Origin of the sequence: Plantibacter sp. Mn2098, from assembly GCF_049319745.1 — a bacterium.
In the GTDB taxonomy this organism is placed as follows: domain Bacteria; phylum Actinomycetota; class Actinomycetes; order Actinomycetales; family Microbacteriaceae; genus Plantibacter.
Map to the genome: position 1 here is coordinate 230,687 of NZ_JBMOUH010000007.1, position 57,671 is coordinate 288,357.

Genomic DNA, 57,671 nt, shown 5'->3' on the forward strand with positions numbered 1-57,671 from the left:
CGCGGTCGTGCTGCGCTCGTCGAGGAATGCGCGGTCGCACAGGATGCCGTCGACGACGCCGAAGTCGCTCGGGCCGGGGACGTCCAGGCCGAAGCCGATCGCGCGTGCGCCCTCGACGACCTCCGCCTCCTGCACCATCAGTTCGGTGGCGCGGTCGGCCCGGTTGTAGACGCAGGCGACGCGGGTGTTCTCGTAGACGACGGACTTCGCGTCACGATAGGCGTCGGCCGAACCGTGCCAGTCGAGGTGGTCGTCCGCGATGTTGAGGCACACGCTGGAGAGCGGAGAGACGGGGCTGCCCGTGCCATCCGTGCCGCGAGTGCCGTGCTTTCCCAGGTAGTGCAACTGGTAGCTGGAGAGTTCGACCACGAAGAAGTCGAAACCCTGCGGGTCGCGGACCGCATCGAGGACGGGGACGCCGATGTTCCCACAGGGCGCTGCGGTGAAGCCCGCCTGGACGAGCATCGACGCGGTGAGCTGCACCGTTGTGGTCTTGCCGTTGGTGCCGGTGACGCAGATCCACTCCGCTGGGGTGCCGACCTTGTCCCTGACCCGCCATGCCAGTTCGATGTCGCCCCAGACGGCGACGCCGTTCTCGGCTGCCCACAGCAGGATCGGGTGGTCCGGGTGGAACCCCGGCGACACGACGATGAGCTCCGGTGCGAAGTCCACGAGCGCATCCGGAACGGCAGAGAGGTCCTGCTGCACCAGACGCGCGCCGATGACGGTCACGAGGTCTGCGCGCTGATCAGCGGCCTCCCCGGCGAGCACGAGGACGTCGCTGCCGAGTTCCGTGAGCGTGTCGGCGACGGAGAAACCGGTCACGCCGAGCCCGAGGACTACGACCTTGAGTCCGGTCCAGTCCGCGTGCCAGCTGGTGAGGGTGTCGAGGCGGTTCTGCACGGCGTCAGCTCCTGAATCCATGGCGTCTGCATCCACCATCTACTGGCTCAACCACTCGAGGTAGAACGTTCCGACACCGGCCGCGACGAGGAGCCCGCCGATGATCCAGAACCGGACGACGACCGTCACCTCCGCCCACCCCTTCAACTCGAAGTGATGGTGGATGGGACTCATGAGGAAGATGCGTCTGCCCCTGGTGATCTTGAAGAACGCCCGCTGCACGATGACCGAGCCGGCTTCGATCGCGAAGAGGCCGCCGACGAGGACGAGGAGGAGTTCGGTGCGGCTGAGGATCGCGAGGGCTGCGATGGCGCCGCCGAGGGCGAGCGAACCGCTGTCCCCCATGAAGATCTGGGCCGGTGAGGTGTTCCACCACAGGAACCCGATGAGCGCGCCGACGATGGCAGTCGCGACGATCGCGAGATCGAGCGGGTCTCGAACGTCGTAACACTTGTAGGCGACGTCGGAGTGGAGGGTCGAGCTGAAGCACGACTGGTTCGACTGCCAGAACCCGATGATGATGTACGAGCCGATCGCGAGGATCGACGCGCCGGTCGCGAGCCCGTCGAGGCCGTCGGTGACGTTCACACCGTTGGACGCGGCCGTGACGATGACGGACGTCCAGAGGATGTAGAGCAGGATGCCCACCGCGGGGATGCCGATGGCCATGAAGTTGATCGGCAGGTCGCGCAGGAACGAGATGTTCGTCGTCGCCGGCGTGAACCCGGCCGTGTTCGGGAAGTTGATCGCGAGCACGGCGAAGATCGTCGCGACGATGAGCTGTCCGGAGACCTTCGCCCAACCGCCGAGGCCGAGGCTCTGCTGCTTGCGCGTCTTCAGGAAGTCGTCGATGAACCCGACGACGCCGAGGCCGACCATCATGAACAGCACGAGCAGCGCAGACACGGTGATGTGCTCACCGTTCACCCACATGCTCACGAAGAAGCCGACGAGGGTGCCGACGATGATGATGATGCCGCCCATCGTGGCGGTTCCGCGCTTCGTGTGGTGGCTCTGCGGGCCGTCGTCGCGGATGAACTGACCCCAGGCCAGCTTCCGGAAGAGCTTGATGAAGAGGGGGGTGAGGAATAGTGAGAAGGCGAGCGAGATCGCTCCGGCCATCAACAGTGCTCTCATGAGAACAGGTCTCCCAATCGATCTCCCAGGAACCGCAGGCCCGCCGAGTTGGACGACTTCACAAGCACGGTGTCGCCGGGGGCGATCTCCGCGTTCAGGTAGTCGTAGGCCTCATCGGCCGTTGCGAAGTATACGGACTCACCATCCCACGAGCCTTCGTTGATCGCCGTGATGTGCATCCGCCTGGCTTCCGGCCCGACCACAACGAGTCGGCCGATGCCGAGGCGGACGACCTGCAGACCGATGCGGTCGTGCTCCTCGCCTGCCCAGTCGCCGAGTTCGCTCATGGCGCCGAGGACGGCGATCGTGCGCCCAGCCGATGAAGCGGCCGAGATCTGCGCGAGGGTGCGGATGGCCGCCGACATGGAGTCTGGGCTCGCGTTGTAGGCGTCGTTGATGACGGTCACGCCGTCACGTCCGCCGAGGAGTTCCATCCGCCACCGCTCTGCGCGGGTCACGGTCTCCAGCGAGCGTACGATGGCGTCGAGCGGGACGCCGAGCGTGTGCGCGGCCGCAACAGCTGCGAGGGCGTTCATGACGTGGTGCTCGCCGAGGACGTTGAACCGCACGGGCGACTGCTCGCCGGTGGGGAGGTGTACCGTGAACGAGGTTCCGCGTGCATCCGCCGCGATGTCCGTGGCGCGGACCGCTGCGCGGTCGTCGAGTCCGAACCACAGCACCCTGGCCTTGGTCGCCTGAGCCATGCCGGCGACGCGGGCGTCGTCGATGTTCAGGATCGCGACGTCGTCGGCGTCGAGGTCGGAGACCATCTCGGTCTTGGCCGTGACGGTCGCCTCGATGCCGCCGAACTCGCCCGCGTGGGCCAGCCCGACCTTGAGGACGATCCCGATGTCCGGCTTCGCCATGCGGATGAGCCGTGCGATCTCGCCGATGCCGCTCGCACCCATCTCTGCGACGAGGAACTCGGTGCGCTCGGTGAGGCGCAGCATCGTGATGGGGGCGCCGACCTCGTTGTTGAACGAGGCTTTCGGGCTGACCGTCTCGCCGACCTGCTCGAGCACGGTGGCCAGCAGGTTCTTGGTGGTGGTCTTGCCGTTGGAGCCGGTGATTCCGACGATCTTCAGACGGCCGAGCGCACGGACGCGTGAGACGACCTCGGTCGCGAGGGCGCCGAGCGCGACGACGGAGTCCGGCACGATGATCTGGGACACGTCGAGCGGGAGTTCACGCTCGACGACGAGGAGGGCGGCGCCGTTGGCGAGGGCCGCATCGGCGAAGAGGTGGCCGTCGGTCTCCTCCCCCGGCTTCGCGATGAAGATCCCGCCGGGTTCGATGAGCCGGGAATCGGTGTCGACGAGACCGTCGACGACCGTTTGCGGATCCGCGCCGGCTCCGAGGCGCAAGCGCCCGTCGACCGCCGTCGCGATCTCCTCAAGGGTCAATCCGATCATCTACAGCCACCCGGCCTCTCGTAGCGCCTGTTTGGAATCTTCTCGTGCCGAGTACGGCAGCTTCACGCCGGCCACCTCGTGGTAGTCCTCGTGCCCAGGCCCCGCGTACAGGATGACGTCTCCGTCGCCCGCGAGGGCGAGGGCTGCTCTGAACGCCTCCCGGGGATCGGCGACCTCATGCACCTCTCGCCCGGGGACGGCTTCCCGCGCTGCGTCGATGAGCACCTTGCGGATGGACGCCGGGTCCTCGCTCCGCGGGTGGAAGTCGGTCACGACCACGATGTCCGAGCCGCGGGCTGCGATGGCCCCCATGTCGACTCGTTTGGTGGTGTCGCGGTCGCCGTCGGCGCCGAACAGCATGATGATCTTGCCGTCGGTCACCGTGCGGATGGCCTCGAGCGTGTTGAGGAACGCGTCCGGACTGTGGCCGTAGTCGATGTAGACGACGGGACCGCGATCGCCGCTGATGCGCTCGGCACGGCCGGGGATGTAGGCGTCGATCCCGCCGTCGCGCTCGAGCACCTGGGCGATCATGTCGAACTCGATGCCCGACTCGACGAGCATCACGATCGCGAGCGCCGCGTTCGCCGCCATGAACCAGCCGAGGAGCGGGACGCTCGTGACGAGCACTCGATCCTCAGGTCCTTCGAGGCGGAACGTCGTCGAGGTGCTGGACTCCGCGAGCATCGTGACGCGCCAGTCCGCCTCGACGCCGTCGACGGTGGTGAGCGTCGCGAGCGGGATGCGGCTCTCCTGGGTGAGGCGCCTGCCCCACTCGGAATCGACCGTCACGACGCCGCGGCGGGCGCGCTCCGGTTCGAACAGCGCGCGCTTGGCGGCGAAGTACTCGTCGAAGTCCGCGTAGTCGTCGAGGTGGTCGTGGCTGAGGTTCGTGAAGCCGACGACGTCGAAGACGATGCCGTCGACGCGGTGGCGGGTGAGCGCCTGCGCAGAGACCTCGATGGCGACGGCCCTGACCTCGGACTCGCGCATCCTCGCGAGCAGCGCGTGGAGTTCACTCGCCTCCGGCGTGGTCAACGAACTCGTGACGGCGATGTCGCCGATGCGACGCTCCGCCGTCGAGCTCAGACCGGAGACGATGCCGAGCTGGCCGAGGATCCCGTTGAGGAGGTAGACGGCGCTCGTCTTGCCGTTCGTGCCCGTGACGCCGAAGAGCGTCGGCGGCTCCTCTGCGGTGCGGTAGATCCACGCGGCGACGTGTCCGAGCACGGCGCGCGGCTCGGCGACGACGAGGATCGGCAGGCCGCTCGCCTCGGCGAGTTCTCGGCCGGCCTCGTTCGTGAGGACGGCGACCGCGCCGCGCTCACGGGCCTGCGCCGTGTAGCTGGCGCCGTGGGCCCTGACACCGGGCATGCCGATGTAGAGGTCCCCCGGTTCGACGGAGGACGAGCTGAGGCTCACGCCGCTCACTTCGACGCCGTCGACCTGGCCGACGACCTCGAAGTCGAAATCACTCACGAGCTGCGAGAGCGCTCGATACTGCGGGTGTTCCGGCCGAAGGCTGATCGGGCCCTGACTAGTCAACTGAGCCCATCCTTCGTTTCATGGTCTTGATTAATAACCCGTCGGAATGTCGGGTGACGGTGTGGTTGATGGCTGCACTCCCCTGGTTTTCAGCACCTGGGTCATCACGTCGCGGAACAACGGTGCTGCAGCAGCAGATGAATTCATCTTAACCGGGTCGGCCAGGTTCACCGAAACGACGTACTGCGGAGCGTCCGCCGGAGCGAAGCCGGCGATCGAGACGAGGTAGCTCTTGCTGTACCCGCCGCTGCCGTCCGGCTGCTGCGCGGTACCGGTCTTCATGGCGACGCGGTAGCCGGGGATGTCGACGAGATTCGCGACCCAGCTGTTCTTGTCGACGACCTCGAGCATCTCGGCCGTGGTCTTCGCCGCCTGCTCGGAGAACACGCGTGTGCCCTGCGGCTCCGGCGTCTTGGTGAAGGTGCCATCGGAGTTCTTGCAGCCCTCGATCAACTGCACCGGCATCCGGACGCCACCGTTGGCGACCGTCTGGTACAGGCTCGCACCCTGGATGGCCGTGGTCGAGAATCCCTGACCGAACATCGTCGTGTAGTGGGTCTGGTTGTCCCAGTCCTGGTAGTCGTTCATGATGCCGCCGGACTCTCCGGGGAAGCCGACCTCGGTCTTTTTGGTCTGACCGTCCTTCACGAAGTAGTCGAAGCGCGTCTGGGGGCTCATGAGCTCACCGAACTGCGACATGCCCGTGTTGGACGAGTCGACCAGCACACCGGTGAGCGTCAACCGGAGGTCGCCGTGCACGTCGCTGTCGTTGATGTCGGCGCCGTTGGCCGGCTTCAACCGGTACGGTGCGACGATCTTGTCCGTCGGCGTCGCGAGCCCCTGATCGAGCAGGGCAGCCGCGGTGATGGTCTTGTACGTCGAACCCGGCTCGAACGGCGCCTGGAAGGCGCGGGATCCACGATCCGCAGCATCACTCGCACTGACGTTCCCCGGGTCGACCGTCGGATAGTCAGCGACGGCGAGCAGTTTGCCGGTCTTGACCTCCTGCACGGTCACAACGCCCCAGCTGGCGCCGACCGCCTGCGCCTGCGCGGCGAGGGCTTGTTCCGTGAACCACTGGAGGTCGGCGTCGATCGTGAGCACAACCGTTCCGCCGTCCTTCGCCGGTTTTGTGACGACGGTCGTTCCAGGCAGTGCGACGGCCCCGCCGTCGCCGCTGCGCTCGTACATCGTCGAGCCGTTCTCGCCCGCGAGGCAGGTGTTCTCCTTGAGCTCGACGCCGGCCTGGGCCTCGCCCTCCTCACCGACGAATCCGACGAGGTTGCCGGCGACGGCGCCGTTGGGGTACACCCGGCCCGGGTTCGGCGCGAAGTACACCCACGGGATGTCGAGGGCGTCCAAGGCCTTGAGCTGTTCCGAGTTCACCGACTTGACGATGAGCGCGTAGTTGGAGTCCTTGTTGGCGGCGAGGGCGTCCGTGACCTTGGCCTGGACCTCCGGTGCCGGCTGACCGATGATGGAGGCGATCTCCGCGAGTCCTTCGTCACGGGTGAAGGTCTTGTCCTTGCCGTCGACGGTGCGCTCGAACGAGCCGGCGTCCTTCGGGGAGACGGAGACGTCGTAGCGCATCACGGCCGTTGCGAGCACTTTGCCGTTGGCGTCGACGATGCTGCCGCGGGTCCCGTAGATGGGTCTCGTGTCCTCCGTCTTCGTGAGCGACTCCGCGGTCAGAGCGCTCGCCCGCAGGACCTGGATGTCCACGAGCCGCCAGACGAACAACGTCATCACGAGGGAGACCGAGAGGATGGCGAAGGCGAGTCGACGCCTGGTGGTTTTGGAGTGGCTCACCACGGTTCGATCTCCTCCGGTTCCGTCGGCTGCTGACTCATCGCGTAGTCGGCGACGGGAGTCCATCCTCCAACGCTACGGGCGCGTGTCCGGCATCGGCCGGCGGCACGCTGGCGTGTGCAGGATCCGTGGCCGGCTCTCCTGGCTTGGCGGCGACGAGCGGCAGATTGGCCGTCTGCGAGTTGGCGACGAGCAACGCTCCGGCGATGCTGTTCGACGAGGCCTCAGCCGGAGTCGGCACCCCGAGGACGGCGCCGTCGGAGAGGCGGAGGTAGGTGGGCACCGTTGTGCCGACCATGCCGAACGCCTGCGCGTTCGCCGCGAGGTACTGCGGCGACGAGAGCTTGTTCAGGTCTTCGGTGAGCGTCGACGTGGTGCGGCCGAGATCCTTCTGCTGATCCTGGAGTTGCGAGATCTCGTATGCGCCCTGGCTCAGCGAGACGCTCACGAGCAGCTGCGCGCTCACGATGCCGGCGATCGCGAGAACCACAACGACCGCGTACAACGGACGGGGACGGCTTCTGGCGCGGACACCGGCCGCGACCGCCCGCAGGTCGGCGAGCCGGCGCGGCTGCGCATCTTCGGAGAGATCGAAGTCGATGACTGCCGTTGCGTTGCTCATGCTGGCCTCCTGAGACGCTCGACCGCACGCAGGCGTACGGGCTTCGATCGTGGGTTCTCTTCGATCTCTTCCGGCATCGCGAGTTCCGCGCCGCGGACGAGGAGCTTCAGTTCCGGGCTGTGCTCCGGGAGTTCGACCGGCAGGCCGGCCGGTGCGGTCGATGCCGAGCGCGTCTGGAACTCGCGCTTGACGATCCGGTCCTCGAGGGACTGGTAGGCGAGGACGACGACGCGTCCGCCGACGGCGAGCAGGTCGATCGCGCGTGGGATGGCCCGTTCGAGGACGGCGAGTTCGGCGTTCACCTCGATGCGGAGCGCCTGGAACACGCGCTTCGCGGGGTGGCCGGTGCGGCGGGCCGCTGCCGGCGTCGCCTTGTCGATGAGCTCGACGAGTTGCGCAGAGGTGGTGAGCGGTGTGGTCTTCCGCTCGTCGACGATGCGCCTCGCGTAGCGCTGGGCGAGCTTCTCCTCGCCGTACTCCCAGAAGATGCGGCGCAGCTGCACCTCGCTGTAGGTCGCGAGGATGACTTCTGCGGTCAGTTCGCTCGTGCCGTCCATCCGCATGTCGAGCGGGGCGTCCTGCGAGTACGAGAATCCACGCTCCGCGCGGTCGAGCTGCATCGAGGAGACGCCGAGGTCGAACAGGACCCCGTCCACCTCCTCGTATCCGAGGCCCTCGACGGCTTCGTCGATGTCGTCGTAGACCGCGTGCACGAGTTCGACGCGGTCGCCGAACCGCTGCAAGCGCTCCTCGGCGATGGCGAGGGCTTCGAGGTCGCGGTCGAGGCCGATGAGCGTGAGCCCGGGGAAGCGCTCGAGGAACGCCTCCGCGTGGCCGGCCATACCGAGCGTCGTGTCGACGAGGACGGCCCCGTCTCGGCCGATGGCCGGGCCGAGCAGCTCGATGCAGCGTTCGAGCATCACTGGTGTGTGGATCTTGTCGATTCCCATATGCATTCCGGACGGCTCCTGGCTCCTGATCCCCATCCGTTCCGACCTGGCACCGGGGAAGTGTGTCAGGGCGAGGGACGGCTGGGCGTCAGAGGCCAGGCGCTAGAAGAGTCCGGGGATCACCTCCTCGGCAGTTTCGGAGAAGATGCTCTCCTGTTCGGTGAGGTAGGTCTCCCAGGCCTCGGAGTCCCAGATCTCCGCCCGGCTGCCTGCACCGATGACCGTGAGGTCTCGGCCGAGGCCTGCGTACTGGCGGAGGTTCGCGGGAATGGTCACTCGGTGTTGCTTGTCGGGCGTCTCGGCACTCGCTCCGGAGAGGAACACGCGCAGGTAGTCGCGAGCTTGTTTGCTCGTGACCGGCGCCTGACGGATCTTCTCGTGGAGCGATTCGAACTCGCGGGCGCTGAACACGTAGATGCAGTGCTCTTGGCCACGGGTCATCACGACTCCGCCCTCGAGTTCCTCACGGAACTTGGCGGGCAGGATGATGCGGCCTTTTTCATCGAGTTTTGGGGCGTGGCTACCGAGGAACATCGCCCCATCCCCCAATCGTTCTGGCCAACATCTTGGTTGACCTCCACTTTACTCCACTTTCCACCACTTAACCAGCAATTTTCTCTGTTTTCTCACATCTTGCTCGTTCAGAACGCCGAGAAATCAAGCTTTTCATCGGTGGAGGAAAGTGGAGGATTTTTGCCCACACTGGAAGATTTTTGGGCAAAAGGGAGCGCCCGCTCTGCGCTGCATCACAGCAGCCGCCGATCGGGCGCACGGGGACAGCGCCGCGCGAGCGCACCATCCCCCACGAATCGCGCACAAAAAAACGGGGCCGATCCGAAGATCGGCCCCGTTCAGGACCTCAACTCACCGCGATGACACGCGGTGGTGGTGAGAAGTGGAGGAAAGTGGCGGTCAGTCCTGACCGTCACCGGACTGACGCTTGTCCCAGCGGTCGTTCAGTCGGTCCATCAGACGCGACTGCTTGGCGGAGGCGCCGGCGGTGGCCGAGTGCGGCTTTGGCGCTTCGAGCGGTGCACGCGTCGGCTTGGTTGCCACGAGCACACCGGTGAGCATCACGGCGAAGCCGATGACACCGACGACTGGCTGCTGGATGACGACCCCGAGAACGAGACCGATGGCTCCGACCACAGCGATGAGGGAACCGAGTGCGATCCCGCGGTAGCTCGGCTTGCCTTTGCCGGAGCTGACCTTGGAGACGAATTCGGCATCACTGCGGTAGAGGTGGCGTTCCATCTCATCGAGGAGCCGTTGCTCCTGCTCTGAAAGTGGCATCTGATTCCCCTCAAGGTCACGCGACGCGACGTAGTCGATCAAGTCTAGTCATCAATCCATGACTAGGCTAGGTGCGTGATCGAAAGTACTGAACTCGCCACCATGGTAGGCCGCGGGCTCACCGACTTTCTCTCTTCGCGCGCTTCTATTGTCGCGCAGATCGGACCTGAGCTCTCCCCATTCCTCGACTTCTCTCGGAACTTTCTCAGTGGCGGTAAGCGCTTCAGAGCCCAGTTCTGCTTCCGTGGGTGGCAAGCGGTCTCAACAGGGCGCCACGCGAGTGGCACCTCGGGCATCGACACGGTCATCGCGGCCTGCGGTGCGCTCGAACTCTTCCACGCAGCCGCTCTCGTCCACGACGACATCATCGACAATTCGGACACGCGGCGCGGCGCGGACAGCACCCACGTCTCGTTCGCGCGGATGCACCGCGAACGGGGATGGCTCGGCGACCCGAACACCTTCGGGACCGCCTCGGCGACACTCCTCGGCGACATGCTCCTCGGCTGGAGCGACGAGATGCTCGACGACGGCCTCGACCTCCTGAAGGATCGTCTGGCCGCCAGGGCCGCCCGACGGGAATTCAACCGGATGCGCACCGAAGTGACCGCCGGCCAGTACCTCGACATCCTCGAAGAACGAGCCTGGCGCGACGCGACGGAGAGCGAGCAACGTCACCGCGCGGAGCGGGTGCTCATCTACAAGTCGGCGAAGTACAGCATCGAGTCGCCGCTCGCGCTCGGCGCCCTGCTCGGCGGCGCCTCAGAGCAGCAGCTCGAATCGCTCCGTTCGTACGGGCTGCCGCTCGGCATCGCGTTCCAGCTCCGCGACGACCTGCTCGGCGTCTACGGCGACCCCGCCGTCACGGGCAAACCGAGCGGTGACGACCTCAGAGAGGGCAAGCGCACGATCCTCATCGCCCTCACCAGGGAGGCGCTCCAGCCGGGGGCGAGGAACATCCTGGACGAACTCCTCGGCGACCCGGACCTCGACGACGACCAGATCGGCCTCCTGCAGGCGACCATCCGCGACAGCGGCGCGGTCGACAAGGTCGAGAAGCTCATCCAGGACCACGTCGCGAAGTCGCTCACGGCGCTCGGGGAAGCTCCCATCAACGACGACGCTCGCGCACACCTGCGCGGCCTGGCGGTCGCGGTCGCACGACGAAACACCTGATCCGGCAGGTGTCGGACCAGGTGTCCGTCGACGATGACGGTGCTCGCAGCGTTCAGCCGCAGCAACGGAAGGATCAGGCGAGCGCCTGGGCGACCCTGCGGACCTCGGAGCGACGTCCCTGACGCAGCGCCTCGATGGGCGCGATGCCGATGCTCTCCTCTGGCTCGAGCAGCCACTGCATGGTCTCCTCGTCGGAGAATCCGGCATCGCCGAGCACCATGATCGTGCCGCGCAGGTTGTGCACCGGCTCGCCGTCGAGGATGAAGGAGGACGGCACCTTGAGGACGCCGTCGATGCGGATGGCCAGGAGGTAGTGCTCTTCGAGGAGGCGACGGACCCGGCTGACCTCGAGACCGAGTTCGGTCGTCAGATCGGGAACGGTCAACCACACGGGTTCGGAATTCTGCTCAGTCACCCTACGAGTGTGCCACGTCGTCCACCTGGACGTGATCCATCCATCCCGTTCACGTAACGATCTCGTCCTGGTCACGTGTGCACGGGGTGTTGTCAGGGCAGCACGGCCTGCGTTCCATACACTCGAAAGGTGAGCAGCAACCAGCAGACCGATCCGATGATCGGACGCCTCCTCGACGGGCGGTACCAGGTGCGCTCACGCATCGCCCGTGGTGGCATGGCCACCGTGTACCTGGCGCACGATCTCCGCCTCGAACGCCGTGTCGCCATCAAGGTCATGCACAGCCACCTGTCCGACGACAACACGTTCAAGGACCGCTTCATCCAGGAAGCCAGGTCTGCCGCGCGACTCGCCAACCCGCACGTCGTGAGCGTCTTCGACCAGGGCCAGGACCTCGACATGGCCTACCTCGTGATGGAGCACCTTCCCGGCATCACGCTGCGCGAACTCATCCGGGACAACGGCAAGCTCACCCCTCGCCAGGCGGCCGACATCCTCGACGCCGTCCTGTCCGGCCTCGCGGCCGCACACCGCGCCGGCATCGTCCACCGGGACGTCAAACCGGAGAACGTGCTCCTGGCAGACGACGGCCGCATCAAGATCGGCGACTTCGGCCTCGCACGCGCGGCCAGCGCCAACACCGCGACCGGCCAGGCCCTGCTCGGCACGATCGCGTACCTCTCCCCCGAACTCGTCACGCGCGGCCAGGCGGACACCCGCAGCGACATCTATGCGCTCGGCATCATGATGTACGAGATGCTGACCGGCGAACAGCCGTACAAGGGCGAACAGCCCATGCAGATCGCCTACCAGCACGCGAACGAATCCGTCCCGGCGCCGAGCGCCAAGAATCCGGCCGTCCCGAAGGAACTCGACGAGCTCGTGTTCTGGGCGACCGAACGCGATCCTGACGACCGCCCGGCCAATGCGGGGGTGATGCTCGAACGCCTGCGCTCGATCGAGTCCACGCTCGGATTCACCTCCGTCGCCACTGGCGCACAGCCCACGATCGTGATGCCGTCCTCCTATGCGGAAGACCTCGGCGACGACGTCACCCAGGTGATCGGTCGGCAGACCAAGCCGCAGCGCCAAGCGGAGGCGGCGGTGACCGGCGACGGGCCGACGCTGCTCGCCACGAAGGCGAAGCGCCGCCACAAGCGCGGCATCATCCTCTTCATCGCGATCGTGATGCTCGCCGCCCTCGCCGGCGGAACGGGTTGGTACTTCGGCTCCGGGCCGGGTTCCAAGGTCGGCGTCCCAACGCTCACCGGCAAGAGCGTCGAGGTCGCGAGCGCAGAGCTCGTGAAGCTCGGCTTCGTCGTGGCGCAGGGCACGACCTACAGCCTCACGGTCCCGGCCGGCAGCGTCGCGGGGACCGATCCGGGCGCCCGCGTGCTCGCGGACAAGGGCGCGACGATCACCTTGCTCGTCTCGCAGGGACCGCAGCCGGTCACCATCCCCAAGCTCGCCGGTCTCAGCCAGGCCGAGGCGCAGAAGACGCTCGAGGACCAGGGGCTGAAGGTCGGCGCCGTCACCGAACAGTTCGACGCGGATGTCGCCAAGGGCGACGTCGTCTCAGCCCACGACACCAACGCCGACACCGACGTGTCCGGCGGAGGCGGTTCGTTCCAGGGATCGACGATCGACCTGCTCGTATCCTCCGGCGCCGTCCCCACGTTGCACGGCCTGACGACCGATCAGGCGTCCACTGCGCTGCAGGCGGTCGGTCTCAAGCTCGGAACGACGACAGAGGCGTTCAGCGACGACGTGACGGCCGGTCAGATCATCGACTACGACCTCAAGCATGACGCCGCGGGCAACACGGTGGCGTTCGTGCCTGGCGACAGCATCAACGTCAACGTCTCGAAGGGTCCTGACCTCGTCGATCTTCCCGACGTCACGGGCAAGAACGTCGCGACGGCGAAGAAGCAGCTGGAGGACGCCGGTTTCGCGGTGACCGTGAAGTCGATCCTGCCGGAGTCCGGGTGGTCGCTCGCATCGATCGTCGTCGCGAAGATGGATCCCTCGGCCGGCAAGGTCAAGCGCGGTTCGTCCGTCACCATCACGGCCAACTTCTAGGCCGTCAGGTCTCTGAACGCTCGGCCCGGTCCCTGAGCCTGTCGAAGGGTCCACTGAGGGCACTTCGACAAGCTCAGTGACCGGCGGTTGTGGGCACTTCGACAAGCTCAGTCACCGGCTCGACAAGCTCAGTGACCGGCTGTGACCGGCGGTCGAGCACCGTGCAACAGAAACGGGCCCGGGGACCGAAGTCCCCGAGCCCGTCGTCCAGTTCTGCGGACTACTTCGCGGCTGCGAGCTCCTCCGCCACGAGGAAGGCGAGCTCGAGCGACTGCATGTGGTTCAGTCGCGGGTCGCACAGGGACTCGTAGCGCGTCGCGAGGCTCGCCTCGTCGATCTGCTCTGAACCGCCGAGGCACTCGGTGACGTCGTCGCCGGTGAGCTCGACGTGGATGCCGCCCGGGTGGGTGCCGGCAGCGCGGTGCGCTTCGAAGAAGCCCTTGACCTCGTCCACGACGTCGTCGAAGCGACGCGTCTTGTAGCCGGTCGGCGTGGTGAGCCCGTTGCCGTGCATCGGGTCGGTGACCCACAGCGGGGTCGCGTCGGCCGACTTGATGGTCTCCAACAGGGGCGGCAGTGCGTCGCGGATCTTGCCGGCGCCCATCCGCGTGATGAAGGTCAGGCGACCGGGCTCGCGGTTGGGGTCGAGCTTGTCGATCAACCGCAGCATGTCGTCGCCTGAGGTGGTCGGGCCGAGCTTCACACCGATGGGGTTGCGGACACGCGACAGGAAGTCGACGTGCGCGCCGTCCAGTTCGCGCGTGCGCTCACCGATCCACACGAAGTGCGCCGAGGTGTTGTACGGCGTGCCCGTGCGGGAGTCGATGCGCGTCATCGGCCGCTCGTAGTCCATCAGGAGTGCTTCGTGGCTCGAGTAGAACTCGACCCCGCGGAGCTGATCGAAGTCCGCTCCGGCCGCCTCCATGAACTTGATGGCGCGGTCGATGTCGCGTGCGAGACCCTCGTAGCGCTGGTTGGCGGGATTTGCCGCGAAGCCGCGGTTCCAGCTGTGCACCTCGCGCAGGTCGGCGAACCCGCCCTGCGTGAACGCGCGGATGAGGTTCAGCGTGGATGCGGAGGTGTGGTACCCCTTCACGAGCCGTGCAGGGTCGGCCGCGCGGGACTCAGGCGTGAAGTCGTAGCCGTTGACGATGTCGCCACGGTACGCGGGCAGCGTGACGTCGCCTCGCGTCTCCGTGTCGCTCGAACGCGGCTTCGCGAACTGACCGGCCATCCGGCCCATCTTCACAACGGGCATCGAGGCGCCGTAGGTGAGGACGACCGCCATCTGCAGCACGGTCTTGACGCGGTTGCGGATCTGCTCGGCGGTCGCGCCGGCGAAGGTCTCGGCGCAGTCGCCGCCCTGGAGCAGGAACGCGTTGCCGCTCGCTGCGCGTGCGAGACGCTCGCGGAGCATGTCCACCTCACCGGCGAACACAAGGGGCGGGAGCGTCGCGAGTTCTGCAGAGGCGCGCTTCACGGCCTCTGGGTCCGGCCACGCCGGCTGCTGCTTGATGGGCAGCTCACGCCAATAGTCCAGTCCAGCGATCACAGATTCATCTGCCAATATGACTGGTTCTGTCTGGTGGGACACGGATATCCTGTTTTTCTGCTCGATACGACGATGGACCGCGAGTGCGGCCCCGGTTTTTCAGCTTAGCGCCACGGCGTGACGGCTCGCTCCTTCACGCTCGTGGCGTACACGTCGACGTACTCCTGACGCGAGAGCTTGTGCAGTTCGACCATCAGCTCGTCCGTGATGCTGCGCAGGATGAACCGGTCGCCCTCCATACCCTCGAACCGGCTGAAATCGAGCGGTTCGCCGAAGACGATGCCGATGCGACGGATCTTCGGGAGCTTCGTCCCGATGGGCATGACCTTCTCGGTGTCGATCATCGCGACGGGGATGATCGGCACACCGGCTTCGAGCACCATCCGGGCGACACCGGTGCGTCCGCGGTACAGCTTGCCATCCGGGCTGCGCGTGCCTTCAGGGTAGATGCCGAGGAACTGTTCTGCGCCGAGGACGGTGAGCCCGGTGTTGAGGGACGCTTCGGAGGCTTTGCCGCCGGAGCGGTCGATGGGCAGCTGACCCGTCGCCGTCATAAAGACGCGCGTCGCCCAGCCCTTGAGCCCCTTGCCCTTGAAGTACTCGCTCTTCGCGAGGAAGGATATCTGCCTGTCCATGCACAGGGGCAGCACGATCGAGTCGATGAAGGACAGGTGGTTGCTCGCGATGATCGCGCCGCCCGTCTGCGGCAGGTTCTCCGCGCCGACGACCCACGGCCGGAACACGGCCTTCACGATCGGCCCGGCCACCAGGTATTTCATGAACCAGTAGAACATCGTCAGACTCCCCTGTTCACAGCATTCGTCTCGCCGACGATGCTCACTCGTTCCCTCGTGCGAGGTCCGCAGCACCGATGACACCGGCGTCGTTCACGAGACGCGCGATGCTGAAGTCTGGCTCCGGGTGGTATCCGCGCGCCGGGAGGTGGCGGAGGTAGGAGTCGCGCACGGGGTCGAGCAGGAGCGAACCCGCCTGAGCCACACCGCCGCCGATGACGAAGACGTTGGGGTCGATGATGACCGAGTAGCTCGCGAGGGCCTCGCCGAGACGCTCCGCGAGGAGGTTCAGGCAGGAGACCGCGCCGGGGTCTCCCGATTCGAGCAGAGCTGAGACGTGGTGTCCGTTCAGGACGCCGCCTGCAGCCGCTCGGGCGTTGGCGAGCGGGGCGCCGATGCCGCCGGTGTCGGCGAGCTCGTTGGCGTAGCGCAGGAGCGCGGTGCCCGCGCAGTACTGTTCGACGCAGCCGCGCATCCCGCAGCCGCACGGCAGGCCGTCCGGCACGAGTCGCATGTGGCCGAGTTCTGCACCGGTCCCGAAGCCGCCGCGGAGCAGACGGTCCTCGAGGACGATGGCGCCGCCGACGCCGGTCCCGATCGTGACCATGACCATGCTGTGGTGCTCACGCCCGGCTCCGAACCGGAACTCGGCCCAACCGGCCGCATTGGCGTCGTTCTCGATGACGACGCGCTTGCCGGGGAGACGCTCTGCGAGGCGGGCCTTCAGGGGCTCGTTCCGCCAATTGATGTTGGGCGAGTAGTAGACGGTGGACCGCTCGGCGTCGAAGAAGCCAGGGGCCACGACGCCGACGGATTCGATCGTTCCGTCGTCGAGGCCGTTCACCATCTGCACAACGGCTTCGATGATCGCGTCCGGGTCGGAGGCCGGCGTCGGCTGTCGGTCGGCGCGCACGATCACGCCGGTGTGGTCGACGACCCCGCCTGCGATCTTCGTGCCTCCGATGTCGATGCCGATCGCGTGCGTCATGCCGTTCGTCTCCCGTTCGCTGCTGTGGACCCTGTGGACCTGCCTGACCCACCGCAGTCGAGTGTAGTGAGGCTCGGGTCGGGGCAGAAACTCGCGGGTGGACCGGGACACCCGCTCGATGCGACCGAGCCCACAAGCAAACCGCCGGAGCCGTGTCCCTCTCTTGACGATTCCCACGGATGGCCCCATGGAAAAGCTGAGTAATCTACACTTATCTGAGACCCACTAGGTACCAAAGGAGTTGCCGTGGAACAGTTCGACGTACCAGCTGTCGTTGCAGCAGACCCAAACGCCAACACGACCGACCTCCTCGTGAAGCGGCTCGCCGCCACGCCGGATGCACCGTTGTTCGCCGTCCCGAAGGGCCCGGATTGGCAGGACGTCAGCACCGCTGAGTTCCACCGCCAGGTCATCGCCCTGTCGAAGGGCCTCGTCGCGGCGGGCATTCAGCCCGGCGACAAGATCGGCCTCATGTGCAAGACGAGGTACGAGTGGACGCTCATCGACTTCGCCGTCTGGTTCGCCGGCGCGATCCTCGTCCCGATCTACGAGACGAGCTCCCCGAGCCAGGTGCAGTGGATCCTCGGCGATTCAGGCGCCACCTCGGTCATCGTCGAGACGGCTGACCACTTCTCCCGCTTCGACGAGGTCCACGGGGATCTCCCGCTCGTCGGACCGGTCTGGCAGATCGACCTCGGTGATCTCGACAAGCTCTCCGCACAGGGCGTCGACGTCCCGGACGAGGAGATCGAGCGCCGGCGCAACCTTGCGGTCGGATCCGACATCGCGACCCTCATCTACACCTCCGGGTCCACCGGACGCCCGAAGGGGTGTGTGCTCACGCACTCGAACTTCGTCGAGCTGTCCCGGAACGCCGGCGTCGCACTCAAGGAGGTCGTCGCCGTCCCAGGCGCGTCGACGCTGCTCTTCATCACGACCGCGCACATCTTCGCCCGCTTCATCGCCGTGCTCTGTGTGCACACCGGGGTGAAGACCGGTCACCAGCCGGACACCAAGCAGCTCCTCCCCTCGCTCGGCACGTTCAAGCCCACCTTCCTGCTCGCGGTCCCCCGCGTGTTCGAGAAGGTCTACAACTCCTCGGAGCAGAAGGCGGAAGCCGGCGGCAAGGGCAAGATCTTCCGTCGCGCTGCGGACACCGCGATCGAGTACTCGAAGGCGCTCGAAGCCGGCAAGGTCCCCCTGGGTCTCAAGCTGCGGTTCGCGATCTTCGACAAGCTCGTCTTCAGCAAGATCAAGACGGCGATGGGTGGACGCGTCCAGTACGCGGTGTCCGGATCCGCACCGCTCGGCCCCCGCCTCGGGCACTTCTTCCACGCGCTCGGCATCGTGATCCTGGAGGGCTACGGCCTCACGGAGACCACGGCGCCCGCCACGGTGAACCTCGCGCAGAAGTCCAAGATCGGCACGGTGGGTCCGGCGCTCCCCGGTGTGTCCATCCGCATCGCGGAGGACAACGAGGTCGAGATCAAGGGCGTCAACATCTTCAAGGAGTACTGGCAGAACCCGATCGCGACCGCTGAGGCGTTCGACGACGGCTGGTTCCGCACGGGAGACCTCGGCAGCTTCGACAGCGACGGCTTCCTGACGATCACCGGACGGAAGAAGGAGATCATCGTCACCGCCGGAGGCAAGAATGTCGCCCCGGCCGCGCTCGAGGACCCCATCAGGGCCAATCCGGTCGTCGGACAGGTCGTTGTGGTCGGCGATCAGAAGCCGTTCATCAGCGCTCTCATCACGCTCGACCCGGACATGCTGCCGACGTGGCTCGCGAACAACGGTCAGGACGGCACGCTCACGATGGCCCAGGCCGCCGAGAACCCGGCTGTGCTCGCAGCCATTCAGCAGGCCATCGACGACGCCAACACCCGGGTCTCGCGCGCCGAGTCGATCCGGAAGTTCGTCATCCTGCCGGAGGAGCTCACGGAGGCGAGCGGTCACCTCACGCCCAAGCTGAGCATCAAGCGCAACGTCATCACGAAGGACTTCGCCGACACGATCGAGAGCATGTACCTCGGCGCACCGGCGACGCAGGGGATCTCCCTGTCCCACTAGTCAGGGTCCGTCGCATCTCGAAAGCGAGACGCCTCCTGGAAGCAACGAACGGCCCGTCGAGCAGATCTGCTCGACGGGCCGTTCAGTGTGTGGCGATTCAGTGTGCAGCGATGATGCCGCCGGGTCAGAACCAGTCGCTCTCGCGGATCTGCCTCATCGCCTCCTTGCGGTTCTCCCTCGACAGGCGGTCGATGTAGAGCGTTCCTGCGAGGTGGTCCGTCTCGTGCTGCAGCGCCTGGGCGAGGAGCCCTGTGCCCTCCAGCACGACCTCCTTGCCGTCGAGATCGAGGCCGGTCGCCCGCGCGTACGGGTGGCGGGGCGTCGGGAACCAGAGGCCGGGGACCGAGAGGCAGCCCTCACCGATCTCCTCGAGCTCGCCACGGGTCTCGACGATCACCGGGTTGATCAGGTAGCCGACGTCCCCGTCGACGTTGTAGCTGAAGACGCGCAGGTTCACCCCGATCTGGGACGCGGCGACACCCGCCCGACCGGGGAGCTTGACGCTGTCGACGAGATCCTGCACGAGGCCCCTGACGCCGTCATCGATCGTCGCCACGTCGAGTGAGGCCGCTTTCAGCACGGGATCGCCGAACAGTCTGATGGCACGAGTCGCCACGGTGGTTCCTTCCAGGGTCGAGTTCGGGGTACATCGTATGTGTTGCGCGGCGGCTCGTCGGCCCCCGCACGGACGCCCGGGTCCGATCACGAGGATCAGACCCGGGCGTCCGGAGGTGCGAGCCGGTCAGCCCGCGGTGACGACGACGAGCAGGTCGCCGGCCTCCACCTGCTGGGTGGTCGGGATGGCGAGGCGCTCGACGACACCGGCGACCGGCGAGGTGATCGCGGCCTCCATCTTCATGGCCTCGATCGTCGCGACCGGCTGGCCGGCCTCGACACGGTCGCCCGCAGCGACCTTGACCGTGACGACACCGGAGAACGGCGCGGCGATCTGGCCCGGCGCGTTCGAGTCGGCCTTCTCGGCCGCCTTCGAGTCGACCTTGACACCTCGGTCGCGGACGAACACCGGACGCAACTGCCCGTTGAGGGTCGCCATGACCGTGCGGATGCCCTTGTCGTCTGCTGCGCCGATGGCTTCGAGGCCGACGAACAGGCGAACGCCCTTCTCGATCTCCACCACGTGCTCGACACCGGTCTCCAGGCCGTACAGGTAGTCGGCGGTGTCGACGACGGAGAGGTCTCCGTACGTCTCGCGACCCTGCTCGAACTGCTTGGTCGGCTCGGGGAAGAGCAGACGGTTGAGGGTTGCACGACGCGTCGTCGATTCGCCGTCCAGTGCCGCCTGGTCCTCCGCGCTGATGGGCGTGACGCTGATGTCGACAGTGCGGCCTGCCAGCACCTTGGAGCGGAACGGCTCCGGCCATCCGCCCGGGAGTTCTCCGAGCTCGCCAGCCATAAAACCGACGACGGAGTCCGGGATGTCGTACTTCCCGGGGTTCGCCTCGAAGTCGGCCGGGTCGGCTTTGACCGCTGCGAGGTGCAGGGCCAGGTCGCCGACGACCTTGCTGGACGGGGTGACCTTCGGCAGACGACCGAGGATGCGGTCCGCTGCCGCGTACAGGTCCTCGATGAGCTCGAAGTCGTCGGCGAGACCGAGCGCGATGGCCTGCTGACGCAGGTTCGACAGCTGGCCGCCGGGGATCTCGTGCGTGTACACACGACCGGTCGGACCGGACAGTCCGGACTCGAACGGTGCGTACAGGTGGCGCACGGCCTCCCAGTACGGCTCGAGGTCCGAGATCGCTTCGAGCGAGATGCCCGTGTCGCGGTCGGTGTGCGCGAGCGCGGCGACGAGCGAGGATGCGGACGGCTGGCTCGTGGTGCCTGCCATCGGCGCGCTTGCGACGTCGACCGCGTCGGCGCCGGCGTTGCTGGCCGCCAGGAGCGTCGCCAGCTGGCCGCCAGGCGTGTCGTGCGTGTGCAGGTGGACCGGGAGGTCGAACCGCGCACGGAACGCCTCCACGAGCTTCGCAGCGGCGCTCGGACGCAGCAGACCCGCCATGTCCTTGATGGCGAGGACGTGTGCGCCCGCGTCGACGATGCGCTCCGCGAGACGGAGGTAGTAGTCGAGCGTGTACAGCTCCTCGGCCGGGTTCAGCAGATCGCCCGTGTAGCAGACGGCCACCTCGGCGATCGTCGTCCCCGTCTCGAGGACGGCGTCAATCGCCGGGCGCATCTGCGACACGTCGTTGAGCGCGTCGAAGATGCGGAAGATGTCGATGCCGGTGGCGGCGGCCTCGCTCACGAACGCGTTCGTGACCTCGGTGGGGTACGGCGTGTAGCCGACCGTGTTGCGTCCGCGGAGGAGCATCTGGATGTTGATGTTCGGGATCGCCTCACGCAGCGACGCGAGACGCTCCCACGGGTCCTCGTTGAGGAAGCGCAGCGCGACGTCGTACGTCGCACCGCCCCACGCCTCGACCGAGAGCAGCTCAGGCGTCATGCGCGCGACGTACGGTGCGACCGCGAGGAGGTCCTTGCTGCGCACCCGGGTCGCCAGGAGCGACTGGTGGGCGTCGCGGAAAGTGGTCTCCGTGACCGCGAGGGACTTCTGGGCGCGCAGTGCGTCCGCGAAGCCCTTCGGGCCGAGTTCGAGGAGGCGCTGGCGTGAACCGGACGGCGCGGGCGTCGAGAGGTCGATCGACGGCAGCTTCGCCTCGGGGTTCGCACCGGCCGGCCGTGCGCCGTTCGGCTGGTTGACCGTGACATCGGCCAACCAGTTCATGATCTTCGTTCCACGGTCCTTCGAGACGTGGCCGCGCAGCAGCTGCGGGCGCTCGTCGATGAAGGAGGTGCTGAGGTCGCCTGCGACGAAGGAGTCGTCCTCGAGAACGGCCTGCAGGAACGGGATGTTCGTGGACACGCCACGGATCCGGAACTCGGCCAGTGCGCGCTTCGCACGCGTCACCGCGGCCTCGAAGGTGCGGCCGCGGCAGGTGAGCTTCGCGAGCATCGAGTCGAAGTGCGGGCTGATCTGCGCACCGGCGCTGACCGTGCCGCCGTCGAGACGGATGCCGCCGCCGCCCGGCGAGCGGTACGTGGTGATCTTGCCGGTGTCCGGGCGGAACCCTGCGGTGGGGTCCTCCGTGGTGATGCGGCACTGCAGGGCGAAACCGCGCAGGTGCAGCTGGTCCTGCGTGAGGCCGAGATCGGTCAGCGACTCACCGGCGGCGATGCGCATCTGCGACTGGACGAGGTCGACGTCGGTGACCTCTTCCGTCACGGTGTGCTCGACCTGGATGCGCGGGTTCATCTCGATGAAGACGTGCTGGCCCTTGCGCTCGCCGGCGGTGTCGAGCAGGAACTCGACCGTTCCGGCGTTGACGTAGCCGATCGACTTCGCGAAGGCGATCGCGTCGCGGTACATGGCCTGACGGATGTTCTCGTCCAGGTTCGGCGCCGGAGCGATCTCGACGACCTTCTGGTGACGACGCTGCACGGAGCAGTCGCGTTCGAACAGGTGCACGGTCTCGCCGTTGGCACTCGCGAGGATCTGGACCTCGATATGACGCGGACGCACAACGGCCTGCTCGAGGAACATGGTCGGGTCGCCGAAGGCGCTGTCCGCCTCGCGCATGGCGGCCTCGAGCGCACCGCGCAGCTCCTCAGCGGTCTCGACACGGCGCATACCGCGTCCACCGCCGCCTGCGACGGCCTTGGCGAAGATCGGGAAGCCGATCTCCGCAGCGCCTGCGAGGAGCTCCTCGATGTCGCGGCTGGCGGGCGTCGACTTCAGCACCGGAACACCGGCCGCGATGGCGTGCTCCTTGGCCGTGACCTTGTTGCCTGCCATCTCCAGGACCTTCGAGCCCGGACCGATGAACGTGATGCCTGCGGCACGGGCCGCCTCGGCGAGTTCCGGGTTCTCGGACAAGAAGCCGTACCCGGGGTAGATCGCATCAGCGCCGGACTCGACCGCGACGCGGATGATCTCCGCGACGTCCAGATATGCACGGACGGGGTGTCCCTCTGTGCCGATCTGGTAGGCCTCATCAGCCTTCAAGCGATGCATCGAATTGCGGTCCTCATATGGGAACACCGCAACCGTCTTCGCCCCCAGCTCATACGCGGCACGGAACGCCCGAATGGCGATCTCACCACGATTGGCGACAAGAATCTTCCTGAACATGGAACCCTTCCCACAACAGCCAACTCAGCAAACGTTGAGATTCTCTAGCCTAGTCAAGGTAACGTAGTGCCTTGTGCATGTACTCAGCGTCAGCTCCCTGAAAGGGGGCGTAGGTAAGACCACCGTCACACTCGGGTTGGCTTCCGCTGCGTTCTCGAAAGACATCCGCACCCTCGTGGTGGACCTGGACCCCCAGTCCGACGTCTCCACGGGCATGGCGGTGGACGTGGCAGGGCACCTCACCGTGACCGACGTCCTCACCTCGCCCAAGAAGAAGATCGTCGAACAGGCGATCGTGCCGAGCGGTTGGACGAAGATCCACCCCGGAACGATCGACGTGATGATCGGCAGCCCGTCGGCCATCAACTTCGACGGCCCGCACCCCAGCATCCGCGACATCTGGCGGCTCGAAGAGGCGCTCGCCCACGTCGAAGAGGACTACGACCTCGTCCTGATCGACAGCGCACCGTCGCTCAACGCACTCACCCGCACCGCGTGGGCCGCGAGCGACCGCGTCGCCGTGGTCACCGAGCCTGGCCTCTTCTCCGTGTCGGCAGCCGACCGCGCGCTCCGTGCCGTGGAGGAGATCCGTCGTGGCCTGAGCCCGCGTCTCCAGCCGCTCGGCATCATCGTGAACCGCGTCCGCCCGCAGTCGATGGAGCACCAGTTCCGCATCAAGGAACTCCGCGACATGTTCGGCCCCCTCATCCTCAACCCGCAGCTGCTCGAGCGCACATCGCTCCAGCAGGCGCAGGGCGCGGCCAAGCCGCTGCACGTCTGGCCAGGCGACACCGCTCAGGAGATGGCGAAGAACTTCGACGTCCTCCTCGACCGGGTGCTTCGCACGGGTCGCGTCGGCGAGTACGCGGACGGCAAGGCCGCTGAAGTCGATGACGCGGCCGCCGCTGCGGCCGTCGCCGCGATCGAGAGCACGCCGGCCACCGAAGAGTAGGCGGCTGCCCTTCGACAGGCTCAGGGACCGGGGACACGGTGGCTGAGTTCGTCGAAGCATGGCTCAGCGGGCCCTTCGACAAGCTCAGGGACCGGGTGGGGCGATGCTGCGGGCCCTTCGACAGGCTCAGGGACCGGGCGTGCGGCGTGGCGCTACGCGCTTCGTGCGGAACGACGCGCGGACAGCTCGTCCAGCGGGTCCTCGGCCTGCGCATCGAACGCGACGAGCGTCGACTCGACCTCGCGGAGCACCTTGCCGACAGCGATGCCGAAGACGCCCTGGCCGCGGCTGACGAGGTCGATGACCTCATCGTTGGACGTGCACAGGTAGACGCTCGCGCCATCGCTCATGAGCGTGGTCTGCGCGAGATCCACAACACCGGCCTCACGGAGCTGGTCGACGGCGGTGCGGATCTGCTGCAGGGAGATACCGGTGTCGAGCAAGCGCTTCACGAGCTTCAACACCAGGATGTCGCGGAATCCGTAGAGACGCTGCGAGCCGGAACCGGCTGCGCCGCGGACGGTCGGTTCAACGAGTCCCGTGCGCGCCCAGTAGTCGAGCTGACGGTAGCTGATGCCGGCCGCACGTGCTGCAACGGCACCACGGTAACCGTGGCCTTCTTCGATCGAGGGTAGCCCATCCGTGAACAGCAGTCCGAGGTCACCATAGCGTGACGGATTATCGCGACTGAGTTCACTCATGTCTGCCATCTCCTCGATTCACGCGACGGGTGCGCCGCTCTCCCCACGGTACCGACGGGTCTGGTCCGAGGCAACGACATCCGCTCCAAGGCGTCGGCGTGTCGTCCACATGTACCGGAACCGTGATCTGGTCGAGACACTCTCGAGACGACACGGACCGGGCCACAGCCCACTCTACGCCCGTGCGGACAGATGGGCACCCGAACGAGTTTCACCAGACGCGAATCGGCCACATCCAGAGGGACGGACACGACGCCGCAACGCAGCGACGCCACGATGCCACGACGCTCGTGGTCAGGACTGGCGGGTCGGGCGATCGAGTGCCGACCGGACGAGGCTGCTCCGCACACGCTCCAACTGATGCGCGATCTCCACGGCTCGATCCGCGGCCTTCGCGCGTCCGGAGGCATCCTTGCGACGCAGGATGGGACTCAACGCGCTCTCGATGAGTCCGACCTCGCGCTCCACGGACGCCCGGAAGCCGCGAAGATGGCGCGGTTCGATGCCGGAGCGCTGCAGATCGACGAGGATCCGCAGGAGCGACAGCACCTCTTCGGAGTACGTCTCGGCCGGCACGATGAGCGAGGCGCTGACGGCGTCGCTGAAGAGCGCCGGCGTCGCCCCTGCCTCACGGATGAGCTCGTTGCGTTGCAGCTTCCGCGCCACAGGCAGGATCGTCGGGGCGTTCTCGCCCGCCGTCGCGCCGGGGAACACGGGAGAGCGACCGGCATCGACCTCGTCGAGGTACGTGCGGATGACCTTGAGCGGCAGGTAGTGGTCGCGCTGCATCGACAGGATGAGATGCAGGCGCTCGAGGTCTGCCGAGTTGAACTTCCGGTAACCCGACTTGGTGCGCGCCGGCGAGACCAGACCCTGCTCCTCGAGGAAGCGGAGCTTGGAGTTGCTCAGCTCCGGGAACTCAGGGGTGAGCCGCGCCAACACCTGACCGATGCTCAGCAGCGGTCCGCCTTCCGGCTTCCCGTGCGGATGCAGCGCTGCCACTAGTTGCCCAGCTGGCTGGCGAGGTCGATCCGTGAGGAGTAGAACGTGAGGCGGAACTTGCCGACCTGCACCTCTGCGCTGTCGCTGAGGAGTGCGTTGTCGATGCGGATGCCGTCGAAGTACGTGCCGTTCAACGAGTTGAGGTCGCGGATCTCGAACGCGGTGCCGTGGCGGTGGAACTCCGCGTGGCGCCTGGAGACCGTGACGTCGTCGAGGAAGATGTCGGCGTTGGGGTGACGGCCGACCGTTGTGACATCGGCGTCGAGCAGGAAGCGTGCACCCGCATTCGGGCCGCGGCGCACGATGAGCAGCGCAGAGCCGGACGGAAGCGCCGCGATGGCTTCCTTCTCCTCGGCCGTGACATCGGAGTCGATGGCCGCGAGGGCTGCACCGAGGTCCTCGCCGAAGGTCAGCGTGGTGTCGACCTCGCTGTCCGGGCCGGCGGGCGCACCATTGGATGTCGAGGGGTTCTCGCCCGCAGCATCGCGGTTGTACGCCCCCGTCGTCGGGTTGTTGTCGTCATACTCAGCCACCGTCGACCTCCTCTCGTTCCAGCGTATCTGATGTGGCGCGTCTGTTGAGACGCGTTCTCCGAAGGATCGCGATCGTCTGCAGCAGATAGATGATGCCGGCCCACCAGTAGAGCGCAGCGCCGACGAGAGCGGTCACCCAGCCGACGGGGGTCATCACCGCTGCGATGGCCGGGAACGCCTCGCCCAGCATGAGCGCAGGAAGGCCGATGAAGAGCAACGCGGTCCCCCACTTGCCCACCTTGATGACCGGCAGCACACGATGCCCCCTGCTGTGCAGGGCGATGCCGATGCCGAGCAGCATGAGGTCACGCGCCAGGATCGTGAGCACGAGCCACCACGGGATGAGTTCACGCCATGCGAGGCCGAACATCGCGGCGAGGATGTAGAGCCGATCCGCCGCCGGGTCGAGCTGCTGCCCCAGTTTCGTGACCTGTCCGAGCCTCCTGGCGAGGAACCCGTCGAGGAAGTCCGTAAAACCGGAGAACGCGAGCGTCGCGAGGGCCCAGATGTCGTAGCCCTGAATGAGGAGCACGAGGAACACCGGCACAAGGAGCAGGCGCAACATGCTCAAGAGGTTGGGGATGGTCAGGATGCGGTCGCTGACCACGGCCCCCGATCGATCCTCCACGCGTCGAGTCTATCTGCGCACCCCATCGCTGGCTACGGCGGTCAGGTGACGATCTAGAGTCGATCGTATGGAAACCACGGCGAGTGTGCGGGTCGACGCCTGGATCTGGGCCGTCCGGCTGACGAAGACCAGGTCGGCAGCGGCGACGGCGGCACGCGCCGGACACGTCAGGGTGAACGGCGACCGGGCGAAACCGGCCCAGCCGGTGCGCGTCGGTGACGAAGTGCGGCTCCGCGTCGCCGGATTCGACCGGATCGTCGAGGTGCGGGCCGTCATCGCGAAACGCGTCGGCGCAGAGGTCGCAGCGACGTGCCTCATCGACCGCTCGCCACCACCGCCGACCAAGGAGGCGATGTCCGCGGTCCCCCAGCGCGACCGCGGCGCCGGGCGACCGACGAAACGGGAGCGGCGCGACATCGACAAACTGCGAGGGTTCGAACACTGAGCCGGATGCGGGCCCGCTGAGCGCATCGCCCTCGGTTCGTCGGTTCCGCTTCCCGATGCACCAGACTCCCCAGTTCACCGGACTCCCTCTTCACCAGGCTCCCCCGAATCACCCAGCCGACACACATGATCACCCCAGGCCGGCCGAGCAGAATATCAGGATGTTTCGTCGCCACCCCGTCCTCAGCACGCTGACCATCGCGTACCTCGCGCTGGTCGCGTTCGTGACGCTCGGGCCGCAGCCGGTCGACTCCTCCAGCACCGGATGGGTCTGGCGGCTCCTCGGCGTCTTCGATCGATACGAGGCGACCAGCTGGATCACCTTCGACCGCCTCGAGTTCGGCGCCAACATCGCCATGTTCGTGCCCATCGGACTGTTCTTCCTCCTGCTCTTCGGGCGCCGACGGTGGTGGCTCGCGATCCTCATCGGCGGAGCGCTCACGATCGGCATCGAGACCAGCCAGCTGTTCCTCCCCGGCAGGGTGTCCGATGTGCGCGACCTCCTGTCGAACACGACGGGTGCCGTGCTCGGTGTGCTCATCGGCCTGGTGCTCACCGCTCGGAGCAGCCGGCGCATGCGGCTCACCGCCCGAGCCGCTCACTGACGACGCGCGCCCCTGCGCGTTCAAACGAGTCTCACAGCTGCCTGAGAAGTTCTCCAAGGCCGCTTCAGTAGAGTGCTTGAGACGGCCGGGCCGACGATGCACCGAACGCACACCCCGACCGTCCGCCCATTGCACGTGAAGGAGCAGGCGCACGCATGAGCGAATCACACGGACCGAGTGAGCGGAGCGGATCGAACGAGCCGCGCGGCCTGACAGACCCGAGCGGCCTCGTCGCCGCCTCGGACAGCCTCGGCGAGATGAAGCGGCTCAAGGACGAGTTCACCCGGTTCATGATGCTGTACAAGTTCGGCATCGACGAGATCACGACGAAGATCAACATCCTCAAAGAGGAGTTCAGCCAGATCCACGACTACAACCCGATCGAGCACATCAGCTCCCGGCTCAAGACCCCGGAGAGCATCATCGGGAAGATCGAGCGCAAGCAGTTCGGTCAGGACATCGAGGACATCCGCCAGAACATCACCGACATCGCCGGCGTCCGGGTCACCTGCAGCTTCATCTCCGACACCTACAAGGTGTTCGACATGCTCACCAGCCAGCAGGACATCACCGTCGTCCGGGTCAAGGACTACATCAAGAACCCCAAGCCGAACGGATATCAGAGCCTCCACGTGATCGTCGAGGTGCCGGTGTTTATGTCGGACGGGCCGACCCCCGTGTTCGTCGAGATCCAGTTCAGGACCATCGCCATGGACTTCTGGGCGAGCCTCGAACACAAGATCTACTACAAGTACGACAAGGCCGTGCCGGACACCCTGCTCGCCGAGCTCAAGAACGCCGCCGAAGCAGCCGGACGCCTGGACCTCAAGATGGAACACCTCCATCGAGAGGTCCAGGAGTACAGCGCCGCGGAGGCGTTGGAAGCCAGAGAGCGTCAGAACGGCGGGGCGCCGAAGCCGTTATCGCTCGCGGATCGGGTGATGACCGAGTTGCTCGAAGGGCTTGAGAACTGAGGTCCTGTCGCTCTGCGTTGGCCCTTCGACAAGCTCAGGGACCGGGGAGCGGAGATCGGCGCTAGCCCTTCACCGCTCCACCGAGACCCGCTCCGCTCAGGAACAGCTTCTGGAAGATGATGAAGATCACCACCGGGATGAGCGTCGAGATCGCGAGCGCCGCGAGGTACACGTCCAGCTCGATCGCGTTCTGCAGGGTCGGCAGCCGCACGGACAACGGTTGGATGGCCGGATCCCGCAATACGAGCAACGGCCACAGGTAGTCCTTCCACGCCGCGATGATCGCGAAGACCGACGCGACGCCGAGGATGGGCTTCGACATCGGGAGCACGATCGACCAGAACAGGCGGAACGGCCCCGCACCGTCGGTCCGCGCCGCCTCGAACACCTCACGGGGCAGGTTGTCGAAGAACCGCTTCACGATCACGACGTTGAACGCGCTCGCCCCGGCCGGCAGCCACACCGCCCAGAACGTGTTGATGAGCGAGGTGCCGAGCAACGGCGGATTGAGGATCGTCAGGTACAGCGGCACGAGCAGGACCACGGCAGGCACGAAGAGCGTGCAGAGGATGAGGCCGAACAGGAACGGTCCGTACTTCGGGCGCAGCACCGACAACGCGTAGCCGCCGGTCGTCGCGACGATCATCTGCACGAGCCAGGAGCCGAGGGCGACCCAGATCGTGTTCATGAACTGCACGTCGATGTGCACGGTCGACCACGCCGTCGACAGGTTCGCCCAGTCGACGCCGTTCGGGAAGATCGCCATCGGCTGCTGGAGCGTGTCCGCCGTCGGGGTGATCGCCGACTTCGCGAGCCACAGCAGCGGACCGAGCCCTGCGATGATGAGCAGGACGAGCAGGATCCCGTGCGTGAGCGTCGTCCCGATGCGGATTCCCCGCTTCGATCGGTCGGCAGAGGACAGGATCCCGCGGTCCGGCGCATCCTCTGGCGAGGACTCCTTGCGACGGCGACGACGACGACCGCCGACGGGAGGTTGCTCGTCGACGGAGACGAGCGGCTCGTCGCCCGGCATCCCGGGAGCAGGCAGGAGCGTGTTGGAAACGGTCATGACTGGCTCCAGGACTTGGTGAGACGGAAGTAGACGAGCGAGAGGACCGCGAGGAACGCCGCGAGGATGAGGCTCAACGCCGTCGCGGCCCCGTAGTCGCCGCCGAGGCTGTTCTGGAACGCGTACCGGTAGATGAGCAGCAGGATCGTGACCGTCGAGTTCACCGGACCACCGCCCGTGAACAGGAACGGTTCGAGGAACACCTGCGCGGTGCCGATGATCTGCAGGATGAACGTGACGAGCAGGATGGAGCGCAGCTGCGGCAGCGTGACGTGCCACACCTTCTGCCAGATCGACGCCCCGTCGACCTCGGCCGCGTCGTACAACTCGGGCGGGACGCTCGTCAGCGCGGCCAGGTAGATGATGATCGTGCCGCCGGCCGCCGCCCAGGTCGCCTCGACGACGAGTGACGGCATCGCCTGCGCTGCGCTCTGGATCCACGGTTGCGGCGGGATGCCGACCCACCCAAGCACGGTGTTGAAGACGCCGGTGTCACGAGCATCGTAGAAGAACTTCCACAACAGCACCGCGACGACGGGAGGAACCACCACCGGCAGGTAGGCGAGCGCGCTGTACAAGCCCTTCGCACGTTTGACCTCGCTCATCAGCACGGCGACGACGAGCGGGATCGGATACCCGATGATGATCGCCAGGAAGGCGAACCAGGCGGTGTTCCCGATCGCCGTCCAGAACAGCGGATCGTTCACCACCGTCACGAAGTTGTCCCAGCCCACGAACGTCGGCGGGGTGACGAGATTCGTCTTCTGGACGCTCATCACGATCGCCCGCCCGATCGGGAACCAGGAGAAGATCCCGAAGATCAACAGGAGCGGGACGAGGAAGAGGAGGGTGCTGAGACCACCGCCGCGGACCCAGGTCACCGGATTTCTGCGGACTGCGCGTCTGGTGGCGCGCGGTGGATGATCAAGAGCTGTCATGGTGTTCCTCGGTCGGTGTGGAGCGCTGAGAGCCGGCCGACGGGTTGCGCACCCGTCGGCCGGCCGGATCGATGCCTACTTGTCGGCGTCGATCAGTTTCTGGATGTCGGTGTTCACCTTCGCGAGGAGGGCGTTGATGTCGGCGTTCTGATCCGTGAGCACCGCCTGGACAACGGTGTCGAGCGCCCCGTACAGCTCCTGCGTGTGCGCCTTGGGCTCGGCAACGATGTTCTGGTCGAAGATCGCGTCGGTGAAGCCCTTGACGTTGTCGAGCGGGATGTTCACGAGCGGCGCGATCCATTTCTGCTGCTCGTCGTACGTCGCCTTGTCGAACAACGGCAGCGTCGGAACGCCGACCGGGATGCCCGTGCTCTTCAGGATCTTCGCGTCGGCGACCGCCTGGTCCTCGTTGATGAGCTTCTGCATGTAGTAGAAGTCGATCCACTTGACCGCTGCCGCCTTGTGCGCGGCATCGGCCTTGACGCTGACGGCCGCGACGTTGCCACCGCTCAGCACACCGGCGTCGGCGTTGCTCGCATCGATCGGGAGCGTTGTGAGGCCGTAGTCCTTCGGGTCGACTGCGTTCTGCTGGACGAGCGCCGTGAGGACGTCCGAACCGCTCGGGTACATCGCGACCTGGCCGGCGCCGAACGCCTGGTTGATGCCGCTCCAGTCGAGCAGGAAGTTGCTGCCGAGGGAGTTGTCGTCCCAGCGCAGCTTCTTGAGCCATTCGAGCGACGCCTTCACCTGCGGGTTGTCGGCCGTGACCGTGACCTTGCCAGAGGAGTCGACCGTCTCCAGCCGTCCGCCGCGCGCGTACGCCGTGGTCGTGAGCTCCCAACCACCGTTGTTGCCCTGCGTCATCTGCATGTAGCCGGCGACACCAGGGACCTTCTCGGAGATCGTCTTGGCGTAGGACTGGATCTCATCCCACGACGTCGGCGGCTTGTCAGGGTCGAGGCCGGCCTGCGCGAAGATCTTGCGGTTGTAGGAGAGGCCCATCGCATACGGGCCGTACGGGATGCCGAAGAAATCACCCTTGTCGTCCTGGGCGATGTTGATGACCTTCGGGTTGAACTTGTCCGCGTACGGCAGCTTCTTGACGTCGTCCGTGATGTTCGCGAGCTGGCCGTTCTGCAGGAGCGTCTTCGCGTCCGTGAACGGCACGTTGAAGGTGTCGGGCAACGTACCGCCGGCGAGCTGCGTCGCGAAGGTCGGACCCGTCCACTGGTACTCCTCCGGGACGACCTTGATGTCGGGGTTCGCCTTCTCGAACTCCTTCACACGGGCGTCGAAGGCGTCGAACGCCTCCTTCTTGCTGCCGGGGATGAGGCTCGCGACCCGGATGGTGACCTTGCCGTCGTCCGCTGGAGTCGACGAGCAACTCGCGAGCAGGCCGACGCCCATAAACGCGACAGCTGCGATCGCGATGGTTCTGGTGGGTGACTTCATCGTCATGTCCTTTCGGTGATGGTGCTGGATCGGTGCGTGGGTGATGCTGGATGGTGCTCGGTGCTTGTCGGTGATGTTCTGTTCAGTTCGATTCAGGTCAGTTCTGTTCAGTGCTCGTACTGCCAGGTGCCCGGCCTCACGAGTCGACCTCGAGCCAGGCAGTCGTGTCGCTCGGGAGCAGACCGTGCTGGAGCGGGCCGCTCGCGAGGAGGATCGAGCGATGCTGCGGGAGCGCGACCGGTTCAGACCCCAGATTCGTGATGCTCACGAACCCGGCGCCGCGCGAGAACGCGAGCACACCGGGCTCGGCATCGAGCCACTCGAGCGAGCCGTCACCGAGCGCGACGCGTTCGTGCCGGATCGCGAGCGCCCGCCGGTAGAGCGACAGCATCGAGTCCGGGTCCTGAGCCTGCGCCTCGGCGGTAAACGCCGCCCAATCGGCCGGCTGCGGCAACCACGGCTCGACGGCATCTGCGGTGAAACCGAACGGCGCGTGGTCTCCTGACCACGGCAGCGGGACACGACAGCCGTCACGTCCTGGGTCGATGCCGCCCGAGCGGAAGTGCATGGGGTCCTGGATGCGGTCGAGCGGGATGTCCTCCACCTCGGCCAGCCCCAGTTCATCGCCCTGGTACAGGTAGAGCGAACCGGGCAGCGCCGCGGTCAGCAAGGCCGCCGCCCGCGCCCGACGCGTGCCGAGTTCGAGATCCGTCGGCACCCCGAAGCGCTTGTTCAGGAAGGCGAACGAGCTATCGTCCCTGCCGTACCTCGTGACCGGCCTCGTGACATCGTGGTTCGAGAGCACCCAGGTCGACGGCGCACCGACCGGGGCGTGCGCCGCGAGCGTCGAGTCGATCGATTCGCGCAGCTGCGCAGCATCCCACTGCCGGGCGAGGAAGTCGAAGTTGAACGCCGTGTGCAGCTCGTCCGGTCGCAGGTACGCTGCGAAACGGTCGATGTCCGGCAACCAGATCTCGCCGACGAGGATGCGCGCACCAGGGTAGGAGTCCGCGACCCTGCGCCAGGAACGGTAGATCTCGTGGAGCTCGTCCCGGTCCGTGTTTGGGTGCTCCCCCGGCGCCGGGTGCTCAGGCACCTCCGGCAGCGTCGGGTCCTTCACGAGCAGGGCGGCCGAGTCGATGCGGACGCCGGCGACGCCGCGGTCGAACCAGAACCGCAGGACGTCCTCGTGCTCCTTGCGGACATCCGGGTGGTTCCAGTTGAGGTCCGGCTGCTCGGGCGTGAACAGGTGGAGGTACCAGTCGCCGGGCGTCCCGTCAGGGTTCGTCGTGCGGGTCCAGGTGTCCCCGGAGAAATTCGAGATCCAGTGGTTCGGCATCCCGTCGCCGTCCGGGCCGGTGCCCGGACGGAACCAGAACCGGTCACGAGCCGGAGATCCAGGACCTGCTTCAAGCGCCTCCTGGAACCAGGCGTGCGCACTCGAGATGTGGTTGGGGACCACATCGACGATCGTGCGGATGCCAAGGGCGAGCGCCTCCCGGATGAGCGCCTCCGCCTCGTCGAGTGTGCCGAACGCCGGGTGGATCGTCCGGTAGTCGGACACGTCGTAGCCGCCGTCGGCGAGCGGGGACGAATACCAGGGAGTGAACCAGATGGCGTCGACGCCGAGGTCGCGCAGGTAACCGAGGTGAGCTCTGACACCGGCGAGATCGCCGGTCCCATCGCCATTCCCATCGGCGAAGCTCCGCGGGTACACCTGGTAGATGACGGCGCTGCGCCACCACAACGGGTCGTCGCCCGGCGGCACGACGGGGGCGACGTCACGCAGGGGACGCGAGGACACCGCAGGCGATGGGCCTGAGGTCTGCTCGGTCAGGGTCGATGGTTCCACGCGGGTCCTTGTCGGTTGGCCCGCTCATCCGTCGTCCGCCGCGAACGAGCATCGTTCGGCGTCCGACGAGCCGCGGGAGGCGGTCGTCCAGACGACGGTCGGAGCCGGAAGATCGCTCAACACCATCGTCGTGATGCGAACGTAGCCTTTTTGACAAAGTGATGCAAGAACTCAACAAAGAGTAAATGGCTTGCGTATTTTGCGTCACGTCGACGCCGGAATCACCATCTCCGTGTGGCCCTGAGAGGCTTAAATGAGGCGATCAGCCCACTTGGGAGACGGGACCGGTCGACCCTCTGACCACCAGTTCCGGCTCGAACAGGAGCTCGTCCGAGGTCGCGGAATCACCAGAGATCTGTCGGAGCAACAGCTCGATGATCGTGCGCCCCATCGGCTCGATCGGCTGCCGCACGGTCGTCAGCGGAGGCTCCGTGCAGTTCATGAGCGCGGAGTCGTCGTAGCCGATGATCGACACGTCCTCCGGAACGCGGCGACCCGTGCGCCGGACAGCCCTGATCGCGCCGAGCGCCATCGGGTCGCTCGCGCACACGATCGCCGTCACGCCGGCACGCAGGAGCTTCGTCGCGGCCGCCTGCGCCGACTCGAGCGAATACAGCGCGTGCACGATCTGCGCATCGTCCAATTCCAACCCCCAGTCGCCGGAGAGCCGCCTGATCGTCGCGAGCTTCCGCGCGGACGGCACGTGATCCCGCGGCCCGAGCAGGTACCCGATGCGGGTGTGCCCCAGCTGCCGCAGATGCCCCATCGCCTGCTCGATCGCAACGGTGTCGTCACAGGAGACGGTGGCGAAGTCGAGGCCCTCGACCGGGGCGTTGACGAGCACGGTGGGGAGGCCGACCTCCGTCAGACGACCGTAATGATCGTGGGTGGCGTCCTCCTGCGCGTACGCTCCACCGACGAACACAACACCGGAGACCTGCTGCCCGAGCAGGAGGTCCACCCAGTCGGACTCGCTGATGCCGCCGGCCGTCTGCGTGCAGAGCACCGGGGTGTAGCCATTCTGGGCGAGCGCTCCCCCGATGACCTCGGCGAAGGCCGGGAAGATCGGGTTCTGCAGCTCGGGGAGCACGAGCCCGACGAGCCGGGCGCGTTCACCCCGGAGCTTCGTCGGGCGCTCATAGCCGAGGACGTCGAGGGCGGTGAGGACCGTTTGCCTCGTGGCCTCGGACACCCCCGGCTTTCCGTTGAGGACACGGCTCACCGTGGCTTCTGATACTCCGACCTTGCGAGCGACTTCAGCGAGACGTCTGGACATGCGGCAATGATACGCAAGTTGTTGCAATCGTGCGCAAGAAGTTGACAGCGTTTCAGGCTCAGGGACCGGTGGGCCCTTCGACAGGCTCAGGGACCGGGGCGGGGCCCTTCGACAAGCTCAGGGACCGGGGTGGGGGTGGACCCTTCGACAAGCTCAGGGACCGGGGTGGGGGTGGACCCTTCGACAAGCTCAGGGACCGGGGTGGGGGTCGCTGAGCTTGTCGAAGCGTGGGCGCGAAGCGGTCAGGCGCGGTAGCTGCCGGAGACGAGCTCCTCGATGAGCGTCGGACCGGTCGGGTTCCAACCCAGCTCCGACTTCGCGAGCGCACCAGACGCCTGCTGGTCGAGGAACAGCGCATCCGCGAAGGCCGCACCGAGACGCTCGCGCGTCGCCTCCTCGCCCTCAGGAACCACATCGACGCCATCGCCGGCCGCAGCCTGCGCGAGCTCGGCCGCCGTCGGGTTCACACCGGTGGCCCCGATGTACGTCGCACCCGTTCGACCGTCCTCGAGCACCTTCACATACAGCGCGGCGAGGTCATCGACGTGGACGGTCGGCCAGTGCTGGTCGCCCGCGCCGATCGCCGTGATCGCACCCGACTCCGTGCGCGGTGCTCCGACGACGAGCCCGGGGAGCCCTGCTCCGTGCCCGTAGACGATGCTCGGGACGACGACGGACGCATCGACGTCGCCGTTCAGGATGCGCTGCTCGCGCTCGTGACGCCACGCCGTGAGCGCCGGGGCGTTGTTGGGAGTCTCCTCCGTGATGTCATCCGATGATCCGTAGCTCCAGATCCCACCGGTGTGCACGAACCGCTTGTCCGTGCCGCCGAACGCGGCCTCGACCGCGGTCAGGACGGCGTCATCGAACTCCGAAGCCGGTCCGTCGCTCGGCGCAGCGGTGTGGATGGCACCCTCGACGCCCGCGAGCTGCTCGGTCAGCCAGGCGACATCGGTCAGATCGTGCTGCACGGCCGTGGCCCCTGCCGCCTCCACCGCTTTCGCGGACGCATCGCTCCGGACGACGGCCACGACGTCGTGGCCGTTGCTCCGCAGCTGTTCCAGGATCCGTGAGCCGATGAAACCCGTTCCACCGGTGAGAAGTACCGTCATGTGCCTGCCATTCTCGATGGGGAAGGCCGATCCTCCCCGCTCCGAATGCAAGTCAGTCACATCCGAAGCTATTCCGCGAGCGACTTCCGCATCTGTACAGCCGTCGTCTCGTAACCGAGCGACTCATAAAGCGACCTGGCCGGTGTGTTGAACCCGAACACGTTCAGGCCGAGAGTGACGGCGCCGCGGGCGTTCGCCTCCACCTCGGCGAGACGCATCGCCTGCCGCCCGTAGCCCTTGCCACGTTCTGACTCGACGACCTCGATGTCCCAGACCCACCAGTCGACCGGGCTGTCCGTCGTCGGGCCGATCCACAGGACGCCGACGGGCGCGTCCTGCGCTTCGCCGATGACGTCGAAGACGACGTGGCCGTCGGCCAGGGAACCATTCGGGAAGAACTGTGCGAGCGACCGTTCGGCGTTCGCGGTCGCTTCGGACTCCGACTCTCCCGCCTTGATCCGCTCGGTGCGGTAGGTCTCGTTGGCTGCGAGCATCCACACGGTGAGGCGATCGACGGGCATGGGACTGAGAGAGATCGTCATCAGACCAGTCTGTCAGCCCGGAACCCTGCACGATGGCCGAGCATCGGGAACAACACCGCTCCCCCGGGAATAATCGGGTCGCGGCCGGTGGTTGTGAAGGTGGTGCTCCGCGAGGCGACGGCCGAGTGCGACGCACGATGACACACGATTGGGACGGATCCGTCCGTTCTCGGAGAATTGAGACATGAGCACGAGCACCGACAGCACCACGCAGAACGCCGCAGCGGACGCGAACACGGTCGACCCGGCATCGGTCGTCGACGCCGCACGCGCCGCCCACGCCGCGTGGCGCGCCGGCCGCCTCGCCCAGGTGGTGTCCCCCCTCGGCAACCTGGCCCTCGTCGAAACGCGTTGGCTGCCGGACGGCGAGCAGTTGAGCGCCGAAGAGGCCGTCGCCGGTCAGGTCCCCACCGTCACCGCGACGACACTGCAGCGCACGAACCTCGACACCGGCGCACCCGAATACGGCATCCGCCTGTGGGACACGGACTCAGCGGCGATCCGCGCGTTCGACACGATCGGGCTGTTCGACTTCGACCCGTCCTGGGTCGTCGAAGCGGAGTTCACGCCGGTGTCGGAGGACCGCACCGTCCCGTTCGAGCACATCAGGGACAACGGCGGCACACGCGACCTCGTCGTCCCCGGCGACATCCGGTTCACCAAGGACGGCGTCGACTACGTGATGAGCGCGTTCGAGGACGACGGCACGCTGCTGCTCGTGTTCGGCGACGAGACGAACCACCGCACAGGCGACGGAGCGAGCTACGGGTCGGGCCGGTTCCTGTTCGTCCAGCGCATCGGCGCGGGCGGATTCGGTGAGGCCGGAACGGTCGTCCTCGACTTCAACCAGGCGTTCGTGCCGCCCTGCGGCTTCTCCGCCCAGTACAACTGTCCGCTCCCGCCGGCACAGAACCGGTTCACCGGCCCCGTCGAAGCCGGCGAGCAGACCGTGCGCTTCACCGGCGACTTCGACATCTACACGGTCTGAGCACAACAGGCTCGATCTCCTGATCTCCACCCGGCCCGACGACGACACCGTCGGAGGGCCGTTCAACCGGGCGACGCCGCCCAGCCGGCCTCGGCCTGCCGCACGGTTCGAAACGCAGCAGCTCGAAACCCGGCGCACCAAGATCCAGCACCACAGCACCCCATCCCCAGCACTGGAGCACCCGTGAAACGCAGAACAACCCTGGGCGTCATCGCCCTGTCCCTGACCGCAGCGCTCGGCCTCGCCGGATGCGCAGGCGGCGGAGCGAGCAGCGCCACCGGATCCGACGCGACGATCGAGGTCGGCTCCCTCTACGAGCCGCAGAACCTGAGCAACGTCGACGGCGGCGGCCAGGGCGTCGTCGAAGCCTTCAACGGCAACGTCTACGAGGGCCTGTACAAGCTCACCGACGACGGCTCGGTGAAGCCGCTCCTCGCCAAGAGCGACACCGTGAGCGAGGACGGTCTCACGTACACCTTCACGCTGCAGGACGGTGTGAAGTTCCACTCCGGCAAGGAGCTCACGTCCGCCGACGTGAAGAAGAGCCTCGAAGCCGTCACCGCGCCGGACTCGCAGTCAGCCCGCAAGAGCAGCTTCTCCGTCATCTCCGACATCGAGACACCCGATGCGAAGACCGTCGTCATCAAGCTCTCCGAGCGCTCGATCTCCTTCATCTACAACCTCAGCTACGTCTGGATCGTCAACGACGAGCTGAAGGACCGCAAGACGAAGGAGGACGGCACCGGCCCGTACACCCTCGGCACCTGGAAGCGCGGCTCCTCGCTGAGCCTCGAGCGTTCGAAGGACTACTGGGGCGACGCACCCAAGAACAAGGAAGTCGTCTTCAACTACTTCACCGACGCGACCGCGCTCAGCAACGCGCTCGTCACGAAGCAGATCGACGTCATCACGAGCATCCAGAGCCCCGACCAGCTGAGCCAGTTCACCGGCAACAAGGACTACACGGTCTCGAACGGCAACTCCACCACGAAGGAACTCCTCGCGTTCAACGATCGCGTCGCCCCCTTCGACAAGGTCGACGTCCGCAAGGCCGTCTACTCCGCGATCGACACGAAGAAGCTGCTGTCCTCCATCTGGGGCGACTACGGCACCCTCATCGGCTCGATGGTCCCGCCGACGGACCCCTGGTACGAAGACCTCACCAAAGTGAACCCGTACGACCCGGCGCTCGCCAAGCAGGAACTCGCAGCGGCAGGCTACGCCGACGGCTTCACGTTCACGCTCGACACCCCGAGCTACGACCCGCACCCCGCCGTCGCCGAGTTCCTGAAGAGCGAGCTCGCGAAGGTCGGCATCACGGTCGACATCAACACGATCAGCGCCGACGAGTGGTACTCGAAGGTCTTCAAGGAGCAGAACTTCCAGGCGACGCTCCAGGAGCACGTCAATGACCGCGACGTGGTCTGGTACGGCAACCCGGACTTCTACTGGGGCTACAACAACCCGCAGGTGACCGAGTGGGTCAAGGAGGCCGAGCAGGCCACCTCGACCGATGAGCAGACCGCGAAGCTCAAGCTCGTGAACGAGCAGATCGCCAAGGACGCCGCCAGCGCGTGGCTGTACCTGTACCCGCAGATCGTGGTCGCTTCGAGCGACCTCAGCGGTTATGGCGTGAACGGGCTGAACTCGCAGTTCTACGTCTCGGACATCGTCAAGAAGTAAGTACAGCCCCACGCGACCCGCGTGGGCCACAACGCCCGGTCGTCGGCCTTTCGGTCGGCGTCCGGGCGTTACCCTTGGACACGAATGACTCTCTACCTCCTGCGCCGATCCGCGTTCCTCGTGATCTCCCTCCTGATCGCGATGATCGTGCTCTTCGTGCTGCTCCGCCTCCTGCCAGGCGACCCGTCGAACGCGCTGCTGTCCGTCCAGGCGACGCCGGAGCAGATCGCGGCCGCTCGGGCGCAGGTCGGCTCCGACCAGCCGCTGCTCGCCCAGTTCGCCACCTGGTTCGGATCACTCGCGACCTTCGACCTCGGCACCTCGTTCATCAGCGGGCTGCCGGTCGGTCCTGAGATCGTCTCCCGCCTCGCCGTGACCGTGCCGCTGACCCTCATCTCCTTCGTCGTCGCCGTCATCGTCTCCCTCTTCGCCGGGTTCGTCGCGGCGTACAAGGCCGACAAGTGGTACGGCGTCGCCCTGTCCGGGTTCTCGCAGCTCGGCATCGCCGTCCCCGTCTTCTGGGTCGGCATCCTCCTCGTCAGCGTCTTCGCGATCACGTTCAGGCTGTTCCCGTCCGGCGGCTTCCCGCGCGACGACTGGGCGAATCCGGCGGATGCGCTCACCTCGCTCGCACTCCCCGTCATCACGATCGCGATCGTCATGAGCGCTTCGCTCACCCGATATGTCCGGTCAGCGACCCTCGACGTGCTCGGCAGCGACTACCTCCGATCGGCCCGCGCGCAAGGCTCCGGGTTCGGCGAGGCCCTCTGGCGCCACGGCCTCCGCAACGGCGCGGTCCCAGTGGTCTCCATCCTCGGCATCGAACTCGCGACGGCGTTCCTCGGGGCGGTCGTCGTCGAGAGCGTCTTCAACCTCCCAGGACTCGGCAGCATGCTCCTCACCGCGATCGCCCAGCACGACTACCCGAACATCCAGGGGATCCTGTTCGTGAGCACCCTCGTCGTCCTCGTGATCGGCTTCCTCGCCGACGTCGCCCAGCGGCTCATCGACCCGCGCCTGCGCGTCAGCATCTCGGGGAACCGATGAGCGCCGCGGTCGATCTGACGACCGGCGGCACGGCGTCAGGACAGCCTGCCGCGCCGGCGACCGGCAGCACGGTGCGCCGCAGCCGTCGCCGCTCCGTGACCCTCGTCATCGGGCTGTGCCTCGTCGGCATCGTCGTCGCGGTCGCCATCGTGTCCGTCTTCTGGTTGCCCTACTCGCTGGAGGACACCTCCGGCGGGCGCCTCGACGGCCCCAGCGCCGCACACTGGCTCGGCACGGACAAACTCGGACGAGATCTGCTCAGCCAGCTGATGGTCGGCGCGCGGATCGCCCTGCTCGTCGGTGTCGGCTCCGTGGCGGTCGGCGCGGTCATCGGCGTGACGATCGGCCTCATCGCCGCCCTGTCCCGCTCGTGGGTCGACGACACGATCTCCGCGGCGCTCGACGTCGTCATCGCGTTCCCCGTCCTCCTGCTCGCGATGCTCATCGTCGCCGCGCAAGGGGCGTCGCTCGGGTCGGTGATCCTGGCCATCGGACTCGCGATGTCGGCGATCGTGGCCAGGCTGACCCGGATCCTCGCGCGTCGGGTGCTGAGCGAGCAATACGTCACGGCGGCACGCACCTCTGGCACACGCTGGCCCGGCGTCATCGTGCAGCATGTGCTGCCGAACATCTGGACCACGCTGAGCGTCAACCTGGCGCTGCAGTTCGGCATCGCCGTCCTCGCAGAGGCGAGCCTGTCGTACCTCGGCCTCGGGGCGCCGCCGCCGAACGCGTCGTGGGGTCGGCTGCTGCAGGAGGCGCAGGGCACCGTCGCGACCGCTCCCGTCGGGGCGATCGCCCCCGGCATCGCGCTCGTCATCCTCGTGGTTGGCGTCAACTTCATCGCCGACGGACTGCGCGACCTCGCCGACCCGACACGCAGGAGGAGCCGATGAACGCGTCCCCCGCATCGGCCGACGGCTCGGCCATGCCCGCAGGTCCGACGACACCCGCTGCACCGGCGCTGCTCGAGATCGACGGGCTCACTGTCCGCACGCCGGACGGCACCGCGCTCGTCGACGGACTCGGTTTCAGCATCCGTCCGGGCGCACGGCTCGGACTCATCGGCGAATCCGGCTCAGGGAAGTCGTTGACGTCGCTCGCCGTCACGGCGCTCCTCCCGAGCGCGCTGCAGTCGAGCGGAAGCGTCCTCCTCGACGGTGTGCAGGTCATCGGCGCCGCCGAACAGGCGCTCAGGCGACTTCGTGGACCGGTCGCGTCGATCGTGTTCCAGGAGCCGCTCACGGCGCTCGATCCGCTCATGCGGCTCGGCAAGCAGGTGGCGGAGCCGCTCAATCGGCACCGTGGGCTGCGCGGCGTCGAGCTCCGTGCAGCCGTGCTCGACGCGCTCCGCGATGTGGCGCTTCCGGACGTGGAGCGCATCGCGAACGCCTACCCGCACGAGATCTCCGGCGGCCAACGGCAGCGGGTGGCCATCGCGATCGCACTGGCGAGTTCGCCGAAGCTCCTCATCGCCGATGAACCGACGACGGCACTCGATGTGACGGTGCAGGCGGAGGTGCTCGCCCTCCTCGATCGTCTTGTGCGCGAACGCGGCATGGCGCTCCTGTTCATCAGCCACGACCTCGCCGTGGTCTCCTCGCTCGTCGACGACGTCGTCGTGATGCAGGCCGGACGGGCCGTGGAGCACGGACCGGTCCGACAGGTGCTCTCCGCGCCGCGGCATCCGTACACAACGGCGCTCGTCGCGAGCGCCAGAGCCCTCGACGACGCATTGGAGGAGCGATGAACGACACGGACGCGTTCGATAGTGCGGACGCATCGGGCGTCGCCGGCGTCGCTGCTCCACCCATCCTGGAATTGCGCGACGCGAACTTCCGGTACCGCTCGGGCGGGCTCGCGATCGAGGACGTGTCACTCGCCGTGTCGGCGGGCTCCGGCATCGGGCTCGTCGGGGAATCCGGGGCCGGCAAGACCACGCTCCTGCGGCTGCTGCTCGGCCTCGCAGCGCCGACGACCGGCGAGGTGCGCTTCGACGGGCACGCACTCGACCGGCGGGACAGAGCTCTCATGCGCCGCTTCAGGACCTCGGTGCAGACGGTGTTCCAGGACCCATACTCGTCGCTCGACCCGAGACAGCGCATCGAACGCATCGTCAGCGAGCCGCTGCGCTCCCTCGGGATCGCCCGCGGCGCCGACGCGCAATCGTTGGCGGCTGCATCGCTCGCCTCGGTCGGGTTGCCGGCTGACGTGCTTCGTCGCTACCCGCACGAGTTCTCCGGCGGGCAGCGGCAGCGCATCGCGATCGCCCGTGCGACGGTGTGCAGCCCCCGGTTGCTGCTCGCGGACGAACCCGTGAGCGCACTCGACGTGACGACGCGGATCCAGGTGATCGACCTCATCGCGGAGCTCCGCGAGCGGAACGGGCTCGCCGTGGTCATGGTGTCGCACGATCTGAGCGCCGTCGCGGCGTTGTGCGAACGCACGATCGTGCTGCGGGGCGGACGGGTGGTGGAGACCGGCTCGACGCAGCAGATCCTGCACGCGCCTGCCGAGCCCTACACGCGTGCGCTCGTCGACGCCGTGCCGAGGTTGCCGAAGGTCTGAGCTGGGCGTGCGGGCGGCCGTGCGTAGTGCGCGCCGCCCTTCGACAAGCTCAGGGACCGGGGTGCCCCAATCTTCAAATCCGGTCGATGAGCCTGTCGAAGCGTCCCGCACACGACTGCCCTTCGACACGCTCAGGGACCGGGGGTTGCCCAGACGGAAAAGCCCGGTCGCTGAGCCTGTCGAAGCGAAATCATCGAAGTCCTGTTCGAACGCGTGACCTTTTGATATGATAGATGAGTGGATATACCTTCGACGCCAACCGACATCGCCGAGCTGATCACCAGCCTCGGCGAACGGATCGCGTCCGAAGATCGGATCATCTGCGCAGCGGAGGCCAGGCGCACTGGGCTACTCGCCGATGCCGCGCACATCGCCGACGTGACTGCACTGACCATGATGCCCATCGGCACAACGCCCGCCCGCGCGCAGGAACTCGCCAGACGCTCGCTCCATCTTGAACTCGCGGCGATCACACATACGCCGGAACGCACCATCCAGCAGCGGATCCAGGAATCAGAGACGCTCGTCCACGAGCTGCCGGCAACACTCGCGGCGCTCGCATCGGGGGCACTGTCCATCGCGCATGCACGCGTCATCGTCGATCAGCTGTCCTCCGTCGATGCTCCGGACCGCGGCGCGTTCGAGGCGCTCATTCTTCCGATCGCGAAGACACACACTGCTGCGCACGTGCGTCAGAGCGCCAGGAAACTCCGCGAGAAGCTCCACCCGGAGACCAGCGCGTCCAGACACCGTGCCGCAAACCTCGAACGCCGAGTGGAGCTCACTCCGGCGCTGGACGGCATGGCCTGGCTGTCCGTCCTCGCCACAGCGCCCGTTGCGCTCGCCATCCAGGATCGACTCGCGGGACTCGCCCGTGAGGCGCGTCACGTCGGCGACACCCGCACAACGCCACAGCTCGAAGCCGACGCCGCTGCGACACTCCTGATGCACGGCACAACTGCCCGCGGCGAGAACGATCTCCCCGACTGGTTCATCCCCGGCATGCTCGACATCACACACACGATCGTGCCGACCGTCCATCTCACCGTTCCCGTCCTCACGATGCTCGGTCACGACGACGCGCCGGCCGGCCTCGACGGGTACGGTCCCATCGATCACGAGACCGCCACCCGACTCGCTGCAAACGCGCCGTCATTCATCCGCATCCTCACTCATCCGCACACCGGTTCGGTGCTCTCGGTGGGGCGGGACCGCTATGCGCCGCCACCTGATCTCAAACGCATGCTCGCCGTCAGAGATGCTCATTGCCGCGCGCCGGGCTGCAACCGTGCGGCCAAACGCTGCGACATCGACCACACCGTCGCCTGGGCGGCAGGCGGTTCCACTTCCGCCGGGAACCTCGCGCATCTCTGCCCAGGCCACCATCATCTGAAACACGAAGCCGGTTGGACCGTCCAACACAGCGACAACGGCCTCCTCACCTGGACGACACCGAGTGGACGACAGCACACGACCATTCCGGACCCGTCAGACTGGCAGCCGCTCCCGCGGGCGGATCCCCGGCCGGACCGCTCTGCTGCCGCGGCTTCGCCGGGCGCTCCGTTCGGCCCTTGAGATCGACAGTCACGGGCTGGTTGCCCTTCGACAGGCTCAGGGACCGGGGATTGCGCGGACGGAGAAGCACGGTACGTCCGCGCGCGGTCGCTGAGCTTGTCGAAGCGTCTCGCGCACAGCTGCCCTTCGACAGGCTCAGGGACCGAGGGTTACCGGACAGAGTAGCCCGGTCGCTGAGCTTGTCGAAGCGTCTCGCGCACGGCTGCCCTTCGACAGGCTCAGGGACCGAGTGGGGCTAGGCGGGAGCTCGAAGGACCAGGGCGATGGCCTCATCACGCGAACGGACACCGAGCTTCGCGAACAGGTTGTTGATGTGCGTCTTCACAGTGGAGACGCTCACGAACAACGCCCGCGCGATCTCCGGATTCCGACGCCGATCAACGACCAACGCCAACACGCGCCGCTCCTGCTCGGTCAACGCGACGAACCGCGAATCAGCGGAGATGTCGGCGAGAATCAGATCCGCCGATCGCGTGCCCGACGGCTCTCCTGTCTCTCCGCGTGCCGTCGCGGCGTCCGATGCCGAGACCCCACCGGACAACTCGCCCGGCTGCGCACTCTGCTGGCCGCCCGGCTGCCCACCCAGACCACCGAGCACGCGCCTCGTCACCTCCGGAGCGAAGGTGTTCTGTCCACGTGCCGTCGACCGGATCGCAGCCACGATATCGGCCCGCCCGGCGCTCTTCGTCAGATAGCCGGACGCACCGGCATCGAGCGCCCGTTTGATCGACACGTCGTCGACGTAGGTCGTCAACACCAAGATCTTCGCCGCCGGAACCGCCGCGCGGATCGCCGCTGTCGCCGCCGCACCGTCCACCTGCGGCATCCCGAGGTCCATCAGGACGACGTCGGGCGCCGTCGCCAACGCGAGCGTGATCGCCTGCGCCCCGTCCGCAGCCTCACCGACGACCTCGATGCCCGGCGTCAGACCGAGGATCGTCACCAGACCATCACGAACCGTCGCCTGATCGTCTGCGACGAGCACACGGATCACTGGTGGGACGGACTCTGCCATCGTCCCTGCGGCCTCAGAACTCTCGGACATCGACGACCTCCACCTCCACACTCCACGTCCCGCCCTGCGCAACCGCGGAGAACGAGGCGCCGACGGCATCGGCCCGCTCGCGCATGCCGACGATCCCGTGTCCGCCACCGCTCGCCGCGAGATCCGGAGAACTTCCGGCACCAGCGCTCTGCTCCCCGGCTCCCGCGCCGACCCCCGACCCTGCTCCGGCCCTCAGCGGATTCACCACCCGCACACGAACGGACGTCGCCGTCCAGCGCAACTCGACGTCGACATCGGCACCCGGCGCGTGCTTGCGCGCATTGGTGAGCGCCTCACGCACGATGCCGACGAACGCGTCGGTCACCCCCGCATCGATCGGGTGCTGACGCCCGGACTGTGTGAACCGCACCCGGGCGCCGCCGATCGCCTCAGCTCCGGCCCCAAGCGCATCGAGCGCCACCGCGAGCGGCTGGTCGACACCTCGAAGGGCGTCGACGGCACGCTTCGCCTCCGCGAGCCCCTCGACCGCGAGCGCCCGCGACGCTGCGACCCGTGCGAGGACGTCGGCGTCGACACCTCGGCTCTCCAGGATCGCCTCGGTCGCATCGAGCTGGACGACGAGCCCACCGAGCGAATGCGCGAGGACGTCGTGCACGTCCCGCGCGATGCGAGCCCGTTCGACGAGTGCCGCGTTCGCCGCATCATCGGCAAGGCGACGACGCTCCGCACGCTGTTCGAGCGCACGTTGACGGCGGATCAGACCACCGCCGACCCCAACGACCGTCCACAACAGCAGCTGAGGCGCAGCGGTCGGTCCCGCGTGCGTCACCGCCATCGACACCCAGGCGACCGCGACGGCGACCACCGTGACGATCCCGGTCCAGGCCAACGGCGTGGTGATGGTCGCGAACAGTGCGAACAGGCCACCCGCCACAAGCGCATACGAGGTGCCGGCCCCTGCGCCGCCGGTGACCGCGCCGAGCAACAGCACCACACTCCACAGGACGACGCGTGCACGCGCCATCCACGCGAGATCCGGGCGGTCGAACCAGCCCAACCCGGCCGCGGTCAGCCAACAGAGCACACCGAACAGCACCACCGGCACGGTGAACGGCTGGGGAGCCGGGACGGTGAGCGTGAACCACACGACGAATCCGAGGCCGATGAGATGCAACATGAACCCGATGGTGCGCGTTGTGAGCGAGCGGAACGGGACGTCGAGCACGTCTGCCATCGCCGTCCCTCCAACGTTCGTCGTCCATCAAACCGGTGCACCTGGTCGCCGCGGATGCGTCGACACCGGGTGCTCCGCCAATTCTCGCAACACAATGCAGCGAATCCGTGCAGCGAGTGCCCGCTCTCCGCGCATCTCCACTCCACTCGCCGACATCTCCACCCGGCCGGCGCCGCTCTCCACCCTGAGTCCGATCAGTTCTCCACCCGGCACCGTGACGTCTCCACCGCCCGGGTGGTTCACGTCAAGAACCCCGCTGAGCACACTGGAATCACGTTGAAACAACCGAAAGGACCGACCAGGTCATGGACACCCAAAGCCTCATCACACTGCTCATCTCAGCCGTCATCCTCGGCTGGCTGCTCGTCAAGCAGTTGAGCGTCCGGCCGCTCAAGGAACGTTCGATCCTCTGGATCGTGCTCATCCTGATCGGCCTCGTGCAGACCGCGAACTTCATGTCGACGGTCTCCCTCGGCGTCGCAGATGTCGCGCTGCTCCTGCTGAGCATCGTGATCGGCGTCGCGCTCGCTGCGGCCAGGGCGTTCACGACCGCGTTCTGGCGTGGTGAGGACGGCCTCCTCTACCGCAAGGGCAACTGGCTGACCGCGGTGCTCTGGATCGTCGGCATCGGCCAGCACCTCCTCATCGACCACTTCGTCGCAGCCGGGTTCGGCACCGCGAGCATCATGGTCTACTTCGGCATCGTGATCGCCGTCCAGCGCCAGGTGCTCCTCCTGCGCGTCCGCAAGGCCGGGAATACTCTCACCGCCCCTGTGGTTGGTTGAACCGGGCACGGTGGCCTGGACCGTCCCGTTCACCGGGCGGTCCGCCACCGGGAGCCTGCAGCCCCACAACAGAAACAGGACCGTGCCAGCTGATCCCCCAGCCCACAACGACAACACCGAAGACCCGGACACCACCAAGAACCCGGAACGCGCGAAGCTCAGCCGACCGGTGAACGACCGGGGCGTCGTCGCGACGCTCGCCTTCACCGGTCTCATCGCGGCGTTTATGATGACGCTCGTCACCCCGCTGCTCCCGGAGCTCCCACAGCTGCTCGACGTGTCGAGCTCCGACGCGATGTGGGTCGTCACGGCGACGCTCCTCGCCGCAGCCGTCGCGACACCGATCGGCGGACGCCTCGGCGACCTGTACGGCAAGCGCAGGATGGTCCTGATCCTGCTCGCCGTCCTCATGGCGGGATCCGTCCTCGCCGCGTTCTCCTCCACCCTCGTTCCACTCGTCATCGCCAGGTCGCTGCAGGGTGCTGCGCTCGGTGTGATCCCGCTCGGCATCAGCATCCTCCGCGACGTGCTGCACCGGGACCGCCTCGGCGGCGCCGTCGCTCTCGTGAGCGCGACCCTCGGCGTCGGCGGCGCCGTCGGCCTGCCCGTCTCAGCCCTCATCTCCCAGTACCTCGACTGGCACGTGCTCTTCTGGATGGCCGGACTTCTCGGGCTCATCGGCTTCTTCCTCGTCTGGCGTCTTGTGCCTGTCAGCACGTTACGCTCAGAGGGCAGCTTCGACTGGATCGGCGCGATCGGCCTCGCCGTCGGGCTCGTCGGCATCCTGCTGGGTGTGTCCAAGGGCAACGAGTGGGGCTGGACGAGCGCTGCGACCCTCGGCTCGATGATCGGCGGAGCGGTCGTCCTCGTCGTCTGGGCGCTGTTCGAACTCCGCACCGAGAGCCCGCTCATCGACCTCCGTGTCGCGACGAGGCGGACGGTCCTGCTCACGAACCTCGCTTCGATCACCGTCGGGTTCGCGTTCTTCGGCAGCACCGTCGCCCTCCCCCAGCTCATCGAAGCACCGACCGGCACCGGTGTCGGCCTCGGGCAGAGCATGCTCGTCGCGAGCCTCTGTCTGATGCCGAGCGGTCTCATCATGTGGGCGATGTCACCCGTCGCCGCGCGCCTCACCGCGAAGCGCGGCGCGCGGACGAGCCTCCTGCTCGGCATCGTGATCATCGCCGTCGGCTACGTGCTCGCGATCGGTCTGATGACCGAGGTGTGGCACACGGTCCTGACGGCGACGGCCGTCGGGTTCGGCGTCGGATTCGCCTACGCCGCGATGCCGACGCTCATCATGGGCGCCGTGCCGGCGAGCGAGACCGCCGCGTCGAACGGCCTCAACTCGGTCATGCGCACACTCGGATCGACGATCGCGAGCGCCGCGATGGGCGCCATCCTGTCCGCGAACCTCGTCACCGTCGGGAAGGTGACAACGCCGAGCGCCGCCGGGTTCCAGCTCACCTTCATCATCTGTGCCGTGGCGGCCGTCATCGGCGTGGTGCTGACCGTGTTCATCCCCCGTGCCGGACGACGGTACGCGCAGACGAGCCTTCCCGACGCCGTCTGACCACCGCGTGTGCGGCCGTCTGACGCGGGTCGGGCGGCCTCACACGACGAGGAGCTGGCCCGCTCCTCGGAGCGCCCGGCCCATCGGACCCGTCAGGCGACGATGGCCAGGGTGAACGGCAGCACCGCACCGACGCCAGCCCGCCGGAGCAGCCGCCCGGCGACCGTCAGCGTCCATCTGCTGTCCGCACGGTCGTCGACGAGCAGCACCGGCCGACCGGCGTACGGTTCGAGCGAGGCGGCGAGTTCCGGGCCGACGGCGAACGCATCCCACACTCCGGCCAGACGATAGGCGCTGTTGCCGCCCGGTCCTCCTTGCGGGCCCGGCCCGTTGAGATCGAGCGCGCCGAGGTACGGCAGTCGGCCGAGACCAGCGATGCCCCGCGCCACCGAGTCGACCAGCTGAGGCTTCGACCGGGACGGAACGCTCACGACGGCGACCGGACGCTCCGCCCATCCCCAATCGCCGAGCACACGCGCGCAGGCGTCGAGCACTGAGCGTTCGACGGGCGCATCGACGGCTTCAGCGGCGAAGAGCGTCCGCAGGACACCACCCCAACCGAGATCGGTGAGCCTCGCGAGCGCGCGACCGGACTCGATGCGGTCCGACACGGCGATCTTGCCCTTGACCGGCGAGCCGTCCGATGTCACTCCGAGCCGGTCGGCGCCCGTCGGCCATTGCGCCCGCGGTTCGAGTTCGACCCCGACCCGTCCGAGTGCCGTCGACGCGGAAGCCGCGGCCGCCTCGTCGAGGTCGCTGCGGTACCACGCGGTCGTGCAGTTGTCGCAGCGCCCGCACGGCGCGGCCGTCTCGTCGTCCAGATCCCGCTGGAGGAGCGCCATCCTGCAGTCCGTCGTCCGCTCGTAGGCGAGCATCGACTGCTGCTCGGCGACACGAGCCTGCGCGATGCGTTCGTACCGTTCCCGGTCGTAGTACCAGGGCCGTCCGGTGGCGATCCACCCGCCGGTGACGCGTTGGACAGCGCCGTCGACGTCGAGGACCTTGAGCAGCAACTCAAGCGGAGTCCGTCTGAGATTGACGCGCGCCTCAAGCGCCGGCGTCGACAACGGTTGGTCGCCGAGCGCCTCGAGGACCGCTGCCGCCCTGGCTTCGTCCGGCATGGAGGAGGTCGCGAAGTACTGCCAGATGTCCTCGTCCTCGATGCCGGGCAGCAGGAGGACGTCCGCGTCGTCCGTCGCACGGCCGGCGCGACCGACCTGCTGGTAGTACGCCACGGGCGAGGACGGTGCACCGAGATGGATCACGAACCCGAGGTCCGGCTTGTCGAAGCCCATGCCGAGTGCGCTCGTCGCGACGAGCGCCTTCAACCGGTTCTCCTTGAGCAGGCGCTCGGACTCCTCCCGTTCGTCCGGATCGGTGCGTCCCGTGTAGGACCGGACGTCATGGCCGGCCTCGCGGAGGAGACGGGCGGTGTCCTCGGCGGCTGACACGGTGAGCGCGTAGATAATGCCGCTCCCCCGCAATCCGCCGAGATGCGTGAGCAGCCAGGTCAACCGTTCGCGGGAGTCGCGGAGACGGAGCACCCCGAGACGCAGCGATGCGCGTGCGAGCGACCCGCGGATCGTGAGCACCTCGGATGGACGGGCGGCCGCTGCATCGGCGCTGCTTCCCGCCTCCACGGCGCGACCGGGCGCACTCAACTGCTCCGCGACATCGGTCACGACGCGCGCGTTGGCCGTCGCGGTCGTCGCGAGCACTGGCACCCCGGCAGGCAGGGCGCGGATGAGATCGGCCAAACGACGGTAGTCCGGGCGGAAATCGTGGCCCCAGTCTGAGATGCAGTGCGCCTCGTCGACGACGAGCAGGCCGGTCCGGTCGATGAGGTCGGGTAGCTGCTCCTCACGGAACCGCGGGTTGTTGAGGCGCTCGGGCGAGACGAGGAGCACGTCGACCTCGTCGGCCGCGAGCGCGGCACGCACGTCGTCCCACTCGTGCAGATTGGCAGAGTTGATGGCGACCGCGCGGACCCCTGCCCGAGCGGCAGCTGCGACCTGGTCGCGCATCAACGCGAGCAGCGGGGAGACGAGCAGCGTCGGCCCTGCACCGCGGCGACGCAGCAGCAGCGTCGCGATGAAGTACACCGCAGACTTGCCCCAACCGGTGCGCTGCACCACGAGCGCTCGGCAGCGGTCGTCGACGAGGGCCAGGATCGCTTCGAGCTGGCCGTCGTGGAACTCGGCGGTCGGCACACCCGTGAGCGCACGCAGCGCTCCTACCGCCTCTACACGGCTGGCGCTGCCCTGGCCGGTCGGACTGTTCTGCACTGCCGGGTTGTTCCGCACTGCCGGATTGCTCTGCTCTGCCGTGTCGCGCTGTTCGGTCGTGTCGTTCTCCGCGGCTGCCATCCGTCCAGTCTTGCAGGCACCACCGACGTGTGCTTCGTCTGCGCCGCCCAGCCGTGCGTCCGGAACCGTCAGCGTCCGTCTGCTGCCGCCCGCAACGCCGCGATGTCGAGCTTCGACATCTGCAGCATCGCCTGCATGGTGCGTCCGGCGCGTTCCGGATCAGGATCGGTCATGAGCGTCGGGAGCACCGCTGGAACGATCTGCCAGGACAGTCCCCACCGATCCTTCAACCACCCGCACTGCGAGGGTTCGCCTCCGTCTGCGATGAGTGCGTCCCACAACCGGTCGATCTCCTCTTGCGTCTCGGCCGCGACGTAGAACGAGACCGCCTCCGTGAAATGGAACGTCGGGCCGGCGTTCATCGCCTGCACACGCATCCCGCCGATCTCGAAGTCGACGACCATCACCGACCCGGCTTGCCCCGGGGAGTCCCCGCCGTAGTACGAGGTCGCCAGGATCCGCGAGTCGGGGAAGAGCGAGACGTACAGTTTCGCCGCCTCCTCCGCCTCCGTGTCGAACCAGAGGAACGGGCTGATCGTCTGCATGATGCACTCCTTCGTGCGGGGACGTCTGACGGCGTGGACCTCGATGCCACGCCGATGCGCCCCATGCTAGACCCGCGATCCGGTGACGGCGAGGGGTGGACATCGGAGGATGTCCGATTCGTTCATGACCGGATCGGCTGTGCCGCCTAGCCTTGCCGTATGGAACTGAAACTCGACCTCTTCGGCTACGTCGTCACCGACATGGCCGCCACCCTCGGCTTCTACCGCTCGCTCGGCCTCGACATCCCAGCGGAGGCCGACGCCGAACCGCACGTCGAGATCACCCTCCCTGGCGGCCTGCGCCTCGCGTGGGACACGACCGACGTCATCCGCTCCTTCGACCCGGAGTGGACGCAGCCGACGGGCGGACACCGCTCGAGCACTGCCTTCCTGTGCGACAGCCCGGCCGCCGTGGACGCCGCCGTCGCAGAGCTGCGCGAGGCCGGGCACACCATCCACCACGAACCCTGGGATGCGTTCTGGGGTCAGCGCTATGCGACCGTGCTCGACCCGGACGGCAACCCTGTCGACCTGTTCGCCGCCCTCGAGACGCCGCAGGCCGGCTGAGCCAACGAGCCGGGTGTCACACGTCCCGGATCATGCCGCCCTCGTCATCCACCGGCTCGGGCCGACACCCGCGAACCGGGTGAACGCACGGGAGAGGTGCGACTGATCGGCGTAACCCGCCATCGCGGCGGTCGCGGCGAGCGGTGTCCCGACGGCCAACAACGACGTCGCCTGCTGGAACCGCAGGATCGCATCGAGCGTCTTCGGACCGTAGCCGAACGCCGTGAGGCTCTTCCGCTGCAACTGCCGGGCCGAGTAGCCGACGGCGGACGCGACGTCTGCGACCGGCATCCCGCTGCGCAGGAATCGAGGAACGCTCAGGAGCGGATCAGACCGGAACAGGTCGTCGAGGTCGGTCGGCAGGCTGTCTACGACGAAGCGTTCAAGTGCCGCGCCAGGCTCCGAGGAGCGACTGTCTGCGCCAGCCGCACCTTCCGCGGCGAGCGCATCGGCGAGCCTCCTCGCCCGACCATCTCCGGCGAGCGCCGCGAGATCAACGACTCGACCGGTGAGATCGGCCGCGGAGACGCGGAAGAGGATCGGTGCGAGGCCGGGTGGGAGGCGCAGGCCGATCGTGTGTCCTTCCCCGGCAGACGTGACCTGTCGGCGGTCGAGGTCTGGCCCGGACACGATGAGGGCGCCGTCGGACCAGATGACGTCCATGCATCCGTCCGGGAGGATGCTCGTGGTGACGTCCTGAGCGTGCGAGGACGCCCACAGCGTCGCGCCGGCGATGTGCGATCGTGTCTCGCTGTACCGGGTCGTCGGTTGCATCAGTTCAGGATGTCACGCGCAGCGGGGGTGCAGCGACGCACGACGGTGGATGCTTGGAGCCACACACCAAGCAATGCCCACGTCACGCCGTCGCACTGTCGCCACCGGCTCTCGTCCGCTCGACGCTCCGGCGCAGCGCCTCCATGAGGTCGATCGTCTCGCCCCCTCCGTCGTCCTCGGCCTGGATGCCGAAGGTGGCGTCCGTGTCGAGGGCGTCGCCCTGTTCGAGCTTGGCTTCGATCAGCTGTCGCAGCTGCGTCTGGTATTCGTCGGTGAAGGCGTCGGGGCGGAAGCGGGAGGAGAACGACTCGACGAGCGCCTCCGACATCTCCAGTTCCTTCGCCGAGATCCGCACGGTGTCCTCGAGCGCAGGGAACCTGGCCTCCCGGACTTCGTCGTCCCACAGGAGCGATTGCAGCATGATGACGTCGCCGCGGACCCGCAACGCTCCGAGCCTGGTCTTCTGCCGGAGGGCGAATCGGACGATCGCGGTCCGATCGGTCGCTTCGAGGGTGCGCCGGAGGAGCACATAGGCCTTCGACGAACTCCCGTCAGGTTCCAGGAAGTAGCTCCGGTCGAACATGATCGGGTCGATCTCGTCGCTCGGGACGAACTCGACGACCTCGACCTCCCTGCTCCGCTCCGCCGGCAGCGCCGCGAAGTCCTCCTCGGTGAGGACGACGGTCTGCTCGCCGTCGTCGTACGCCTTGTCGATGTGGTCGTAGGTGACGACCTTGCCGCACACCTCGCATCGCCGCTGGTAGCGGATGCGTCCGCCGTCCTTGTCGTGCACCTGGTGCAGGGCGATGTCGTGGTCCTCCGTCGCGCTGTACACCTTCACCGGCACGTTCACGAGCCCGAACGTGACCGCACCCTTCCAGATCGCTCTCATCGACGCACACCTCCTTGCGGTTCTGGACACACACCTGCGGTTCAGTACACACCCGCGCACCTGTCAAGGGGTAGCCCTTGCGGTGCAAGCGGGCGATGCTCGTCCCATGCCGAAGGACACGAAGGGGCAGCTGGTGTCGATCGACGGACACCGCCTGCGCCTGACGAACCTCGACAAGGTCATGTACCCGGAGACGGGGACGACCAAGGGCGAGGTGCTCGCGTACTACGCCGCCGTCGCCCCGGTGATGCTGCCGCTCGTGATGGATCGTCCGGCGACGAGGAAGCGCTGGGTGCACGGGGTCGGGACCCCGGACGCGCCTGGGCAGGTGTTCTTCCAGAAGAACCTCGACGCGTCGACGCCCGGTTGGGTGAAACGGCGCACGATCGAGCACAGCGATCACTCGAACGAGTATCCGCTCGTCAACGATCTCGCGACGCTCACCTGGTTGGGCCAGGTCGCGGCGATCGAGATCCACGTCCCGCAGTGGCGTTTCGGGCGCGGTGGGGCGAGGCGGAACCCGGACCGGTTCGTCCTCGACCTCGATCCGGGTGACGGCGCTGGTCTCGCCGAGTGCGTCGAGGTCGCCCGGCTGGCTCGCACACTGCTGCAGGACATGGGTCTCGACCCGGTGCCGGTGACGAGCGGGAGCAAGGGCATCCACCTGTACGCGGCGCTCGACGGGACCCACACAGCCGAGGAGATCTCCCTCGTCGCCCACGAGCTCGCACGCGCGCTCGAAGCGGACCATCCGGAGCTCGTGGTGAGCGATATGAAGAAGACGCTGCGCACCGGCAAGGTCTTGGTGGACTGGAGTCAGAACAACGGGGCGAAGACGACGGTCGCCCCGTACTCCCTCAGGGGACGGTTCCGACCCACGGTGGCAGCGCCGCGGACGTGGCGGGATCTTGAGGACCCCGACCTGGCGCAGTTGGAACTCTCGGAGGTGGTCCGGCTGGTGGAGGCCGGAGCGGAGCCGATGCATGATCTGGTGGAACGTGCCGCGTTGGCCTCCCGCCGGTCGGCGCAGACGACTTCGGCTTCACGCACGGCGCCGACGTCGGCGCCGGTCCCAAGCACCGGCGCGGCGGCGGCGGATCGTCTCGTCGCCTACCGCAGCAAACGCGACGCCAGCCGCACGCCTGAGCCGGTGCCGACGCCTGACGCCGAGCCATCGGATGCGGAACAGTCCGTGGATGCACCCGTTGAACCGTCCGGCCAGAGCTTCGTCGTCCACCGCCACGACGCGAGCCGCCTCCACTTCGACCTCCGGCTCGAACACGACGGCGTCCTCGTCTCCTGGGCGCTCCCCAAGGGGGTCCCGACCGACCACACCCACAATCACCTCGCGGTGCAGACCGAGGACCATCCGATCGAGTACGGCTCGTTCGAGGGCGTCATCCCCAAGGGCGAGTACGGAGCCGGTTCGATGGAGATCTGGGACACCGGAACGTACACGCTCGAGAAGTGGCGGTCCGACGAGGTGATCGTCACCCTGCGCGGTGAGGACGGCGGCGGGCTGGGCGGGGACCGGCGGTTCGCGCTCATCAGGACGGGTGGTGAATCCGGCAAGCAGAACTGGCTCATCCATCTGATGAACCCGGCTGATGATGCCGGCGGCGTGCGCACCACCGGCACACACGTCCCCGGCTCGCACCGGGCCGGAGCCCGCCCGCCCAGGGAGGCGCACGGTCACCGACAGCCGCTGGGTCCGCCGGCGCGCTCGATCGTGAACGGCGCGGGAAGCACAACGGGGTCACGCGGCATCGCCCCCATGCTGGCTTCAGCCGGGTCGACTCTCGACATCGACGCTGAGTCCGACTGGGCGTTCGAGATGAAGTGGGACGGCATCCGCGCGATCGCGAACGTCGATGCCCGCACGGGCGTCGTCCACCTCACGAGTCGGAACGGGAAGGACCTCACCCCCGGCTATCCGGAGATCGTCGAAGCACTCCTGCTCGACGCCGACGCCGTTCGGACCGCTGACGGCCGCCGAGTCGACGCCGTCACGTTCGACGGCGAGATCGTCGCGCTCGACGGCACCGGCCGGCCGGATTTTGCGCGGTTGCAGCAGCGGATGCACCTGACCGCTCCGGCGGACGTCGAGCGGGCCATGGCGCGGACCCCCGTCCGCTACCTCGTGTTCGACGTGCTGGAAGTGAACGGCGACGACCTCACGTCGTCGGTCTACACGGATCGCCGAGCCGTCCTCGAACGACTCGTACCGGCCGGGGACGCAGGCTGTGTGCTCGTCCCTCCCGCCTTCGAGGGCGATCTGCGCGGGGCGATCGACACGAGTCGTGAACTCGGGCTCGAGGGTGTGGTCGCGAAGGAACGCGACTCCCGGTATCGGCCGGGCCGCCGGAGCGGGGCGTGGGTCAAGATCAAGCATCTGCGGATGCAGGAGGTCGTCATCGGCGGGTGGCGGCCGGGCAGAGGCCGTCGGGACGGTGTGGTCGGCTCGCTCCTGATGGGGGTGCCGGACGAGGACGGTCTGCACTACGTCGGGCGGGTCGGGACGGGGTTCCGCGAGCAGCAGCTCGTCGAGCTGACCACACGATTCGCGGCGATCCAGAACACGACATCCCCGTTCCACGATGTGCCGGCGGCCGATGCCTCCGACGCGCACTGGATCACGCCGACACTCGTCGGGGAGGTCACCTTCGCGGAGTGGACCTCGGACGGCCGTCTGCGCCAACCGTCGTGGCGCGGCTGGCGCCCGGACAAGTCGCCCGACGACGTCGCCATCGAGTCCTGAGCCGGCACGCCGCGAGGGGAGGCGTATGGTCCTCCAGACAGGGGCCTGGAGGACCATACGCCTCCTCTCACGCGGGTGGGACGGGTCAGGCGTCCTGCTCGAGGGCCCGGCGCACACGCGGCACGACTTCGGTGCCGTACAACTCGATGCTGCGCATGATCTGCTCGTGCGGCAGCGTGCCGTTGCTGACCTTCAGGTCGACGCGAGAGAGCCCGAGACCGCGGATCGCCGTGACGAGCTTCGCAGCGACGGTCTCGGGCGAACCGGCGAACAAGGCGCCGTCGGGCCCGGTCTCGTCCACAAAACGCTCGTGGCTCATCGGTCCCCAGCCGCGT

Annotated in this window: 51 protein-coding genes (2 of these 51 running past the window's edge); 18 read left to right on the forward strand and 33 right to left on the reverse strand. The window is 67.3% G+C overall.

Annotation, left to right across the window (positions count from 1 at the left end):
* From murD to ACL9RL_RS12710, 9 genes are all read right to left on the reverse strand, one after another.
* Positions 1–942, reverse strand: the 5' portion of a protein-coding gene (gene murD / locus ACL9RL_RS12670; protein ID WP_422780615.1) for a UDP-N-acetylmuramoyl-L-alanine--D-glutamate ligase. The gene continues 624 nt to the left of window position 1, outside the view; 942 of the gene's 1,566 nt are visible here — the first part of the coding sequence; its start codon is at positions 940–942; its stop codon lies off the left edge, out of view.
* Positions 943–2,040 (reverse strand): phospho-N-acetylmuramoyl-pentapeptide-transferase, encoded by a 1,098-nt coding sequence (gene mraY, locus ACL9RL_RS12675; protein ID WP_422780616.1) that lies wholly within the window; start codon positions 2,038–2,040, stop codon positions 943–945.
* Complete coding sequence (locus ACL9RL_RS12680; protein WP_422780617.1) at positions 2,037–3,452, reverse strand: UDP-N-acetylmuramoyl-tripeptide--D-alanyl-D-alanine ligase; 1,416 nt, start codon at positions 3,450–3,452, stop codon at positions 2,037–2,039. The genes mraY and ACL9RL_RS12680 overlap by 4 nt, the downstream gene beginning before the upstream one ends.
* Positions 3,453–4,997, reverse strand: a complete 1,545-nt coding sequence (locus ACL9RL_RS12685; RefSeq protein WP_422780618.1) for a Mur ligase family protein — start codon at positions 4,995–4,997, stop codon at positions 3,453–3,455. It abuts the gene before it with no gap.
* Positions 4,998–5,027: 30 nt separating this feature from the next.
* Complete coding sequence (locus ACL9RL_RS12690) at positions 5,028–6,806, reverse strand: peptidoglycan D,D-transpeptidase FtsI family protein (protein ID WP_422780619.1); 1,779 nt, start codon at positions 6,804–6,806, stop codon at positions 5,028–5,030.
* Between the two features lie 37 nt (positions 6,807–6,843).
* Entirely contained in the window at positions 6,844–7,428 is a 585-nt protein-coding gene (locus tag ACL9RL_RS12695; protein WP_422780620.1) for a hypothetical protein, read from the reverse strand.
* Positions 7,425–8,378, reverse strand: a complete 954-nt coding sequence (gene rsmH, locus ACL9RL_RS12700) for a 16S rRNA (cytosine(1402)-N(4))-methyltransferase RsmH (protein WP_422780684.1) — start codon at positions 8,376–8,378, stop codon at positions 7,425–7,427. The genes ACL9RL_RS12695 and rsmH overlap by 4 nt, the downstream gene beginning before the upstream one ends.
* 102 nt (positions 8,379–8,480) lie before the next feature.
* Positions 8,481–8,912, reverse strand: coding sequence for a division/cell wall cluster transcriptional repressor MraZ (mraZ, locus tag ACL9RL_RS12705; RefSeq protein ID WP_422780621.1), 432 nt, complete (start codon positions 8,910–8,912; stop codon positions 8,481–8,483).
* A 378-nt stretch (positions 8,913–9,290) separates the two neighbouring features.
* Positions 9,291–9,671, reverse strand: a complete 381-nt coding sequence (locus tag ACL9RL_RS12710; protein ID WP_422780622.1) for a DUF3040 domain-containing protein — start codon at positions 9,669–9,671, stop codon at positions 9,291–9,293.
* Between the two features lie 102 nt (positions 9,672–9,773).
* Here ACL9RL_RS12710 and ACL9RL_RS12715 point away from each other — a divergent pair, with 102 nt between their 5' ends.
* Entirely contained in the window at positions 9,774–10,847 is a 1,074-nt protein-coding gene (locus ACL9RL_RS12715) for a polyprenyl synthetase family protein (RefSeq protein ID WP_422780685.1), read from the forward strand.
* Positions 10,848–10,920: 73 nt separating this feature from the next.
* Here the strand turns inward: ACL9RL_RS12715 and ACL9RL_RS12720 are convergent, their stop codons facing one another.
* The gene (locus tag ACL9RL_RS12720) at positions 10,921–11,262 is read right to left on the reverse strand and encodes an Rv2175c family DNA-binding protein (RefSeq protein WP_422780623.1); all 342 of its coding nucleotides are present in this window, start codon (positions 11,260–11,262) and stop codon (positions 10,921–10,923) included.
* 156 nt (positions 11,263–11,418) lie between these two features.
* Here ACL9RL_RS12720 and pknB point away from each other — a divergent pair, with 156 nt between their 5' ends.
* Positions 11,419–13,341, forward strand: a complete 1,923-nt coding sequence (gene pknB / locus ACL9RL_RS12725; protein ID WP_422780686.1) for a Stk1 family PASTA domain-containing Ser/Thr kinase — start codon at positions 11,419–11,421, stop codon at positions 13,339–13,341.
* A gap of 220 nt (positions 13,342–13,561) precedes the next feature.
* On the opposite strand, the gene ACL9RL_RS12730 is transcribed toward pknB, so the two are convergent.
* The 3 genes from ACL9RL_RS12730 to ACL9RL_RS12740 all read right to left on the reverse strand — a co-directional run bounded on the left by ACL9RL_RS12730 (position 13,562) and on the right by ACL9RL_RS12740 (position 16,675).
* On the reverse strand, positions 13,562–14,893 hold the full coding sequence (locus ACL9RL_RS12730; RefSeq protein ID WP_422780624.1) for a class II 3-deoxy-7-phosphoheptulonate synthase: 1,332 nt from the start codon (positions 14,891–14,893) through the stop codon (positions 13,562–13,564).
* A 104-nt stretch (positions 14,894–14,997) separates the two neighbouring features.
* Positions 14,998–15,687, reverse strand: coding sequence for a lysophospholipid acyltransferase family protein (locus ACL9RL_RS12735; RefSeq protein ID WP_422780625.1), 690 nt, complete (start codon positions 15,685–15,687; stop codon positions 14,998–15,000).
* Between the two features lie 43 nt (positions 15,688–15,730).
* Positions 15,731–16,675, reverse strand: a complete 945-nt coding sequence (locus tag ACL9RL_RS12740) for an ROK family glucokinase (protein ID WP_422780626.1) — start codon at positions 16,673–16,675, stop codon at positions 15,731–15,733.
* A gap of 246 nt (positions 16,676–16,921) precedes the next feature.
* On the opposite strand from ACL9RL_RS12740, the gene ACL9RL_RS12745 reads away from it, so the two are divergent.
* Positions 16,922–18,748 (forward strand): AMP-dependent synthetase/ligase, encoded by a 1,827-nt coding sequence (locus tag ACL9RL_RS12745; protein WP_422780627.1) that lies wholly within the window; start codon positions 16,922–16,924, stop codon positions 18,746–18,748.
* 124 nt (positions 18,749–18,872) lie between these two features.
* On the opposite strand, the gene def is transcribed toward ACL9RL_RS12745, so the two are convergent.
* Both def and ACL9RL_RS12755 read right to left on the reverse strand, forming a co-directional pair.
* A complete protein-coding gene (def, locus tag ACL9RL_RS12750; RefSeq protein ID WP_422780628.1) occupies positions 18,873–19,364 on the reverse strand; it encodes a peptide deformylase in 492 nt (163 codons plus the stop codon).
* Between the two features lie 126 nt (positions 19,365–19,490).
* Positions 19,491–22,895, reverse strand: a complete 3,405-nt coding sequence (locus tag ACL9RL_RS12755; protein ID WP_422780629.1) for a pyruvate carboxylase — start codon at positions 22,893–22,895, stop codon at positions 19,491–19,493.
* A 73-nt stretch (positions 22,896–22,968) separates the two neighbouring features.
* Here ACL9RL_RS12755 and ACL9RL_RS12760 point away from each other — a divergent pair, with 73 nt between their 5' ends.
* Positions 22,969–23,847: a ParA family protein gene (locus ACL9RL_RS12760; protein ID WP_422780630.1), complete on the forward strand. Its 879-nt coding sequence runs from the start codon at positions 22,969–22,971 to the stop codon at positions 23,845–23,847.
* A 152-nt stretch (positions 23,848–23,999) separates the two neighbouring features.
* Here the strand turns inward: ACL9RL_RS12760 and ACL9RL_RS12765 are convergent, their stop codons facing one another.
* From ACL9RL_RS12765 to ACL9RL_RS12780, 4 genes are all read right to left on the reverse strand, one after another.
* The gene (locus ACL9RL_RS12765) at positions 24,000–24,548 is read right to left on the reverse strand and encodes a MerR family transcriptional regulator (RefSeq protein WP_422780631.1); all 549 of its coding nucleotides are present in this window, start codon (positions 24,546–24,548) and stop codon (positions 24,000–24,002) included.
* 294 nt (positions 24,549–24,842) lie between these two features.
* Positions 24,843–25,550: a MerR family transcriptional regulator gene (locus ACL9RL_RS12770; RefSeq protein WP_422780632.1), complete on the reverse strand. Its 708-nt coding sequence runs from the start codon at positions 25,548–25,550 to the stop codon at positions 24,843–24,845.
* Positions 25,550–26,083 (reverse strand): FHA domain-containing protein, encoded by a 534-nt coding sequence (locus tag ACL9RL_RS12775; protein ID WP_422780633.1) that lies wholly within the window; start codon positions 26,081–26,083, stop codon positions 25,550–25,552. Before ACL9RL_RS12775 ends, ACL9RL_RS12770 begins: the two co-directional genes overlap by 1 nt.
* On the reverse strand, positions 26,076–26,711 hold the full coding sequence (locus ACL9RL_RS12780; protein ID WP_422780634.1) for a CDP-alcohol phosphatidyltransferase family protein: 636 nt from the start codon (positions 26,709–26,711) through the stop codon (positions 26,076–26,078). Before ACL9RL_RS12780 ends, ACL9RL_RS12775 begins: the two co-directional genes overlap by 8 nt.
* Positions 26,712–26,778: 67 nt before the next feature.
* Between ACL9RL_RS12780 and ACL9RL_RS12785 the strand changes: the two genes are divergently transcribed.
* The 3 genes from ACL9RL_RS12785 to ACL9RL_RS12795 all read left to right on the forward strand — a co-directional run bounded on the left by ACL9RL_RS12785 (position 26,779) and on the right by ACL9RL_RS12795 (position 28,734).
* The gene (locus ACL9RL_RS12785) at positions 26,779–27,156 is read left to right on the forward strand and encodes an RNA-binding S4 domain-containing protein (protein ID WP_422780635.1); all 378 of its coding nucleotides are present in this window, start codon (positions 26,779–26,781) and stop codon (positions 27,154–27,156) included.
* 160 nt (positions 27,157–27,316) lie between these two features.
* Positions 27,317–27,760 (forward strand): VanZ family protein, encoded by a 444-nt coding sequence (locus ACL9RL_RS12790; RefSeq protein ID WP_422780636.1) that lies wholly within the window; start codon positions 27,317–27,319, stop codon positions 27,758–27,760.
* A gap of 155 nt (positions 27,761–27,915) precedes the next feature.
* A complete protein-coding gene (locus ACL9RL_RS12795) occupies positions 27,916–28,734 on the forward strand; it encodes a GTP pyrophosphokinase (RefSeq protein ID WP_422780637.1) in 819 nt (272 codons plus the stop codon).
* 61 nt (positions 28,735–28,795) lie between these two features.
* Here ACL9RL_RS12795 and ACL9RL_RS12800 read toward each other — a convergent pair whose 3' ends face one another.
* The 7 genes from ACL9RL_RS12800 to ACL9RL_RS12830 form a co-directional block, all read right to left on the reverse strand.
* The gene (locus tag ACL9RL_RS12800) at positions 28,796–29,803 is read right to left on the reverse strand and encodes a carbohydrate ABC transporter permease (RefSeq protein WP_422780638.1); all 1,008 of its coding nucleotides are present in this window, start codon (positions 29,801–29,803) and stop codon (positions 28,796–28,798) included.
* Positions 29,800–30,741 carry a carbohydrate ABC transporter permease gene (locus ACL9RL_RS12805; protein ID WP_422780639.1) on the reverse strand — a complete coding sequence of 314 codons (942 nt, stop codon included), beginning with the start codon at positions 30,739–30,741 and terminating at the stop codon, positions 29,800–29,802. The genes ACL9RL_RS12800 and ACL9RL_RS12805 overlap by 4 nt, the downstream gene beginning before the upstream one ends.
* A 75-nt stretch (positions 30,742–30,816) precedes the next feature.
* On the reverse strand, positions 30,817–32,193 hold the full coding sequence (locus ACL9RL_RS12810; RefSeq protein ID WP_422780640.1) for an ABC transporter substrate-binding protein: 1,377 nt from the start codon (positions 32,191–32,193) through the stop codon (positions 30,817–30,819).
* A gap of 136 nt (positions 32,194–32,329) precedes the next feature.
* The gene (locus ACL9RL_RS12815) at positions 32,330–33,997 is read right to left on the reverse strand and encodes a glycoside hydrolase family 13 protein (protein WP_422780687.1); all 1,668 of its coding nucleotides are present in this window, start codon (positions 33,995–33,997) and stop codon (positions 32,330–32,332) included.
* Between the two features lie 310 nt (positions 33,998–34,307).
* Positions 34,308–35,321 (reverse strand): LacI family DNA-binding transcriptional regulator, encoded by a 1,014-nt coding sequence (locus ACL9RL_RS12820; protein WP_422780641.1) that lies wholly within the window; start codon positions 35,319–35,321, stop codon positions 34,308–34,310.
* 242 nt (positions 35,322–35,563) lie between these two features.
* The gene (locus ACL9RL_RS12825; protein WP_422780642.1) at positions 35,564–36,433 is read right to left on the reverse strand and encodes an NAD-dependent epimerase/dehydratase family protein; all 870 of its coding nucleotides are present in this window, start codon (positions 36,431–36,433) and stop codon (positions 35,564–35,566) included.
* 68 nt (positions 36,434–36,501) lie between these two features.
* The gene (locus tag ACL9RL_RS12830) at positions 36,502–36,975 is read right to left on the reverse strand and encodes a GNAT family N-acetyltransferase (protein ID WP_422780643.1); all 474 of its coding nucleotides are present in this window, start codon (positions 36,973–36,975) and stop codon (positions 36,502–36,504) included.
* A 184-nt stretch (positions 36,976–37,159) separates the two neighbouring features.
* Here ACL9RL_RS12830 and ACL9RL_RS12835 point away from each other — a divergent pair, with 184 nt between their 5' ends.
* From ACL9RL_RS12835 to ACL9RL_RS12865, 7 genes are all read left to right on the forward strand, one after another.
* Entirely contained in the window at positions 37,160–37,963 is an 804-nt protein-coding gene (locus ACL9RL_RS12835; protein WP_422780644.1) for a DUF1684 domain-containing protein, read from the forward strand.
* A gap of 183 nt (positions 37,964–38,146) precedes the next feature.
* The gene (locus ACL9RL_RS12840) at positions 38,147–39,646 is read left to right on the forward strand and encodes an ABC transporter substrate-binding protein (RefSeq protein ID WP_422780645.1); all 1,500 of its coding nucleotides are present in this window, start codon (positions 38,147–38,149) and stop codon (positions 39,644–39,646) included.
* Between the two features lie 84 nt (positions 39,647–39,730).
* The gene (locus ACL9RL_RS12845) at positions 39,731–40,693 is read left to right on the forward strand and encodes an ABC transporter permease (protein WP_422780646.1); all 963 of its coding nucleotides are present in this window, start codon (positions 39,731–39,733) and stop codon (positions 40,691–40,693) included.
* Positions 40,690–41,589 carry an ABC transporter permease gene (locus ACL9RL_RS12850; RefSeq protein ID WP_422780647.1) on the forward strand — a complete coding sequence of 300 codons (900 nt, stop codon included), beginning with the start codon at positions 40,690–40,692 and terminating at the stop codon, positions 41,587–41,589. Before ACL9RL_RS12845 ends, ACL9RL_RS12850 begins: the two co-directional genes overlap by 4 nt.
* Positions 41,586–42,443: an ATP-binding cassette domain-containing protein gene (locus tag ACL9RL_RS12855; protein WP_422780648.1), complete on the forward strand. Its 858-nt coding sequence runs from the start codon at positions 41,586–41,588 to the stop codon at positions 42,441–42,443. Before ACL9RL_RS12850 ends, ACL9RL_RS12855 begins: the two co-directional genes overlap by 4 nt.
* Entirely contained in the window at positions 42,440–43,261 is an 822-nt protein-coding gene (locus ACL9RL_RS12860) for an ABC transporter ATP-binding protein (protein WP_422780649.1), read from the forward strand. Before ACL9RL_RS12855 ends, ACL9RL_RS12860 begins: the two co-directional genes overlap by 4 nt.
* Before the next feature lie 237 nt (positions 43,262–43,498).
* Entirely contained in the window at positions 43,499–44,836 is a 1,338-nt protein-coding gene (locus ACL9RL_RS12865) for a DUF222 domain-containing protein (protein ID WP_422780650.1), read from the forward strand.
* Positions 44,837–45,071: 235 nt separating this feature from the next.
* Here ACL9RL_RS12865 and ACL9RL_RS12870 read toward each other — a convergent pair whose 3' ends face one another.
* Positions 45,072–45,881, reverse strand: a complete 810-nt coding sequence (locus ACL9RL_RS12870) for a response regulator (protein WP_422780651.1) — start codon at positions 45,879–45,881, stop codon at positions 45,072–45,074.
* A complete protein-coding gene (locus ACL9RL_RS12875) occupies positions 45,865–47,076 on the reverse strand; it encodes a sensor histidine kinase (protein WP_422780652.1) in 1,212 nt (403 codons plus the stop codon). The genes ACL9RL_RS12870 and ACL9RL_RS12875 overlap by 17 nt, the downstream gene beginning before the upstream one ends.
* Before the next feature lie 305 nt (positions 47,077–47,381).
* On the opposite strand from ACL9RL_RS12875, the gene ACL9RL_RS12880 reads away from it, so the two are divergent.
* Positions 47,382–47,861, forward strand: coding sequence for a hypothetical protein (locus tag ACL9RL_RS12880; protein WP_422780653.1), 480 nt, complete (start codon positions 47,382–47,384; stop codon positions 47,859–47,861).
* Positions 47,862–47,943: 82 nt separating this feature from the next.
* Complete coding sequence (locus ACL9RL_RS12885) at positions 47,944–49,434, forward strand: MFS transporter (protein WP_422780654.1); 1,491 nt, start codon at positions 47,944–47,946, stop codon at positions 49,432–49,434.
* Positions 49,435–49,526: 92 nt separating this feature from the next.
* On the opposite strand, the gene ACL9RL_RS12890 is transcribed toward ACL9RL_RS12885, so the two are convergent.
* Together ACL9RL_RS12890 and ACL9RL_RS12895 are read right to left on the reverse strand one after the other, a co-directional pair.
* Positions 49,527–51,800 carry a DEAD/DEAH box helicase gene (locus ACL9RL_RS12890; RefSeq protein WP_422780655.1) on the reverse strand — a complete coding sequence of 758 codons (2,274 nt, stop codon included), beginning with the start codon at positions 51,798–51,800 and terminating at the stop codon, positions 49,527–49,529.
* A 68-nt stretch (positions 51,801–51,868) separates the two neighbouring features.
* Positions 51,869–52,345, reverse strand: coding sequence for a VOC family protein (locus ACL9RL_RS12895; protein WP_422780656.1), 477 nt, complete (start codon positions 52,343–52,345; stop codon positions 51,869–51,871).
* Positions 52,346–52,504: 159 nt separating this feature from the next.
* Between ACL9RL_RS12895 and ACL9RL_RS12900 the strand changes: the two genes are divergently transcribed.
* Complete coding sequence (locus tag ACL9RL_RS12900; RefSeq protein ID WP_422780657.1) at positions 52,505–52,912, forward strand: VOC family protein; 408 nt, start codon at positions 52,505–52,507, stop codon at positions 52,910–52,912.
* A gap of 30 nt (positions 52,913–52,942) precedes the next feature.
* Here ACL9RL_RS12900 and ACL9RL_RS12905 read toward each other — a convergent pair whose 3' ends face one another.
* Both ACL9RL_RS12905 and ACL9RL_RS12910 read right to left on the reverse strand, forming a co-directional pair.
* Positions 52,943–53,686, reverse strand: coding sequence for a helix-turn-helix domain-containing protein (locus tag ACL9RL_RS12905; RefSeq protein WP_422780658.1), 744 nt, complete (start codon positions 53,684–53,686; stop codon positions 52,943–52,945).
* A gap of 82 nt (positions 53,687–53,768) precedes the next feature.
* Positions 53,769–54,578 (reverse strand): Ku protein, encoded by an 810-nt coding sequence (locus tag ACL9RL_RS12910; protein ID WP_422780659.1) that lies wholly within the window; start codon positions 54,576–54,578, stop codon positions 53,769–53,771.
* A 106-nt stretch (positions 54,579–54,684) separates the two neighbouring features.
* Here ACL9RL_RS12910 and ACL9RL_RS12915 point away from each other — a divergent pair, with 106 nt between their 5' ends.
* The gene (locus ACL9RL_RS12915) at positions 54,685–57,336 is read left to right on the forward strand and encodes an ATP-dependent DNA ligase (protein ID WP_422780660.1); all 2,652 of its coding nucleotides are present in this window, start codon (positions 54,685–54,687) and stop codon (positions 57,334–57,336) included.
* 85 nt (positions 57,337–57,421) lie between these two features.
* On the opposite strand, the gene ACL9RL_RS12920 is transcribed toward ACL9RL_RS12915, so the two are convergent.
* Positions 57,422–57,671, reverse strand: partial view of an LLM class flavin-dependent oxidoreductase gene (locus ACL9RL_RS12920; protein WP_422780661.1) — the final stretch only. 794 nt of this gene lie beyond the right edge of the window; only the last 250 of its 1,044 coding nucleotides appear in the window; the start codon falls outside the window, past its right edge — the gene reads right to left on this strand; the stop codon is at positions 57,422–57,424.

Coding starts and splice junctions, on each gene's coding strand:
- ACL9RL_RS12870 (WP_422780651.1), bottom strand. CDS start 45,881: ATGTCCGAGAGTTCTGAGGCCGCAGGGACGATGGCAGAGTCCGTCCCA.
- ACL9RL_RS12900 (WP_422780657.1), top strand. CDS start 52,505: ATGGAACTGAAACTCGACCTCTTCGGCTACGTCGTCACCGACATGGCC.
- ACL9RL_RS12825 (WP_422780642.1), bottom strand. CDS start 36,433: ATGACGGTACTTCTCACCGGTGGAACGGGTTTCATCGGCTCACGGATC.
- ACL9RL_RS12845 (WP_422780646.1), top strand. CDS start 39,731: ATGACTCTCTACCTCCTGCGCCGATCCGCGTTCCTCGTGATCTCCCTC.
- ACL9RL_RS12855 (WP_422780648.1), top strand. CDS start 41,586: ATGAACGCGTCCCCCGCATCGGCCGACGGCTCGGCCATGCCCGCAGGT.
- ACL9RL_RS12800 (WP_422780638.1), bottom strand. CDS start 29,803: ATGACCGTTTCCAACACGCTCCTGCCTGCTCCCGGGATGCCGGGCGAC.
- ACL9RL_RS12710 (WP_422780622.1), bottom strand. CDS start 9,671: ATGCCACTTTCAGAGCAGGAGCAACGGCTCCTCGATGAGATGGAACGC.
- ACL9RL_RS12810 (WP_422780640.1), bottom strand. CDS start 32,193: ATGAAGTCACCCACCAGAACCATCGCGATCGCAGCTGTCGCGTTTATG.
- ACL9RL_RS12795 (WP_422780637.1), top strand. CDS start 27,916: ATGAGCGAATCACACGGACCGAGTGAGCGGAGCGGATCGAACGAGCCG.
- ACL9RL_RS12820 (WP_422780641.1), bottom strand. CDS start 35,321: ATGTCCAGACGTCTCGCTGAAGTCGCTCGCAAGGTCGGAGTATCAGAA.
- rsmH (WP_422780684.1), bottom strand. CDS start 8,378: ATGGGAATCGACAAGATCCACACACCAGTGATGCTCGAACGCTGCATC.
- ACL9RL_RS12740 (WP_422780626.1), bottom strand. CDS start 16,675: ATGACGCACGCGATCGGCATCGACATCGGAGGCACGAAGATCGCAGGC.
- mraZ (WP_422780621.1), bottom strand. CDS start 8,912: ATGTTCCTCGGTAGCCACGCCCCAAAACTCGATGAAAAAGGCCGCATC.
- ACL9RL_RS12805 (WP_422780639.1), bottom strand. CDS start 30,741: ATGACAGCTCTTGATCATCCACCGCGCGCCACCAGACGCGCAGTCCGC.
- ACL9RL_RS12835 (WP_422780644.1), top strand. CDS start 37,160: ATGAGCACGAGCACCGACAGCACCACGCAGAACGCCGCAGCGGACGCG.
- ACL9RL_RS12915 (WP_422780660.1), top strand. CDS start 54,685: ATGCCGAAGGACACGAAGGGGCAGCTGGTGTCGATCGACGGACACCGC.
- ACL9RL_RS12875 (WP_422780652.1), bottom strand. CDS start 47,076: ATGGCAGACGTGCTCGACGTCCCGTTCCGCTCGCTCACAACGCGCACC.
- ACL9RL_RS12910 (WP_422780659.1), bottom strand. CDS start 54,578: ATGAGAGCGATCTGGAAGGGTGCGGTCACGTTCGGGCTCGTGAACGTG.
- mraY (WP_422780616.1), bottom strand. CDS start 2,040: ATGAGAGCACTGTTGATGGCCGGAGCGATCTCGCTCGCCTTCTCACTA.
- ACL9RL_RS12790 (WP_422780636.1), top strand. CDS start 27,317: ATGTTTCGTCGCCACCCCGTCCTCAGCACGCTGACCATCGCGTACCTC.
- ACL9RL_RS12755 (WP_422780629.1), bottom strand. CDS start 22,895: ATGTTCAGGAAGATTCTTGTCGCCAATCGTGGTGAGATCGCCATTCGG.
- ACL9RL_RS12850 (WP_422780647.1), top strand. CDS start 40,690: ATGAGCGCCGCGGTCGATCTGACGACCGGCGGCACGGCGTCAGGACAG.
- ACL9RL_RS12765 (WP_422780631.1), bottom strand. CDS start 24,548: ATGAGTGAACTCAGTCGCGATAATCCGTCACGCTATGGTGACCTCGGA.
- ACL9RL_RS12880 (WP_422780653.1), top strand. CDS start 47,382: ATGGACACCCAAAGCCTCATCACACTGCTCATCTCAGCCGTCATCCTC.
- ACL9RL_RS12785 (WP_422780635.1), top strand. CDS start 26,779: ATGGAAACCACGGCGAGTGTGCGGGTCGACGCCTGGATCTGGGCCGTC.
- ACL9RL_RS12890 (WP_422780655.1), bottom strand. CDS start 51,800: ATGGCAGCCGCGGAGAACGACACGACCGAACAGCGCGACACGGCAGAG.
- ACL9RL_RS12860 (WP_422780649.1), top strand. CDS start 42,440: ATGAACGACACGGACGCGTTCGATAGTGCGGACGCATCGGGCGTCGCC.
- ACL9RL_RS12735 (WP_422780625.1), bottom strand. CDS start 15,687: ATGTTCTACTGGTTCATGAAATACCTGGTGGCCGGGCCGATCGTGAAG.
- ACL9RL_RS12905 (WP_422780658.1), bottom strand. CDS start 53,686: ATGCAACCGACGACCCGGTACAGCGAGACACGATCGCACATCGCCGGC.
- ACL9RL_RS12895 (WP_422780656.1), bottom strand. CDS start 52,345: ATGCAGACGATCAGCCCGTTCCTCTGGTTCGACACGGAGGCGGAGGAG.
- ACL9RL_RS12830 (WP_422780643.1), bottom strand. CDS start 36,975: ATGACGATCTCTCTCAGTCCCATGCCCGTCGATCGCCTCACCGTGTGG.
- pknB (WP_422780686.1), top strand. CDS start 11,419: ATGATCGGACGCCTCCTCGACGGGCGGTACCAGGTGCGCTCACGCATC.
- ACL9RL_RS12695 (WP_422780620.1), bottom strand. CDS start 7,428: ATGAGCAACGCAACGGCAGTCATCGACTTCGATCTCTCCGAAGATGCG.
- ACL9RL_RS12680 (WP_422780617.1), bottom strand. CDS start 3,452: ATGATCGGATTGACCCTTGAGGAGATCGCGACGGCGGTCGACGGGCGC.
- ACL9RL_RS12715 (WP_422780685.1), top strand. CDS start 9,774: ATGGTAGGCCGCGGGCTCACCGACTTTCTCTCTTCGCGCGCTTCTATT.